The 57,671-nt window shown below is 49.5% G+C and carries 42 protein-coding genes and 1 pseudogene (1 of these 43 running past the window's edge); 23 read left to right on the top strand and 20 right to left on the bottom strand.

Going from position 1 to position 57,671, the window contains the following annotated elements; translation table 11 throughout:
* On the bottom strand, window positions 1-2,507 hold a 2,507-nt coding region (locus tag BLU97_RS04140; RefSeq protein ID WP_175456299.1), incomplete at its 3' end, for a BspA family leucine-rich repeat surface protein.
* Between the two features lie 390 nt (window positions 2,508-2,897).
* Complete coding sequence (locus tag BLU97_RS04145; RefSeq protein WP_074760408.1) at window positions 2,898-4,967, bottom strand: DNA topoisomerase 3; 2,070 nt, start codon at window positions 4,965-4,967, stop codon at window positions 2,898-2,900.
* Window positions 4,968-5,100: 133 nt separating this feature from the next.
* Here BLU97_RS04145 and BLU97_RS04150 point away from each other — a divergent pair, with 133 nt between their 5' ends.
* From BLU97_RS04150 to BLU97_RS04175, 6 genes are all read left to right on the top strand, one after another.
* Window positions 5,101-6,417 carry a glycosyl hydrolase family 8 gene (locus BLU97_RS04150; RefSeq protein WP_074760409.1) on the top strand — a complete coding sequence of 439 codons (1,317 nt, stop codon included), beginning with the start codon at window positions 5,101-5,103 and terminating at the stop codon, window positions 6,415-6,417.
* Between the two features lie 136 nt (window positions 6,418-6,553).
* Window positions 6,554-8,716, top strand: coding sequence for a TonB-dependent receptor (locus BLU97_RS04155; RefSeq protein WP_074760410.1), 2,163 nt, complete (start codon window positions 6,554-6,556; stop codon window positions 8,714-8,716).
* Window positions 8,717-8,729: 13 nt separating this feature from the next.
* Window positions 8,730-9,950 carry a DUF4374 domain-containing protein gene (locus tag BLU97_RS04160; RefSeq protein WP_074760411.1) on the top strand — a complete coding sequence of 407 codons (1,221 nt, stop codon included), beginning with the start codon at window positions 8,730-8,732 and terminating at the stop codon, window positions 9,948-9,950.
* A 375-nt stretch (window positions 9,951-10,325) separates the two neighbouring features.
* Window positions 10,326-11,414 (top strand): porin, encoded by a 1,089-nt coding sequence (locus tag BLU97_RS04165; protein WP_139208796.1) that lies wholly within the window; start codon window positions 10,326-10,328, stop codon window positions 11,412-11,414.
* Between the two features lie 34 nt (window positions 11,415-11,448).
* The gene (locus BLU97_RS04170; protein ID WP_074760412.1) at window positions 11,449-12,978 is read left to right on the top strand and encodes a sodium:solute symporter family transporter; all 1,530 of its coding nucleotides are present in this window, start codon (window positions 11,449-11,451) and stop codon (window positions 12,976-12,978) included.
* Between the two features lie 33 nt (window positions 12,979-13,011).
* Window positions 13,012-13,548 carry a TlpA disulfide reductase family protein gene (locus BLU97_RS04175; protein ID WP_317039885.1) on the top strand — a complete coding sequence of 179 codons (537 nt, stop codon included), beginning with the start codon at window positions 13,012-13,014 and terminating at the stop codon, window positions 13,546-13,548.
* Between the two features lie 34 nt (window positions 13,549-13,582).
* Here BLU97_RS04175 and BLU97_RS04180 read toward each other — a convergent pair whose 3' ends face one another.
* The 3 genes from BLU97_RS04180 to BLU97_RS04190 are packed head-to-tail and all read right to left on the bottom strand — an operon-like array spanning window position 13,583 to window position 16,500.
* Window positions 13,583-14,731, bottom strand: a complete 1,149-nt coding sequence (locus BLU97_RS04180; RefSeq protein WP_074760414.1) for a cytochrome d ubiquinol oxidase subunit II — start codon at window positions 14,729-14,731, stop codon at window positions 13,583-13,585.
* Window positions 14,728-16,260 carry a cytochrome ubiquinol oxidase subunit I gene (locus tag BLU97_RS04185; RefSeq protein WP_074760415.1) on the bottom strand — a complete coding sequence of 511 codons (1,533 nt, stop codon included), beginning with the start codon at window positions 16,258-16,260 and terminating at the stop codon, window positions 14,728-14,730. The genes BLU97_RS04180 and BLU97_RS04185 overlap by 4 nt, the downstream gene beginning before the upstream one ends.
* A gap of 18 nt (window positions 16,261-16,278) precedes the next feature.
* Complete coding sequence (locus BLU97_RS04190) at window positions 16,279-16,500, bottom strand: DUF4492 domain-containing protein (protein ID WP_074760416.1); 222 nt, start codon at window positions 16,498-16,500, stop codon at window positions 16,279-16,281.
* 198 nt (window positions 16,501-16,698) lie between these two features.
* Between BLU97_RS04190 and BLU97_RS04195 the strand changes: the two genes are divergently transcribed.
* The 8 genes from BLU97_RS04195 (at window position 16,699) to BLU97_RS04230 (ending at window position 24,764) form a co-directional block, all read left to right on the top strand.
* A complete protein-coding gene (locus tag BLU97_RS04195; RefSeq protein ID WP_074760417.1) occupies window positions 16,699-17,571 on the top strand; it encodes a hypothetical protein in 873 nt (290 codons plus the stop codon).
* Between the two features lie 7 nt (window positions 17,572-17,578).
* Window positions 17,579-19,036, top strand: a complete 1,458-nt coding sequence (locus BLU97_RS04200; protein ID WP_074760924.1) for a TolC family protein — start codon at window positions 17,579-17,581, stop codon at window positions 19,034-19,036.
* A gap of 8 nt (window positions 19,037-19,044) precedes the next feature.
* Complete coding sequence (locus BLU97_RS04205; protein ID WP_074760418.1) at window positions 19,045-20,037, top strand: HlyD family secretion protein; 993 nt, start codon at window positions 19,045-19,047, stop codon at window positions 20,035-20,037.
* A 61-nt stretch (window positions 20,038-20,098) separates the two neighbouring features.
* Window positions 20,099-21,268 carry an ABC transporter permease gene (locus BLU97_RS04210; RefSeq protein ID WP_074760419.1) on the top strand — a complete coding sequence of 390 codons (1,170 nt, stop codon included), beginning with the start codon at window positions 20,099-20,101 and terminating at the stop codon, window positions 21,266-21,268.
* Window positions 21,252-22,454, top strand: coding sequence for an ABC transporter permease (locus BLU97_RS04215; protein WP_081352864.1), 1,203 nt, complete (start codon window positions 21,252-21,254; stop codon window positions 22,452-22,454). The genes BLU97_RS04210 and BLU97_RS04215 overlap by 17 nt, the downstream gene beginning before the upstream one ends.
* 6 nt (window positions 22,455-22,460) lie before the next feature.
* Window positions 22,461-23,054, top strand: a complete 594-nt coding sequence (locus BLU97_RS04220; RefSeq protein WP_081352865.1) for a hypothetical protein — start codon at window positions 22,461-22,463, stop codon at window positions 23,052-23,054.
* Window positions 23,048-23,803, top strand: a complete 756-nt coding sequence (gene truA, locus BLU97_RS04225; RefSeq protein ID WP_074760421.1) for a tRNA pseudouridine(38-40) synthase TruA — start codon at window positions 23,048-23,050, stop codon at window positions 23,801-23,803. The genes BLU97_RS04220 and truA overlap by 7 nt, the downstream gene beginning before the upstream one ends.
* A 43-nt stretch (window positions 23,804-23,846) precedes the next feature.
* Window positions 23,847-24,764 (top strand): DMT family transporter, encoded by a 918-nt coding sequence (locus BLU97_RS04230; RefSeq protein ID WP_028908323.1) that lies wholly within the window; start codon window positions 23,847-23,849, stop codon window positions 24,762-24,764.
* A gap of 28 nt (window positions 24,765-24,792) precedes the next feature.
* Here BLU97_RS04230 and BLU97_RS04235 read toward each other — a convergent pair whose 3' ends face one another.
* A complete protein-coding gene (locus BLU97_RS04235) occupies window positions 24,793-29,226 on the bottom strand; it encodes a translocation/assembly module TamB domain-containing protein (protein WP_175456300.1) in 4,434 nt (1,477 codons plus the stop codon).
* Window positions 29,227-29,349: 123 nt separating this feature from the next.
* Here BLU97_RS04235 and BLU97_RS04240 point away from each other — a divergent pair, with 123 nt between their 5' ends.
* From BLU97_RS04240 to BLU97_RS04270, 7 genes are all read left to right on the top strand, one after another.
* On the top strand, window positions 29,350-30,693 hold the full coding sequence (locus tag BLU97_RS04240; protein ID WP_074760423.1) for a Na(+)-translocating NADH-quinone reductase subunit A: 1,344 nt from the start codon (window positions 29,350-29,352) through the stop codon (window positions 30,691-30,693).
* A gap of 4 nt (window positions 30,694-30,697) precedes the next feature.
* Window positions 30,698-31,858, top strand: a complete 1,161-nt coding sequence (locus tag BLU97_RS04245; protein ID WP_033150053.1) for an NADH:ubiquinone reductase (Na(+)-transporting) subunit B — start codon at window positions 30,698-30,700, stop codon at window positions 31,856-31,858.
* Window positions 31,859-31,860: 2 nt separating this feature from the next.
* Entirely contained in the window at window positions 31,861-32,469 is a 609-nt protein-coding gene (locus tag BLU97_RS04250) for an FMN-binding protein (RefSeq protein WP_074760926.1), read from the top strand.
* Between the two features lie 4 nt (window positions 32,470-32,473).
* Window positions 32,474-33,097: an NADH:ubiquinone reductase (Na(+)-transporting) subunit D gene (locus BLU97_RS04255; protein ID WP_013065051.1), complete on the top strand. Its 624-nt coding sequence runs from the start codon at window positions 32,474-32,476 to the stop codon at window positions 33,095-33,097.
* A gap of 3 nt (window positions 33,098-33,100) precedes the next feature.
* Window positions 33,101-33,727: an NADH:ubiquinone reductase (Na(+)-transporting) subunit E gene (nqrE, locus tag BLU97_RS04260; protein ID WP_013064075.1), complete on the top strand. Its 627-nt coding sequence runs from the start codon at window positions 33,101-33,103 to the stop codon at window positions 33,725-33,727.
* A gap of 36 nt (window positions 33,728-33,763) precedes the next feature.
* Complete coding sequence (nqrF, locus tag BLU97_RS04265; protein ID WP_074760424.1) at window positions 33,764-35,032, top strand: NADH:ubiquinone reductase (Na(+)-transporting) subunit F; 1,269 nt, start codon at window positions 33,764-33,766, stop codon at window positions 35,030-35,032.
* A 167-nt stretch (window positions 35,033-35,199) separates the two neighbouring features.
* On the top strand, window positions 35,200-36,447 hold the full coding sequence (locus tag BLU97_RS04270) for an ATP-binding protein (protein WP_254771657.1): 1,248 nt from the start codon (window positions 35,200-35,202) through the stop codon (window positions 36,445-36,447).
* 58 nt (window positions 36,448-36,505) lie between these two features.
* Here the strand turns inward: BLU97_RS04270 and pflA are convergent, their stop codons facing one another.
* The 9 genes and pseudogenes from pflA to BLU97_RS04310 form a co-directional block, all read right to left on the bottom strand.
* Complete coding sequence (pflA, locus tag BLU97_RS04275; protein ID WP_175456301.1) at window positions 36,506-37,246, bottom strand: pyruvate formate-lyase-activating protein; 741 nt, start codon at window positions 37,244-37,246, stop codon at window positions 36,506-36,508.
* A complete protein-coding gene (gene pflB / locus BLU97_RS04280; protein ID WP_074760426.1) occupies window positions 37,246-39,492 on the bottom strand; it encodes a formate C-acetyltransferase in 2,247 nt (748 codons plus the stop codon). Before pflB ends, pflA begins: the two co-directional genes overlap by 1 nt.
* 128 nt (window positions 39,493-39,620) lie before the next feature.
* Entirely contained in the window at window positions 39,621-41,018 is a 1,398-nt protein-coding gene (locus tag BLU97_RS04285) for an endo-1,4-beta-xylanase (RefSeq protein WP_074760427.1), read from the bottom strand.
* A gap of 131 nt (window positions 41,019-41,149) precedes the next feature.
* Complete coding sequence (locus BLU97_RS04290) at window positions 41,150-41,599, bottom strand: hypothetical protein (RefSeq protein ID WP_074760428.1); 450 nt, start codon at window positions 41,597-41,599, stop codon at window positions 41,150-41,152.
* A gap of 181 nt (window positions 41,600-41,780) precedes the next feature.
* Window positions 41,781-42,041, bottom strand: a complete 261-nt coding sequence (locus BLU97_RS16170) for a winged helix-turn-helix domain-containing protein (RefSeq protein ID WP_224083076.1) — start codon at window positions 42,039-42,041, stop codon at window positions 41,781-41,783.
* A gap of 24 nt (window positions 42,042-42,065) precedes the next feature.
* Window positions 42,066-43,736 (bottom strand): annotated as a pseudogene (locus tag BLU97_RS04295) (Na/Pi cotransporter family protein); the annotation flags it as partial.
* A 110-nt stretch (window positions 43,737-43,846) separates the two neighbouring features.
* Window positions 43,847-44,965 carry an alpha/beta hydrolase gene (locus BLU97_RS04300; RefSeq protein WP_254771658.1) on the bottom strand — a complete coding sequence of 373 codons (1,119 nt, stop codon included), beginning with the start codon at window positions 44,963-44,965 and terminating at the stop codon, window positions 43,847-43,849.
* A 77-nt stretch (window positions 44,966-45,042) separates the two neighbouring features.
* Window positions 45,043-48,618, bottom strand: coding sequence for a pyruvate:ferredoxin (flavodoxin) oxidoreductase (gene nifJ, locus BLU97_RS04305; protein WP_074760431.1), 3,576 nt, complete (start codon window positions 48,616-48,618; stop codon window positions 45,043-45,045).
* A gap of 66 nt (window positions 48,619-48,684) precedes the next feature.
* On the bottom strand, window positions 48,685-49,878 hold the full coding sequence (locus BLU97_RS04310) for an ATP-binding protein (RefSeq protein WP_074760432.1): 1,194 nt from the start codon (window positions 49,876-49,878) through the stop codon (window positions 48,685-48,687).
* Window positions 49,879-50,004: 126 nt separating this feature from the next.
* Between BLU97_RS04310 and BLU97_RS04315 the strand changes: the two genes are divergently transcribed.
* Window positions 50,005-51,054 carry a hypothetical protein gene (locus tag BLU97_RS04315; protein WP_074760433.1) on the top strand — a complete coding sequence of 350 codons (1,050 nt, stop codon included), beginning with the start codon at window positions 50,005-50,007 and terminating at the stop codon, window positions 51,052-51,054.
* Between the two features lie 75 nt (window positions 51,055-51,129).
* Here the strand turns inward: BLU97_RS04315 and BLU97_RS04320 are convergent, their stop codons facing one another.
* From BLU97_RS04320 to BLU97_RS04335, 5 genes are all read right to left on the bottom strand, one after another.
* On the bottom strand, window positions 51,130-51,558 hold the full coding sequence (locus BLU97_RS04320) for a biotin/lipoyl-containing protein (RefSeq protein ID WP_028908504.1): 429 nt from the start codon (window positions 51,556-51,558) through the stop codon (window positions 51,130-51,132).
* Between the two features lie 2 nt (window positions 51,559-51,560).
* Window positions 51,561-51,713 carry a hypothetical protein gene (locus BLU97_RS15925; protein WP_175456302.1) on the bottom strand — a complete coding sequence of 51 codons (153 nt, stop codon included), beginning with the start codon at window positions 51,711-51,713 and terminating at the stop codon, window positions 51,561-51,563.
* A 16-nt stretch (window positions 51,714-51,729) separates the two neighbouring features.
* On the bottom strand, window positions 51,730-53,295 hold the full coding sequence (locus BLU97_RS04325) for an acyl-CoA carboxylase subunit beta (protein ID WP_028908505.1): 1,566 nt from the start codon (window positions 53,293-53,295) through the stop codon (window positions 51,730-51,732).
* A gap of 38 nt (window positions 53,296-53,333) precedes the next feature.
* The gene (gene mce, locus BLU97_RS04330; RefSeq protein WP_013064811.1) at window positions 53,334-53,744 is read right to left on the bottom strand and encodes a methylmalonyl-CoA epimerase; all 411 of its coding nucleotides are present in this window, start codon (window positions 53,742-53,744) and stop codon (window positions 53,334-53,336) included.
* A 90-nt stretch (window positions 53,745-53,834) separates the two neighbouring features.
* Window positions 53,835-56,195 (bottom strand): TonB-dependent receptor, encoded by a 2,361-nt coding sequence (locus BLU97_RS04335; RefSeq protein ID WP_074760434.1) that lies wholly within the window; start codon window positions 56,193-56,195, stop codon window positions 53,835-53,837.
* A gap of 114 nt (window positions 56,196-56,309) precedes the next feature.
* Between BLU97_RS04335 and BLU97_RS04340 the strand changes: the two genes are divergently transcribed.
* Window positions 56,310-57,671, top strand: partial view of a C10 family peptidase gene (locus BLU97_RS04340; RefSeq protein WP_074760435.1) — the 5' portion only. It continues 1,008 nt past the right edge of the window; 1,362 of the gene's 2,370 nt are visible here — the first part of the coding sequence; its start codon is at window positions 56,310-56,312; the stop codon falls past the right edge of the window.

Consider the following 57,671-nt stretch of genomic DNA (forward strand, 5'->3'; position numbering starts at 1 on the left):
TCGTTCTCTTTAGCCACCTTAAACCAAGTGTTTCTGGTCCAAGCCGTACCAACATTGACAGCCTTAGCCAGCGTCACCATATCCTGCACATTATTAATAAGGTATGGATTCTCCTTGCTGGCTGGCTGCGTCGGGTCGGCAAGCTTTAATGCCGTCTCGCAGGTGGCTTCTACGTTCGTGGGATAGTTCTGTACTTCGAAAGCCCACGACTCATCCAGCTGTTCCTTGTTGCGGACCAGCTTTTGTACATCGCCGTTTGCATCTTTGTAGCTGATCGTTACAGAAGTCAGTTCATAGCCAGGATCTGGTGAGCCGATGATGGTAAATGCCTTGGAGTAGAGGTCGTAACTCCATGTCAGAGTCTTGCCTGTATGACCAGGATTCATTGTGGCGAACAGTCCTCCTGTGGCTGACATAATGTATGCGTTGTCAGTCTGGTTGACTCCAAAACCGTATCCTGTCAGTTCCTTGGCGCCTTGCTTTGCTGTTATTGCCTGACCGTTATAGTAGTTGCCTGTACCACTGCAAGTGTTGACCGAACCAACCATCGCTCCAATAGCACCAGCTGTTGCAGTAATACTGATGGTTTCATCCTTGCTCAGAGCCATACCAACGGTGTTGTTGTTCATCTCTACTTTGCCGTTCCCGTAGCCTGCATGGCCCATCAGGCCGCCTACATCGGTATAACCACTAACGTTGGCATTACTTGTACAGTTGGTAATAGTTCCTGAGAGCATATAACCAATTAGTCCGCCCACTTCAGAAGCAGTACCCGAGGCTGTTACAGTAGCCCCGTTGTTATGGCAATTGGTAATGGTAATACCCTCGGCATAGCCGGCAAGTGAACCTAAATAGGTGTTGTTGCTGGAGAATGAAGAACTCTTGTCGATGTGGATATTCTCGATTGTGTGTGTCCAACCGCCACTCGCATAGCCGAATACACCTGTATAGGTTGTACCTGTGAGGTTCAAATTCTTAATCGTTACGCCATTGCCGTCGAAACTACTGGTGAACTTGTTTGTGGATGTTCCGATGGGTTCGAAGTCGGTAATGCCATCAAAGTCGAATACTTCGTTTGCTGTAGCTATTTTAATCCAGGTATTCTTCGTCCAATCCTTTCCGGCATTCACAGCCTTTGCCAGTATTACCATGTCGGCCACATTATTAATAATATAGGGATTCTCCTTGCTGACCGCATTTGCAGGGTCGTTAGGACGGATGACAAAAATCTGCTTGTCGTTATAAGTGGTAAAGATACCTCCCAAACATCTGAAACCATCGTCTTTCTCTTCAACATAGGTGCTGAGATCTATACCATTACCAGTAATCAGCGTACCGTTTGTGATGAAACTGAAGATATCCTGATTGATGATAGGATACATGCCTGAGGCTGGTGTGGTATTTACGATTGTAACCGTTCCTTTTGACATTGCTGTGCAGTTCTTGAACATATCGGTAGTGTTACAATCTTGGGCGATATAGAACATATCGCTGATAGTGAGGCTTGACAGACTGCTACATCCTGCAAACATTTCTTTCGTCGAGGTGCATCTGCTTGTGTTCAGATATGTAGCATCAACTGTGGTGAGTTTAGTAAATCCGCTGAACCATCCTTCGCAACTGGTAACTGGTGCTGATTTAAATGATGAATCAAATACGACATTTGTTACTGTTCCTTTGGTTTCGGAGTTCCAATCGTCTGTTATGTCCCATGATTGTCCTTGTTCAGGTTTTTCGCCATAGGCAAATGTTAATGTCTTGCTATCGTCGCTCAGTGTTACGTATGGTTCGGCAGTTGAATTGAATCTGGTGAACATTCCGCCCCAATAATAAACGTTGCCCATGTTGTCGCGCATCACACTATAATCTAGCAGGTCTTTGGGGTCTGTCATCAGAGTGCCTTGTGTGAAACAGGTAAAGATGTACTGCTCAATAACAGGCGGAGTTGTGCCCTTCACCGTTAGCGTCCCGTTTTCCAACGCATCACACCCTTTGAACATGTCGTTGGCGTTAAATTCAAACTCATCGCCATAGGGACTGATACCTTTTTCAGGAACATAGAAGTTGCTGCCTATAGTCAGGCTTGCCAAACTGCTACAGCCTGCGAACATCTCTTGCGTTGATGTGAAATTACGCATGTTCAGGTTATCTATTCCTGAGATGGATGTTAATTTGCTAAATCCATTGAACATGCGTGCGCCTCCCTGACTCATCTGCATCCTTCCAACATTATACATGCTTGGCTCAATAACCACTGATTCTACATTATTTTGGCAATCAGTAACGAATTGTGCAGTTTCATCATCCTGATAGTTACCCATTTGCTCTTGCTGGTAACTGGCATATGAAACCATACGGGCCTGCTGGCTTAGTTGTTGGAAATTCTCAGGTTCTACACCCTGGAGGGTAAGCGTCTTGAGATCTTTACTTAGAATAACAACCGGTTGCAGCATAATCTGTTCGCCAGAAACCTCCACATAGTTTAATGCGTAATCAAATGTAGGCATCACAAAGGTATATTGGTGTTCTTCACCTTCAACCTTTGTTGTGCTAATAGGTTCGTATAAATTGTTATTCTCTCCACTAACTTTGTATACTTTTAGCTTAAAATTGCTAGCTCCTGTACTCTCTGTAATGGTTACAATATCTCCAGGTTTGGCATATTCTGGTGTCCAGCTGTAGAGATGAGACATCGACCCACCTAAGATATAGTAAGTTCCTTCTGGTATTTGAGCCCACGTAAATGTAATTAACGTTGTCAAAATGGATAATAGTAATAGTAGTCTTTTCATATAGTTATATTTTTAGTTTGGTTTTGTGCAAATATAAGAAAAAAAAGCGAGATACTTACTATTATATAGTAAAATACCTCGCATTTTATGTTTTATTAGGAAAATCTATTCAAGCGGTGCGCGGAATGTACATCCTTCTTTCCAGCGGGAGCAGCCATAGGCCGTTTTGCCCTTGATGATGTGACCCTGACCGCACAGAGGACAAACATCGCCCTCTTTCACGCTGCCAGCCTGGGCTTGGGGTGTTGCCTCCTGTTGCTTGGGGGCTGCTTTGGTTTTGCGGGTGGCCTTGGGCTTGGGGGCCGTTTCGGCCTTAGGCGATTTCACCTTCTTCAGGTCGGCATCTGTAAGAACGGTTACACGACGATTGGTACTATCGGTCATCACCTCGTTGACAATCTCGGTTACCTGCTGTTTCAGTTCCTCGATAAACTGCTGGGCATCGTACTTCTGGTGCTCGATGTCGCGCAGCTTCTTCTCCCAGATACCTGTGAGCTCGCAGCTCTTGAGCAGTTCCTCGCGAATCAGGTCGATGAGCTCGATACCTGTCGGGGTGGCAATCAGACGTTTGCGTTCGCGCTTGATATAGTGGCGCTTAAACAGCGTTTCGATAATACCGGCACGACTTGATGGGCGACCGATACCATTCTCCTTCATGGCGGCGCGCAGGGTCTCGTCCTCCACAAACTTACCTGCTGTTTCCATCGCGCGCAGCAGCGAGGCCTCGTTATAGTAAGCGGGTGGGGTAGTCCACTTTTCAGACAGCGTAGGCTTGTGGTCGCCACTCTCGCCCTTAACGAAGGTAGGAAGGGTTCTTTCTTCATCGGTATTCCCCGCCTCCTCTTCCTCTTTCTGCACCTTTCCGTAAATCGCACGCCAGCCTGGATCCAGAATCTCCTTACCAGTAACCTTGAACTCAACCGTTTCGTCGCCCTTGACCTCGCCAAGAACGGTGGTGGTTGAGAACTTACAATCGGGCAGGAACACAGCGATAAAGCGGCGTGCCACCAGGTCGAATACCTTGCGCTCGAGATCGGTGAGGTTCTGTGGCACCACGCCTGTTGGGATGATGGCATGGTGGTCGGTCACCTTCGAGGTGTCGAACACGCGCTTGGTCTTCTTCAGCGTCTTACCACCAATGGGCTTGATGAACTCAGCGTAGGGCTGAACGCCGTCGAACTTGGTCTGATACAACCCGTTGAGCGTTTGTGGGCACTTGGGGTAGATATCATCCGAGAGGTACTGCGTATCAACACGGGGGTAGGTGGTGTACTTCTTCTCGTACAGACTCTGTATGAGGTTGAGCGTCATCTCAGCCGAATAGCCGAACTTGCGGTTACAATCCACCTGCAGCGAGGTAAGGTCGTACAGCTGTGGGGGCTGCTCCTTACCCTCTTTCTTCTCAACCTTAGTTACCTCGAAAGGCTTGCCCTCGATGGTGGCAAAGGCTTTTTCGCCCTCTTCCTGCGAGGTGAACTTTCCCTTGGTAGCCGTAAAAGTGGTATCGCGATAAACGGTGGCCAGCACCCAGTAGGGCTCGGGCTTGAAGTTCTCGATCTCCTTCTGACGGTTGACGATGAGCGCCAGGGTAGGCGTTTGCACACGACCGATGGACAGCACCTGACGGTTCTGACCGTACTTAAGTGTGTACAAGCGGGTGGCGTTCATACCCAGCAGCCAGTCGCCAATGGCACGGCTCAAGCCTGCCAGGTACAAAGGCTGGTAATCGCCCTGATCCTTCAGGCTGGCAAAACCCTCCTTGATAGCCTCGTCGGTCATCGACGAAATCCACAAGCGCTTAACGGGGCAGGTGGCCTTGGCCTTCTGCATCACCCATCGCTGGATGAGTTCTCCCTCCTGTCCGGCGTCGCCACAGTTCACGATACCATCGGCCTTCTGCATCAGGCCCTCGATAATCTTAAACTGCTTCTCGATACCCTTATCGTTTATCAGCTTAATGCCAAAACGCTGGGGTATCATGGGTAGTTGGGTGAGCGCCCAGGGTTTCCAGGCTTGTGTATAATCGCCAGGCTCCTTCAGCGTACACAGGTGTCCGAAGGTCCACGTTACTTGGTATCCGTTGCCCTCCATATATCCATCGTGCGAGCTGTTGGCCCCCAAGATTCTTGCTATATCACGAGCTACACTCGGTTTCTCTGCTATACAAACAATCATATTCCTTTATTTGTAATTTTGGATGCAAAGATAGTGTAAATCGGCCGAAATACCAAATTTATCACTTGATATTAAACTTTTGGCGCGTTTTTTCGTCATTTAGTATAGAAATTAATCACATTATTATATTTATATGAGAAAACTATTTATTATCGCTATCCTAATGGCCGCCACTACCGTAGGGCATGCCAAGTGCCGTAATGTGTTTGTTGAGATGGGCTACCAGCCTGCTCAGGTGGATGCTAAACTGAAAGAGGTGTTTAACGACGTGTTTCGTGGGCCCAACAAAGTGTATTTCGAGGTGGGCGACTCGATGGGTTATGTATCCGACATTAAGAACCACGATGCCCGTACCGAAGGTATGTCGTATGGTATGATGATTGCCGTGCAGTTTGGCGAGAAAGATATATTCGACCGCTTGTGGCGCTGGAGCAAGAAGTACATGCAGCACCAGAGTGGCAACCGCGAGGGCTATTTTGCCTGGAGCTGTAAGACCGATGGCACACGTAATGCCGAAGGTGCTGCCAGCGATGGCGAGCTGTACTTTATCACAGCCCTGATTTTTGCCTCGAACCGTTGGGGCGACAACACAGGCATTAACTACAAGGCCGAGGCGCAGCACATATTGAACTGCATTCAGCCTAAGGAATATACCCCTGAGCCACGTCCAGCTGGTTTCCCCAGCTTCGGTCCGCAGCAGCAGGGCCCTCAGAAGATGTACCTCATCGACCCTGAGACCAAACTCATCACTTTTACCCCTGATGGCTTTGGTAACCGCTATACCGACCCTTCGTACCACATTCCCGCCTTCTACGAGGTTTGGGCCAAGTGGGCCGACGACGGCAGAGCCGACCTGTGGAAGGAGTGCGCCCAGAAGAGTCGCGAGTTCCTGCACAAGGCCACACATCCTGTAACAGGACTGAATGCCGATATGTGCCAGTATGATGGTAGCGAGATGCAGATGCCCCGTTGGCCAGGCATGCCTCAGCCCAAGCCGGGCGAGAAGCCTCGCCGTAATGGTAGCAACAACTTCCGTTACGACTCGTGGCGTGTGCCCATGAACATTACACTCGACTACGAGTGGAGTGGGGCCGATGCTGAGTGGCAGCGTGGTTATGGCGAGCGCATCCAGAACTTCTTCTACTCGCAGGGCGTGGATAAGTTCGTTGATCAGTATCGCCCTGATGGTTCGCTGCCCGAGGAGAACGAGATATTACAAGCTGGCGGTTTCCGCAAGCTGCGCCATAGCATCGGACTGGTGAGTACAGTAGCCGCTGCCTCGATAATGTGTAAGCATGCCAAGAGCAAAGAGTTTGTTGATGCCCTTTGGAATGCCAAGCACGAACCCTTTGAGGATGGCTACTTTGATGCCTACTACGATGGCTTATTAAGGTTGTTTGCATTTATGCACTTAAGTGGGAATTACAGAGAGATTATTCCACATAAGTGATGACGAGCCCCGCCGAGATGGTGGGGCTTTTCATTATTTTTAGGTATTGTGGGTATTACTGAATTGTTGTACCTTTGCACCCGCTTTCAAGCAGGAAAAAATACTAAGGTAAAAAAGATTAATTTAGTAATACAAAATGCGCAAAATCAACACAACAAAAATGCTGTGCGCAGTGGCTGGACTTGCTTTTTGCTCTCAGACTCTGGCACAGACCGATCTTCATGATTCTATCGATTTACACGAGGTGCAGATTGTAGGCAAAACCAAGGCCCGCAAGATGCACGAGCAGGCTTATGCCATCTCGGTAGTAGATCTGGCTACTAAGTATCAGAGTGCGTCGGCACTCAATCAGGTGCTCAACACCGTTACATCTATTAAAATACGCGAGGACGGCGGACTGGGCTCGAACTACAGCTTCGCCATGAACGGTTTCTCGGGCAATCAGGTAAAGTTCTTTATCGATGGTATCCCCATGGACAACTTCGGCTCGTCGTTCAATCTGGCTAATATCTCAGCCAACATGGCCGACCGCATCGAGGTGTACAAGGGTGTGCTGCCCGTTTACCTGGGAAGCGACGCGCTGGGTGGTGCCGTTAACATCGTATCGCGCACCAATGCCAACTACCTGGATGCTACCTATTCTGTTGGCTCATTCAATACCCATCGTGCTGCTGTGAATGGCGTTTACACATCGAAGGGCGGATTTACGCTGCGCGCCAATGCGTTTGCTAACTATTCAGATAACAATTATAAAGTGTATGCACCTATCGTGAACCTTTCTACCAACAAGCAGGAGGGCGAAGAGTGGGTGCGACGATTCAATGATGGCTACCAGTCGTACGGCTTGAAGCTCGAGGCAGGTGTGGTCCGCAAATCGTGGGCCGATTATCTATTGTTTGGTGTTATTGCTTCGGCCGATAAGCGTAACGTACAGACTGGTGCCACTATGGATGCTGTGTATGGTGGCGTGAAGAATCGCAGCTGGAGCCTGATTCCCAGTGTGCGCTATAAGAAGAACGACCTGCTGCTGCCAGGTCTCTCGCTCTCGCTCTACGGCACCTACAGTATGGTGAACACCTATAACGTGGATACCTTGGCGCGCCGCTATAACTGGTATGGCGACTATGTGGCCAGCACCAGCGCAGGCGAGGCTTACCTGACAGATGCTACCATCCGCGAGCGCCAGTGGCAGGCTAATGCCAACCTGAGCTACATTATCAACGATCATCACTCGCTGGTTCTTAATAACGTGTTCTCGGCCAACCGCCGCAAGAGCAACGACGAGATGTATCCCGACGACGAGATGAACAACGTGCCCCAGCAGCTGACAAAGAATATCACAGGTCTGGGCTATCAGATACGTTATAACCGCTGGAATGCCAACGTGTTTGGAAAGATGTACCGCCTGTACAGCTCGACCAATAAGTTGATGGATCAGTTTACTGAGAACCAGCGTTGGGAGAAGCTGAGCGACCGCAAGCAGCGTTACGGCTATGGTGCCGCCGCTACCTATTATATCCTGCCATCGCTGCAGGCTAAGGTGAGCTTTGAGCGTGCCTACCGTATGCCCGAGGCTGTTGAGATGTTTGGCGACGGACTGGTACAGAAGGCCAACCCCGACCTGAAGCCTGAGAGCAGTAACAACCTGAATGCCGGATTGCTGTACGATCAGACCTTTGGTGCCCATCGCGTGCAGGCCGAGGTGAACTACATCTATCGCGACACCAAGGACTTTATCCTGAAGGGCGTAACCATGTCGAGCAATCCTACCACCAGCTACGATAATATCGGCAAGGTGCAGACACGTGGCATCGAGGCTTCGCTGGGCTATGCCTACAAGCGCAACTTCCACATCAATGGTAATCTCACCTATCAGAATATCAAGGACAAGATGAAGTATCAGGAGTCGCAGAACACCTTCGTGGGCGATGGCATCAGCGAGAACATCACCTACGGTCAGCGTCTGCCTAACATCCCTTACTTCTTTATGAACGGGCACGCTGATTACCAGTTCTTTAATCTGGGTGCCAAGGGTAATAGTCTCACCCTGAACTACGACATTCAGTATATTCACGACTACTATCTCTCGTTCACAGGTCTGGGTGCCAAGGCTACCAAGAAGGTGATTCCTGAGCAGCTGAGTCATAACATTTCGGTAGGCTACAGCCTGTGCGATGGACGCTACAGCGTGGTGGCCGAGTGCAACAATCTGACTGATGCCAAGCTGTACGATAACTACCGTTTGCAGAAGCCTGGCCGCTCATTTAACATCAAATTTCGTTATTATATAAGTAAGTAAAACTCAGTAAGATATGAAAAATTACTTTAGAAATTCTATCATATTGGCCGCTATGGCCGTAGGTGTCCTGACATCGTGCAACGACGATCTGGCAGCCGAGCAGGAAACACCTAACGCCCCCTATGTTTTGAGTCTGGGCGTAACATCGAATGGTAACACCACTTACTATGTGGTTAGTACCGATAACCTGATGGAGGGTACCATTAATGCCGTGGGTAAAGGCATCGAGCAGAATGGCTATCATGATTACCAGAAGGGTGGTAACAGCATCTTCTGTATTGGTGGTATGGGCGTTACCAGCGCCACAGCCGTAGTACGTGGAGCCGATGGCTTGCTGAAGGAGCAGGGCGAGTTTGTGTTTGATAACTCGCTGAGCGGATTCTGTCAGGTGGATGACAACACAATGGTTGGACTGGAGTTGCCTACCAATAAGGAGAGTGGTTCGCAGCTTACTTTCTATACCGTTGATGCCAACACCGCTGCCATCCTCTCGAAGAATACCAATACTGCCGTTGATCCTATCGACCGTCTGGACTGGCCTTCGATTACAGGTATGATGTATAGTGGGGGAAACCTGTACGTAACCTACACCCCGATGAACAGCCTGACCTTTGAGACGGCTTATACTGATACCTGCTTTGTGGCTGTTTACAGCTATCCCGACATGCAGTTTGTAAAGCTGATGAAGGATACCCGCGTGGGCCCTGGCGGATCGTGGGGTGCGTTTAACGGTTTGATGAAGGACGAGAACGATAACCTGTACGTGATGTCGAACTCGGCTATCTCTAATGGTTACTCGCAGAGCACTAAGCACGCAGGTTTTCTGCGTATCAACAAAGGCGAGACTGAGTTTGATGCCGATTACTTCTTCGACTTCGAGGCCCTTACAGGCGGTTTGAAGCCTGCCCACGTGGCTTATGTAGGCAATGGGTTGGTGTTTGCCGAGGTGAGCACTCTGAACCCGCAGACAGCCAGCGACCGCTGGGGGGATAAGAGTTTGAAGTGCTGCATCATCGATCTGGTGAACCAGACGGTAACAGATGTAGAGGGCATACCCGTACATAATGGCAACGGCGGACGACGTTTTGCATATTTAACCGAGGGAAATAATGTATACCTGCCAGTATCCACATCTGATGGAGTTTATATCTATCGAACCGACGTAACTACAGCCCAAGCTGAACGTGGTGCGAAGGTTTCAACTACATTCGTTGGTGGTTTCTTTAGACTGTGAGTTGACGACGAAATGGGGAAAAATGCTGTCTGTTTTGGAGTATTTTATGTTTAAAAAACGGTAAAAGTCACATTTTAAACAAAATTTAACGTAATTTTTTTGTTTGTTCCAAAATCTTGTTGTATATTTGCAGCAGAAAAAGATTTTAATGGTTAAGGTTTATGGTTGATTAATTTAGTTTTTTAAGTAATTTTTTTGAGAAAGAGGTTCGTTGTGAAACGAGCCTCTTTTGATTTGTTCAGGTACCCAAACTGTAGGTAAATGATGCATAAATATTAAATTCTATAAGAAATTTGCGAATATTTTTGGCAAATTGAAAGAAAAGTAGTAATTTTGCTGCCGCAAGGAACTAAATAATCAGAAAAAGATGACTAAATGAAACGTAAAACTTGCAAACTGAAAACGCTTGCTATCCTGGCAGCAATGGGATTGTGCACCATGGCAAACGCACAGCAGAAAGACAGCGACATCGACTGGATGAAGGATTTTACCAGTCGTATTACTCTGAATGGTTATGCTCAGGGCGGATGGAGTTACCAAGATCCTAATGGGCAGAAGACCAATGCTTACAACCTAAAACGTACGTTGCTTTGGGCAAAGGCCCGAATCACCGACAGATGGTCGTTTATGTTTATGCACGACTTCTCGAGCGTGGTTCAAGAGTTCTACACCGATTATCGTTTATCAAAAGGTAATGAGATGACGGTGCGTTTAGGACAGTTTAAACACTCGTACACGATGGAGAACCCCATGAGTCCTACGCAGTTGGAACTGGTGGATGTGTACTCGCAGGCTGTATTGTATCTGGCAGGCGAGGGCCCCGATCCGCTGAATGGCGTAAACTACGGTCGAGATATGGGATTGGAGGTTTATGGCGATCTGGCTAAAGGCGTGCTGCACTACGAACTGGCGCTGATGAGTGGTCAGGGTATCAATCGTAAGGACCTGAACAATCAGAAAGACTTTATTGCCAAGTTGGAACTCCGCCCTGTAGATGGCTTCCGCGTGGTAGCATCGGGTTATCTGGGTACAGGTTGTGCCGTGGGTACAGCCAAGTGGAACCCTGATATCCAGGTGGGCGATAACTATAAGCGTAATCGCTACAGCATAGGTGCTGAGTACAAAACACAGGCCTATACGGGTAGTAAATATAAAGAGGCGCGCCCAGCATCGGTACGTGCTGAGTGGTTAGGCGGACAGGATGGTAAGGTGGGTAGCCGAGGTGGTTACGTTACAACCTGCATACCTGTGGTTGATGCACTCGATATCGTGGCAAGTGGCGAAACCTTTGATCGTAACACCAAGGTAGATGGCTGGGATCAGACCAATCTCACCATCGGTCTGCAGTACTGGTTCTACAAAAAGTGCCGTATGCAGCTGCAGTACACCCGTTGCCTGTGTGGCGAGAATATCAGTAGTAAGGACTACAACTGGGTGCAGGCTCAGATGCAGGTAGCTTTTTAGTTGACAATTGAACATTAAAGATTGAAAATTAATTATGGTTATCAAGATACTTTTTACAGTAATATTTTTGGCCGTGATGATTGGGGTGGGGCTTTACACCCGCAAGCAGGCCAGTAGTGTCGAAGGTTTTGTGTTGGGCGGTCGCGCCGTGGGCCCATGGCTCACAGCCTTTGCCTTCGGAACCAGTTATTTCTCGGCTGTTGTGTTCGTAGGTTATGCCGGTCAGTTTGGCTGGAAATACGGATTGTCGTCGGCCTGGATTGGTATTGGCAACGCCATCATCGGTTCGCTGTTGGCCTGGCTTATCTTAGGTCGTCGTACCAAACTGATGACCCAGCATATCGAGAGTCGCACCATGCCTGATTTCTTTGGCACCCGCTTTAACGATCAGGGCTTGCGTGTGGCAGCATCAATCATCGCCTTTGTATTCCTTATTCCCTATACCGCTGGTGTATATAGCGGCATTTCGCGCTTGTTCGAGATGGGATTCAGCATCCCTTACGAGTATTGTGTGGTAATAATGTCGATACTCACAGCAGTATATGTGATTTTAGGTGGATATAAGGCTACGGCCATGAACGACTTTATTCAGGGTATTATCATGCTGTTTGGTATTGTGGCTGTGATTGTGGCTGTGCTTAATGTGCAGGGCGGTTTGGTGGCTGCTGTCGATAAGTTGGCTGCTATGCCATCTGATGCCGACCCAACGATGAATGGTGGTTTTGCTACGCTGTTCGGTCCCGATCCCTGGGGCTTGTTAGGTGTGGTTATCCTGACGTCGCTTGGTACGATGGGATTGCCACAGATGGTGGGTAAGTTCTATTCGATTACCGATGAGAGTGCCATCAAGCGCGGTACCGTTATCTCAACCGTGTTTGCCTTTATCGTGGCTGGTGGCTGCTACTTCTTAGGTGGCTTTGGTCGCCTGTTTGGTACGCCACCCATGCTACCCAATGGCAAGCTGGCTTTCGACTCGATTGTGCCTTCGATGCTGGTTACATTGCCCGACATATTGATTGCTCTCGTTGTGCTGTTGGTGCTGAGCGCTTCGATGTCAACCTTGGCTTCGTTGGTGCTCACTTCATCAAGTACTATGACGCTCGACCTGATTTATCGCGATAAGAAAGCGTTGCCAGGTGAGGTAGAGGATGGCGAGATTAACGATATCGTATCCGAGAAGGTTGAGCGTCGTAAGGTGGTTGTGATGCGTGTGCTCATCATGTTCTTTATCGCCATTTCGTTGCTCATCGCTCTTAACCCACCAACGTTTATTGCCCAGCTGATGGGTATTTCGTGGGGCGCTTTGGCTGGTGCATTCCTGGCACCATTTATGCTGGGTTTGTATTCACGTCGCATCACCACCATGAGTGTGTGGGCTTGCTTTGTTTGGGGCGTTGGTCTTACCGTTGTAAATATGTTGGCTGGCAACCCCATCAACCCCATTAACTGTGGTGCCATTGCGATGGTAGGTGGTTTCCCTGTGGTTTGGTTGGTAAGTATGTTTACTCGCCAGATGTCGAAGGCCCGTGTGGATGCCATTTTCGAGTGCTACAAGAAATATTAAACATTATACATTAAAGATTAAAAATTAGACTTTATGAAGAAATCCGTTTTAACCGTTACATTACTGGGGGTGGCCATCACATTGATGGCTGCCTCGTGTGCCAACAAACCAAAGGCTGCTGCTGCCCCCGTTACAGAGGCTGCAGAGGTGGCTGTGGATGGCGAACTGGCGCCCGATTTTGAATTGCCTAATCTGCAGGGATCTACTACCAAGCTGTCATCTCTGCGTGGCAAATATGTAATACTCGACTTCTGGGGATCATGGTGCGTTTGGTGCATTCGTGGCATTCCCAAAATGAAAGAGGCTTATACCAAGTATAAGGACAAGATGGAGATATTAGGTGTTGACTGCCGCGATACTGAGGAAAAGTGGAGAGCTGCCGTTGATGAGCACCAGTTGCCTTGGTTGCAGGTGCGTTGTCCTGATGAGCAGTTGCAGACTATCGCAGCACAGTATAGCATCGAGGGCTTCCCCACAAAGGTTATCATCGATCCGGATGGTAAACTTGTAAGAACGGTAGTAGGCGAGGATCCCGCTTTCTACACCTTCCTTGATGAGCTGTTTAAGTAAATAATAATCCCCGCCAAGCTGGCGGGGATATTGTTTAGTATGCGTGATCGTCACCTTGGAGTTCTTCCTTGGTGATTTTCTTTTTGTCGATAGCGCGCCAGGCGTAGATGATGTAGGCCAGTACAAATGGTACTAACAGCGATACATAGAACATGGTGCGCAAGGTGAACTCGCTGGAGCAGGAGTTAACCAAGGTGAGCGAACTCTGCAAGTCGGCTGTCGAAGGATAGTAAGCAGTATGGTTCCATGCGCAGCTAAGCAATAGCGCCAATACGGTTAGAACGGTACCTATGCCTGCAGGCCAGATACCACCATGATAACTCTTGCTGAAAATGGTCTTGCCAATACCATACAGCACCAATACTACACCTATTAATAATAATACCAGCAGGTACCACATCTCCAAGAAATTGTTCAGATACTTGTAGGGTTCCATGTAGATAACGCCCTCGTCGTTGTAGGCAAATCCGTCCTTCAATAGCACATGTACCAGATAGGCCACAAATAGCAGTAGGAAAGGTACGGCTGCACCCACCAATCGTACGCTGCCACGCGAACGGATATCCTCATCGGCCACATTGTTCATCACGTAGAGTATGCCTAAAACACGTGCTAGGAACACCACAGCAAAGCCCAGTACCAGTACCCATGGATTCAGTAGGGCATCCAGTCCGTGCGAGGCATTGGCCCAACGGCTGATGATAGGTGTGATAGCCCCAGCATCAACCAGATTGTCCTTGGCGATAATAAAGTTGGAACCCTCGAAGAAGGTGGCTACAGCACCACCCAACAGCAGCGGACCAACGATACCATTTAGTGTAAGGAAGAATTGAAACGTCTTGGCCCCCAGTAAGTTACCAATCTTGTTCTGGAACTCGTAACTAACGGCTTGCAGCACAAAAGTAAACAGGATAATCATCCACAACCAATAGGCGCCGCCAAAGCTGGTAGAGTAGAATAGGGGGAACGAGGCAAAGAACGCACCACCAAAGGTAACAAGTGTGGTGAACGTGAACTCCCACTTGCGACCAGTAGAGTTATACACCAGTCGGCGTCCCTCTTCGGTATAGCCTAACGAACGGGCTACAGAATTGGCTCCCTGAACAAAAAGCAAAAATACCAGTATCGCTCCTAATAGCGAAACGATAAAACACCAATAATGTTGTAAGAAATCGTATGTCATAACTCTGGCCCTTTCTTAATTTGTTTAAGTAAAATGTTAATCTCAACCGCCAGCATGGTGGTGAAGAGTACGAGGAACAGGAAGAACGTAATGATAACGCTCTGTGACTGCAGATCGCTCACCGATGCCCATGTGGGCAGCATGTCCTGGATGGTCCATGGCTGGCGTCCGAACTCGGCTACCAACCAGCCGCACTCTGAACCGATATAGGCCAGCGGGATGAGCAGGATGGCTACCCAATAATGCCAGGCGGGTAGGGTGGTAATGTCGTACTTCTTGAACAGCGCCTTGGGGAACTTGTAGGTTACAGCCAAGATAACTGCAAAGAACAGAATGAATAAGCAACCTACACCAACCATCACTCTGAATGCCCAGAAGTTAACCAGAACAGGTGGTACCAAGTCGGCTTTATCCTTTACATAGCCGTAACCAAAGTACTTCATGTTCGAATTGATAATTGACAATTGATAGTTGATAGTAGAGTCGGGAGCTCCTTCGGCTTTGGCCTTACGATAGGCAGCAAGTGCCTCGATGGCCTTCTTGCCTCGTGCAATCTTCTCGTCGGCACTTGGCTCAGTCTTACCATCGGGTGTGGTATAACCGTTCAGCAAGTCGTTGATACCAGGCACATATCCCTTGGGATCGTTGGTGGCCATGATACTCAGACCGTAAGGTATCTCGATGCCCTCGATAAGCTTCAGCCCTTGTTCGGTTCCGCCATCGTAAAGTGCCTCCATAGCGGCCAGCTTCATGGGCTGAACCTCGGCCACATCCATACCCGACTTATGACCGGTAGCGCCTGCCAACAGGGCTGCCACCAAACCTACGCCTGCACCAATCTTCATGCTCTCTACGGCCAGACGGGTGTGACGTTTCTTCATCAGATACCAGCAGCAAACGCCTACGCAGAAGATACCGCCGATAATCCACGATGAGGTAACGGTGTGGCAGAATTTAGAGATAGCGAAGGGCGAGAGGGACACTTCGGCAAATGATACCATCTCGTTACGCATGGTGTCGGGGTTGAACTCACAACCCACGGGGTATTGCATCCAGGCGTTGGCCACCAGAATCCACCAGGCCGATATCGTGGCACCTAAACCGGTAAGCCATGTTGATGCCAAGTGGAAGCCTGGCGAAACTTTTTTCCATCCAAAGTACATCACGGCTACAAAGGTGCTCTCCATAAAGAAAGCCACAATACCTTCAACGGCCAACGGGGCACCAAAAATGTCGCCTACAAACCAAGAGTAGTTACTCCAGTTGGTACCAAACTCAAACTCGAGAATGATACCCGTGGCCACACCCATGGCGAAGTTAATGCCGAAAAGCTTCTGCCAGAACTTGGCAGCCTCTTTCCAGAACTCATCTTTTGTTTGGTAATACTTGGTTTCAACAATACCCATGATTACCGCCAAACCCAGCGTCAGAGGCACGAAGAGCCAGTGGTAGATTGCCGTCAGCGCAAATTGTGCTCTCGACCAGTCGATCGTTCCGGCATCAATGTTTAGTAATAGGTTTTGTAGCATAATTATAATGTTTAATATTTAATGTTCAACGTCTTCCAGCAGTTGCTTCGCCACATACTCTGGCTCATTGCCATCGGCATGCGTCTTCAGAAAATCGGGGAAGAAAAAGAGTTTGAGCACCACGAAGATAATAAACAATTTGATGAGAATGATGGCCCAAAGCGTCTTGCCAAGTGTCATCGAGCGGAACCCGTCGTAATACAGATGGAATACCTTGCTGAAAAAGTTGTTCTTACTCATGCAGATTGTTGTAAAATGATGTGGCAAATATACATTTTTTATTCTTCCCTTCCAAATATTTCAGGTATAATCTGCAAAAATTGGTCTAAATCACGCTATTTTTCTAATTTTTAATGTTGCTTAAATGTTTGAAACATAAAATTCTTTGTTATTTCAATGAAATAACCTATATTTGCACCCGAAAATATAAAGAAAGTTATGAATAAGAAAGTTTTAATACCCCTGATTGTTGTAATTCTGGCACTCTGTGGTGCTGCTACATGGTTGTTTTTGAGTCTGCAGGAACAGAAGCAGGTTGTGCAGGATATGGAGGAACTGGCCGAACTCGACAAGCAGGAAATGGAGAATGAATATGAGCGTTTCACCATGCAGTATAGCGAGATGAAAACGCAGATTAACAACGACTCGATTATCGCCCAGCTGACTGAGGAGCAGATGAAGACCCAGAAGTTGCTGGAGGAGTTGAAGCAGGTAAAGGCCAGCGACGCACGCGAGATTGCCCGACTGAAGAAGGAACTGGCAACTGTTCGTGAGGTGTTGCGTGATTATGTGTATCAGATCGACTCGCTGAACCGTTTGAACGAGAACCTGAAGGCCGAGAACAGTCGTGTAAACGCTGAGTTGAACGAGCGTAATGCTCAGGTAGCTGGCTTGAACAGCGAAAAGGCATCGCTTTCAGAGAAGGTGGCTATTGCTGCCCAGCTTGATGCAACCAATATCCAGATGCAGATTCTGGGTAAGAATGGTAAGGCTGCCAAGAAACTGAAGGATTGCAAGCAGATGCGTGTAAACTTTACCATTACCAAGAATGTAACCGCTGCGAATGGTAACCGTACCGTTTATGTACGTATTCAGAACCCTGGTGGTAACACCCTGAGTGGCGGCGGTACCTTTGCTTACGAGAACCGTAATATTGAGTGCTCGGCTAAGAAGGTGATTGAGTACACGGGTGAGGAGACCCCTGTAACCGTTTATTGGAACATGACACAGATGCTGGAGGCAGGCGACTACCGCGTTAGCATTTTTGTGGATGGCAATATGATTGGAACGAAGACATTTAGTTTTAAATAAGAATATGATGAAAAAAACTTTTGGAGTTTTACTGCTTTCGGCGGTCATCACGCCTGTTTGGGCTCAAAGAATATTGAGCTTGGACAGTTGCCGACAGATGGCGCTGAGAAACAATAAGCAGTTAGGTATTTCCAAACTTAAACAGGATGTGGCCGAGAATGCTCGTAAGTCGGCGCGCACCAAGTACCTGCCCCACGTGAGTGCTATAGGTACATATGAGTTTACGAGCGAGGAGATATCGATTCTTAACGATGGTCAGAAGGCTGCCTTGGGTGGACTTGGTACTGCGGTTGGTGGTACCCTGCAAAGCACATTGGGCTCGTTGGTAGCCACGCTGCCGCCTGCTGCCCAGATGCAGATGGCGCAGGATATGGCCAAGGTTACTGAAGGTTTGAACCAGAGGGGGCAGAACATCGTAGATGCCTTCCGTACCGATACCCGTAACGTCTTTGCTGGTTCGGTTGTGGTTACGCAGCCCGTGTTTATGGGTGGTGCCATCGTGGCTTTGAATAAGATGGCCGACATCACCACCGAGATGGCCAAGAACTCGTTGGATGCCCGTCGCCAGGCTACGCTGTATCAGATCGATCAGGCCTACTGGCAGGTGGTATCGCTCCATCATAAAAAGGCATTGGCCGAGAGCTATCTCGAACTCGTTAAGAAGTTTGATAGCGATGTACATAAGATGATTGACGAAGGCGTGGCTACACGTAGTGACGGACTGAGTGTTGACGTGAAGGTGAACGAGGCCGAGATGACCCTGACGAAGGTGAACGACGGCTTGGTGCTCTCACGTATGCTGCTCAATCAGTTGTGCGGACTGCCCTTAAACGAGTCTGTGATTCTTCAGGACGAGCAGGCCGATAATATTGCAGTAGTAGAGCTCACCCCACAGTTGGATGTGGAGAATGCTGTGGCACATCGCCCTGAGTTGAAGATGCTGCAGAATACCGTTGATCTGAGTAAGCAGGCCACCAACGTGCTCAAGGCTGGTAATCTGCCTCAGGTAGCGCTCATGGGTGGCTACGCTGTTAGCAATCCTAACGTGCTGAATGGTTTCGAGAAGAAGTTCGCGGGCTTCTGGCATCTGGGCGTTATCGTTCGTGTGCCCATCTGGAACTGGGGCGATGTGATGTATAAGGTACGTGCCTCGAAGGGCGCTACCGCCATCGCAACTCTCGAACTCGATGAGGCCCGCGAGAAAATTGAACTTCAGGTTAACCAGACTACCTTTAAGGTTGACGAGGCTAACAAGAAGCTGACGATGGCTCAGAAGAACATCCAGCGTGCCGACGAGAATCTTCGTACCGCTAACCTGGGATTCCAGGAGGGGGTTATCAGTCCTACCGTTGTGATGGAGGCTCAGACAGCCTGGCTGCAGGCCCAGTCGCAGAAGATAGATGCAGAAATTGATGTTAAACTTAGTCAGGTTGACCTGCAGAAGGCTCTTGGCACATTAGAATAAAAGATATTATGACAGAACAAGCTAAACGCCAGCATAACAACATACTGCTCGCCATCATCGGTTTTACAGCAGTGGTGATTATCGTGGCATTAATTGGATTCTTTGCGCTGGATCGCGATCCAGACGTTATCCAGGGACAGGTTGAGGTAACCGAGTACCGTGTATCGAGCAAGGTGCCTGGCCGTATTCTTGAACTCCGTGTAAAGGAGGGCGACTACGTAAAGGTGGGCGATACACTCGCTATTCTTGATGCCCCTGAGGTACGTGCCAAGATGGAGCAGGCCCAGAGTGCCGAAAGTGCTGCTGCGGCTTTGGAGCTGAAGGCTCAGAATGGTGCTCGCAAGGAGCAGATTCAGGGTGCTTTCTCTGTTCTCCAGCAGGCCAAGGCCGGACTTGAGATTGCTGAGAAATCTTACAATCGTGTACAGCGACTGTTCGACGAGGGCGTGATGAGTGCCCAGAAGCGCGACGAGGCCTTTGCCAACTACAAGGCTATGGAGGCTCAGGTAAAAGCCGCTCAGAGTCAGTATGATATGGCTGTGAATGGTGCACGCCGCGAGGATAAGATGGCTGCTGCCGCTCAGGTGGGGCGTGCCCGTGGTGCTGTACAGGAGGTTAACTCTTACATGCACGAGACGGTTCAGGTGGCCCAGATGGAAGGCGAGGTATCTGATGTTTATCCAAAGGTAGGCGAGTTGGTTGGTACAGGTTCGCCCATCATGTCGATTGCCGTGATGCAGGACCTCTGGGGTACATTCAATGTGCGCGAGGACCAGCTGAAAGGCATGCAGGTGGGTAGCGAGTTTAATGCTTATGTACCCGCATTCGATAAAATCATCAAGATGAAGGTTTACTATCTGAAGGATCAGGGCTCGTATGCCGTATGGAAGGCCACCAAGGCTAACGGCCAGTACGACCTGAGAACCTTTGAGGTAAAAGCCCGTCCTGTTGAGAAGATGGAAGGCTTGCGCCCAGGCATGTCACTTATTATCAAGGATTAAACATTAAAGATTCTTGGCGATGCCAAGCGGCAAAGCCGAGCGAAACATTAAACATTAATTGATGAAATGTTTTAATCAAATCTTGCAGATAGCTTTGCGCGAGATGAAGATTCTGAGAAAGAATCCCATCTACGGCTTCTGTATGGTGGTGTTTCCGTTGTTGGCGATGTTCTTCTTTACATCGATGCTCGACGCTGGCCTGCCGCAGGACTTGCCTGTGGGCGTGGTTGATCTCGACAATACCACAACCACCCGTGCGCTTACCCGCAAGCTCGACGGAATGCAGAACTCGCAGGTTGTGGCACATTTCCAGTCGGTTGCCGAGGCGCGTCATGCGATGCAGGAGAACGAGATCTACGGTTTCCTGTATTTTCCCAAAGGCACTACCAGCAACCTGATGTCGGCCCGTCGCCCCAAAATATCTTTCTATTATAGTAATGTGTCGTTGGCGGGTGGCTCGATGGTGATGAAGGATCTGAAAACCGTTTCCACTCTCGGTTCGGCTGCAGTAGGTATGGCCACACTTCGTGCCAAAGGTGCTACCGACCAGCAGATTCAGGCTTTCTTGCAGCCCATCCGTATCGACCTGCACCAGGTGGCCAACCCTTGGAGCAACTACAATGTATATCTTTCAACGGTATTTGTGCCGGGTATCATGATGCTCTTTATGTTCCTGATATCAGCCTATTCTTTGGGTATGGAACTCAAGTTCAATCGTGGTAAGGAGTGGATCGAAAAGGCCGATGGCAATATCGTAGTAGCCATTCTTGGTAAGTATTTGCCTCATGTGCTAGTATTCCTGCTGCTGATATTGTTCTATCAGTTCTACATCTATCATGTGCTCCAATTCCCACATGTTGGTGGGGGGGCTATGATTATCCTGCTGTCGGTTCTCAGCGTGTTTGGCTCAATCGGCTTTGGCATCTTTGCTTTTGGTTTGATGCCTTCGTTGCGTATGAGTATGAGTATCTGCTCGTTGTGGGGCGTGCTCAGTTTCTCGCTGGCAGGTTCTGCTTTCCCTGCTATGGCCATGGATCCTGCGTTGCAGGCGCTTACGTGGCTGTTCCCGTTGCGTCATTATTATATGCTGTTCCAGATTACCGTGTTTAATGGCTATCCGATTATCGACGCCTGGTTCCATCTGGTAGCGCTGATAGGCTTTACGCTGATGCCTTGGTTTGTTATCAGTAAGGTTAAAAATGCTATGCTTACTTATGTCTATATTCCATAAAATCATACAGGCTGTTAATGATGCCGCCTTTATCTGGCGTCAGGAACTCAAGCAGGTGCTTCGCGATGAGGGCGTGCTCATGTTCTGTATCATTGTGCCTTTGGCTTATCCGCTGCTTTACTCGTGGGTTTATAATAACGAGACCATTCACGAGGTGCCTGTAGTGGTAGTCGATTTGTCGCATTCGCATCAGTCGCGCCAGTTTATCCGTATGTGCGATGCTTCGCCCGATGTGCAGGTGGTTAGTCATGCTGTTGATTTGGATGAGGCCAAGAGTCTGGTAAGTCGACAGGTGGCTAAAGGCATCTATTATATTCCCGAAGATTTTGCTATCAAGCTTAATCGCATGGAGCAGGCTACCGTTAGCGTGTATTGCGATATGGCGCTGATGCTGACCTATAAGGCCATTTACCAAACGGCGATGACTGTAAGCACCAAGATGGGGTCAGCTTTGCAGGTGGCTTTGGCTGGCAACTATACAGCTCGCGAGGATGTGATAACCGCGAGTCCGCTCGAAGTAGAGGAGGTGTCGATGTTTAACCCCCAGGGAGGTTATGGTACCTCGGTTCTGCCTGCCGTGCTGATGCTGATTATCCAGCAGACATTGGCCTTGGGTATTGGTCTGGCTGCAGGTACGGCCCGCGAAACCAATCCTTGTGGCGATCTGGTGCCTGCGCATCCCGCTTACTCGGGCATTTATCGTATTGTAGGTGGTAAGGCGCTTTGCTATTTCATGGTGTATGCCGTGATGGGTACTTATCTGGTAACGGTGGTGCCCAGAATGTTTGATTTCCTGCAGATAGCGCCTTGGCAGAGTCTGTTGGCTCTGATGCTGCCTTATCTGTTGGCCTGCATCTTCTTTGGTATGACGGTATCGTGCCTGGTACGCTATCGTGAGAATGTGATTCTGCTGATGGTGTTCATCTCGCTGCCGCTGCTGTTCATGACGGGTGTGTCGTGGCCGCAAAGCAGTATTCCAGGCGCTTGGCAGGGTGTGTCGTGGTTGTTCCCCAGCACCTTTGGCGTTAGAGCTTATCTGCGTTTGAACAGTATGGGTGCCAGCATCGGCGATGTGGCCTTCGAGCTGCGTTGTCTCTGGATTCAGGTTGCCTTCTACTTTGGAATGGCATGCCTGGTATATGGTCATCAGTTGCGCGAATCGCGCCGTCACAATTTAGCAGCATAAAAGAATATGAGAAAGTGGTTTGTCATCGCATTCATTTGTCTGGCCACCGGCGTTAAGGCGCAGGAGGTTGAGCGTGGTGCGTTGCTACAGCCCGATACCACCTTCTCGTTACCCCCGCTTACGTATCGCGGCACGATTGCTACCTATCCGTACTTGGGGGCTATGTACACCAGTCTGGGCAACTGGGACTTGCATCCCGGACTGAATGCCTCGTTCTCGGCATCTGCTATTTTCGGGGTGGGCAAGCATTCCAGTAGCGGCTTTGCCAATAGCGCGGCTGTGATGTATGCCGGACAGCTCTCGCCAAAACTCTCGTTCTCGATAGGTGGCTATAGCTCGTTCATGGACTATGGGCGCCACCAGATGAAGGATGCCGGACTAACGGCCATGCTTAACTACCGCTTTGATGAGCATTGGGAGGCTGGCGTTTTCGGACAGAAATCGATGATGCAGCCTAACATGCCGCTACAGAATATGTGGTGGCTGGGTAACGACTTTGGCGACAAGATTGGCGCTATGGTGAAATATAACGTGAATCCCAACTTCAGCTTCCAACTGAGTGTGTGGAATCAGCGAAATGGTTTTGATAACAGATGGTAAAAAGATATTTTATTTGGTTAAGTTACGATGGCACCAACTATCACGGCTGGCAGGTGCAGCCTAACGGTATCTCCGTACAGGGCGAGTTGCAACGCGTACTCTCAACCTTACTTCGACAGGACATCAGTATTACAGGCGCAGGCCGAACGGATGCAGGTGTGCATGCCCGTGTGATGGCGGCGCATTTTGAAGCCTCCCCCGACCCCTCCAAAGGGAGGGGAGAGATAGACTGCAAGCAGCTGGCTTATAAGATGAATCGCATGCTGCCTCAGGATATCGTGGTTGATAGGATAGAGGAAGTGTCGCTCGATATGCATGCCCGTTTCTCGGCTACCGAGCGTACGTACCATTATTATATACACACGCGTAAGAGTCCGTTCGAGCGCCATTATTCGTGCGAGATTCACTATCCGCTCGATTTCGAGAAAATGAACGAGGCTGGTCGAATCCTTACCACCTACGAGGATTTTGGTGCTTTCTGTAAGGCGCATAGCGATGTAAAGACCACCCTTTGCCACGTAACGCGTGCCGAGTGGATACAAACAGGCGATACTACCTGGTACTTTGTGATTACGGCCAACCGTTTTTTGCGTAACATGGTGCGTGCTGTGGTGGGTACGTTGGTAGATGTGGGACGTGGCCGACTGACGCTTGATGAGTTCCGAAGCGTGATTGAGGGCAAGCGCCGCAGCGATGCTGGCGAGTCGATGCCTGGTAATGCCTTGTTCCTTGAGGATGTGAAGTATTAAGAATTGAAGGATTGAAAAATTGAAGTTTTCAGGATAACGGATTATGTGGTTATTATTGGCGTTTATGTCGGCAGCTTTGTTGGGCTGCTATGATTCATTAAAGAAACAGGCCCTGAAGGGTAATGCGGTTATTCCCGTACTGTTTCTCAATACGTTGTTTTCGAGTTTGTTTTTCCTGCCGTTCATTGTGCTGAGTGGTACTACCCAGGTGCTTGATGGCAGTATATTCCATGTGTCGGCAGGCGGTTGGGATATGCACAAGTATATTCTGCTCAAGTCGCTCATTGTGCTGTCGAGCTGGATTCTGGGCTATTTCGGCATGAAGCATCTGCCACTTACGATTGTGGGACCTATCAACGCCACACGTCCGGTGATGGTGCTGGTGGGTGCGCTGTTGGTGTTTGGCGAGCGCCTGAACCATTGGCAATGGATAGGTGTGCTGCTGGCCATCGCCTCGTTCCTGCTGCTGAGTCGTAGCGGCAAGAAAGAGGGTATCGACTTTAAGCACAACAACTGGATATTTATGATTGTGGGTGCTGCCATACTGGGTGCTGTAAGCGGCCTGTACGACAAGTTCCTGATGGCACCAGTAGAGAATGGTGGCGTGGGGCTTGACCGTATGATGGTGCAGTCGTGGTATAACATCTACCAATGCTTTATGATGGGTGCTATGTTGTGGTTGCTGTGGTGGCCTAAGCACGAGCAGACTACACCGTTCCATTGGTCGTGGTCGATTGTGGGTGTGAGTCTGTTCCTGAGCATCGCCGACTTTATGTACTTCTATTCGCTGTCGTTGCCAGAGGCCATGATTTCTATCGTATCGATGATTCGTCGTGGTAGCGTGATTGTTAGCTTTACGTTTGGTGCGATGTTCTTCCACGAGAAGAACCTCAAGGCCAAAGCCTTCGACCTGGCACTTGTGCTCCTTGGAATGGTATTCCTCTACATCGGTAGTAAGTAAAGTAATAGGGAAGTTATCGCTAACTTCCCTATTTCTTTTTCTTTCTCTTTTTCGACGAGAATAAATCTCTGATGCCGTTAAAGTCCTTCTTCATGATAAGGCCGATGCCTTGGGTGTTAAGACTCGACTTGGTGAAGTAGCGATCGTTAGTCTGGTTGTAAACCTTCAGGGCTAAGTTGCCGTTGGGGTAGAGGAGGTATTGCACGTCGAAGTCGCCGATAAACGATGGGTTGGCCTGTGTAGCGTTGTCGCGATAACCGAACTGACCGTTAATCAGCAGACGGTTGTTCAGCATGCGTCCGTTAATAATGCCCTCGTATTCGGCATTATGCCAGCCCTCGTTACCTGTAGATATGTTGGCGCCAAAGTTCCAGTTGTCGTTCTTGATAAACTGGTTGATGAGCGTGTTGATCTGCGACGAGAGCGTACCCGACAGGAAACTCTGCATGGCCAGCGATGTCTGGTCGGCTCGCTCGCCTGTGGCGCTGGTGCTGTTGTTGGCACCCTGATTGTAGAATCGGCCGATAGCCAACAGATATACCACCTGCTGGTTCATCTCCTGCTGTCCGTTTATGACCGAGCGTACCATCTGCTGCTCGTCGGCATTAACCGTTGGCATCTCCAGGTCGAAGTCAACCTGTGGAGCTGCGGGCTGTCCGCCGATATTCATCAAGCAGTTTACACGGATGGTGTTGCTGCTGAACGAGTTGCCGATGTTCAGATCCGACAGACTCACGCCGCTAACCGTATAAACGGCCTGCAGGTTGAGTGCAGCCTGATAGGGATCGCCACCAAACACGATGGTACCACCCCGGTTGAACGTAAAGTTCTTCTTGATGATATTCTGGATGGTGATACCGTACGTGCCGTGATCAACGGTATAGGTTCCAAACATGTTGAACGAGCCCTTGTTGTGGAACGATGCACGTATCGAGCCGTTACCATATAGGGTGATGTAATCCTTGGTGCCTTCGTCCATCAGCAGCTTGAGAGCGGCGTTGGGCGTGGCGTTAATCTGGAAGTTGATGTAGATATCCGTATCGTCGGCCCTAGAGCTAGTTGGGCTAGATATGCTAGATTGGCTAGTAATACCAGATTCTCTAGTTGGCTGCTCCCATGTAATAAACTCCTGATTGCTGATGGCATCGGGACTGGCGGCATTATATACAAACACGCTACCAGGCTGTGGGGTTACGTTACAATCTATAATCACATCGTTGCCATGACCGCTGATGGATACGTTTCCACCTGCATAAACGGTGCCGTAGAAGGTTGACTCGCTACCATCGGGATTTGTAAAGTCCTTAAAGTCGTAAGCCAGCAGGTTGTCGGTCTCTACAAACAGGTCGAAACTCAGGTTTGTCAAGCTCTGGTGATGTATGCCACCCGAGAGTATGGCCTTGTTGCCTAACGCATCGTAGATAGGCATGTGGCGCAACTCAATCTCGTTGGGTACCATTACTACTGTGTCGCGTACTAACTTATAAGTGGTGTTCAGCGGCGTAACGGTAGCCTCGCCATCCACAATCAGCTTACCCGTCAGGTTGATGTCGTCGAGCGTACCAGCCACACGAGCCAGACCCTCGCCACGACCGGTAATGCTTGAGAGGAAACTCTTGGTAAAGTTGTGCATGAACTCGATGCTGGTGCCATCGGCCTCGATACCAAGATCGATGGTGTTATGTACGGGCGATACGTAGCCGTTGATACGTGTCTGGGCATCGGGGCCGTCGTCGGCCACCGCATGTATGTCAATCTGCTGTGCCTCGTGGTTCCAGTTGGCAAGGGCATGCAGCACACCCATGCGTCCGCGTTCAAACTTAAACTCATCTACGGTCAGGTCGGCATTAGCCTTAAACTCGTCGAAGAGCGACCAGGCGCGTGCCTTACCTGTAGCCTTTCCGCTGAACTCCACGCTGTGGAAGTTAACCAGGTCGAGGATATAACCCACCTCAACCTCGCGCAGATCCACGGTGAGCGAGTCGGTAGCGTTCTTCGAGGCGATACCATCCACGATGATGTGCTGGGCGCCGTGGTGTACGGAGAAGTGGTCTACCAGCAGGAACTTATCGCTATACAGCACATCTGATGGCTCAACGTCCCAACCCTCGCCACGCAGGATGATGTGCGATGGCATTACACGCAGGTGGGCCTCTTGCTTGCCTGCCACGTTGTGATACAGCTGCATGATGGTGTTCAGCTCGCCGCTCATGTGCTCGCTCTCGTTGTGGTTGTCCCAGTAGAGCGATGTGGTGAGATTGTTGTTGGCGGCGTGGGCCGAGAGTCCCAGATCCAGGTGCTGGCCGTTGTCCATCAGCTTTCGGATGTTCAGGTTGCAACGCATGGTGTCGGCTGGCGACGAGATGTTTACATAGCCATCGCTATACCATGAGCCGTTATAGGCAAACGATGGGATGTCGCCGTTCAAGTATAGCTCGTTGGTAAAGTCGTTCACGCGGGCTTGCAGGGTTACGGGCTGGCGCAGCTGCAGGTCGACGTTGAATACACGTCGCAGCCAGTCGCTTTTGCTTACCATCAGGCGTACCACAAAGTTATTGTGGGTCTTGGTGGTGGTAGCAGGCAGAATGGGTAGGGTGGGCAGCTTGCTCTTCAGCAGGTTTACAAACGATCCTGCCAGCGTGTTAAAGTCGAACTGGCCTTTCAACTCTGCATCGGCAAAGTCGCTCTTCACGGTAAGGAAGTGGATACCATCCTCGCGTCCGGTCGTGATGTTCAGATTATCCAGACGGTAGGCAGGATGCTGCTCGGTAGCTGAGATGTTGAAGTTACTCAGTCGGATGTTACCTTGCGCATCGTTCAGGTTGCGGGCAGCCAGATTGGCCTCCAGTTGTCCACTCAGCGTGGCGCCTCCCCATTGGTCGGTCAGATGCAGGGCGTGCGGGTTGTATCGCTCTATGTTTGCCTGCAGCTTAATGCTGTTAAGCGGCTTGTCGTTCAGGTGCTGGTCGGCCAGCTCTGCTGTAATCTGCGCCTCCAGGTTGGGGTCGTTAATATCAAAGTTACCTGTTATCACACCTTGGTTGTAGCCGCCATTAAGCGCCAGGTTATGATAGGTGTAGCCCTTGTAGTCGAAATCGCTGATTATGCCCTCCACGTTCACGTCGGGCTTCTGCCCCTCGTGCAGCTGACCCTTCAGGGCAAGGGTAGTGGTTAGCTTGCCCAGATCGTTGCTGACCAGCAGCTGCTGCAGGTTTAAGGCTGCTATTTCAACCGTACCTGCAAACGATAGGTCGGCAGCCAGGTTCATATCCACCTTGGCATCGCCGGCGCCTGTATGCACATCGGCCTGCAGGTTGCCAGCCCCTTGCTGGTTGCGCTCGCTTTCGGCCGATAGCTGTACGCCACCCAATCGTGTCAGCTCCTCAGGTATCTGTGGAAAGGCGTTGGCAAGCATGGCCAGATAACCCTCCGAAACCGCCAGTTTGTTCAGCTGTACGCTCCACGATGGGCGCTTCTGCCAGTCGGCCAGCCAACCATGGGCGTTGATGTCCAATTCGTGTCCTGCCGACGATATCTGCAGACTTGGAAATGTTACTTTACTATCGGTACCATTAAAGCTGGTGGCGATGGATAAGCGACTTGATAAACCCTTTAGTTGTGGGATAAAACATCCTAGTTCTGAGGGAGTTATGCTTGTCTTTGAAATCTTTCCATAATAGTCTAACGAGCCCTTCTGTAAGCCGCTGTCGGTCATCAGATAGGTGGCGTTCAGCGTGTCGATCTGCAAGCGCGACTGAGGAAGTTCTACCAGCAGATTCTCTAATTGCGACTGTTTCTTGCCGGCTGCCAAGTGGAATTTCAAACGCTTTACCACCAGTCCGCAACGCTCCTTCATCTCCAGGCGTTTTACATTCAGATTCAGCGAGTCGTCGGTCAGCGCCTTCAGGTTGATGTGCGCGCTCAGGTCGCTTATCTTCAGGTGCGAGGGATTGAACACGCCGATGGTAACGGGCTTGTATTTCTCGTCGTAGGTAACGCTGGTGCGACGTACGATGAGCGAGTTGATACGCAAGTCGAGTGGGGTATGACTGGTGGTGTCTTTCGACGCCAGCGAGTCGAGTACGAACTGAAAATTGGTCTTGCTGCGCTTGTTCTCCTTATATAATAAAAGATGTGCGCCAAACAGCTGGGCCGACGAGATGGAAATCTTGCCATCCAGCAGCGGCAGCAGTTCCAGGCGTACCGACAGGCGTCCTACACGCAACATGTCCTGCTGCTGTTGGTCCTTAATTCGCACATCATCTATAATCACACGGTTAAACAGTCCCAGATCAACGCGACCGATGCTTACCTGGGTGCCTAATTTATGGGCAATAGCATCGGCTACCTTGCTGCCAAGGTAGTTCTGAGCCTGGGGTATATATGAAACGGTCATGAGTGCCACATTAAGTAGAATGACACCCCAAATTGTCCAACTAATGAATCTTTTGAGTAACTTCACGAGGCAAAATTACGACTTTTTGTTGTGATTTGGGCTTTTTTTTCTCATTATTTGTTATTATGTGGCTTTTTTTATGTAATTTTGCACTCGCAACGACACTATTCAATAAAATTTCTGATATAAATGGCAAATGTGATTAAGTTACGCAAAGGCTTAGACATTACCCTTGAGGGCAAGGCCGAGGAGAAGAAAATCCAGCTGAAATCGAACGGCAAGTTTGCGCTTGTACCCGACGATTTTGAGGGAGTAACTCCAAAGGTTGTTGTCAAGGAGGGCGATCATGTCAAGGCCGGGGATGCCTTGTTTGTTAACAAGCAGTATCCTGAGGTAAAGTTTGCCTCGCCTGTTAGCGGAACCGTCCGCGAGGTGGTGCGTGGTGAACGAAGAAAAGTGCTCTGCGTGAGAGTTGATGCCGACGAGCAGCAGGAGTTTACCGACTTCGGCAAAAAGAACGTCAGCAAGCTTGTAGACGAGCAGGTTATTAATGCGCTGTTAGAGGCAGGTATCTTCGGATACATTAATCAGTTGCCCTACGCTGTTTCCACCAATCCTAGTGTGAAGCCGAGGGCAATTTTCGTTTCTGCCCTGCGCGATAAGCCCCTGGCTTGCGATTTTGAGTACGAGGTAGAAGGACAGATGGACGATTTCCAGACTGGTATCGACGCCCTGTCGCGTATTGCTAAGGTTGTCTTGGGCGTAGGAGTTGGTTCTAAACTCGAGAACACCAAGAATGCCGAGGTATATGTATTCGACGGAAAGTGTCCTGCAGGTAACGTAGGCGTACAGGTTAACAACATCGCTCCTGTAAACAAGGGCGAGGTGGTTTGGACCATCGGCGACCCATCGGTAGTACTGTTCATCGGTCGTTTGTTTAATACAGGTAAGGTTGATTTGCGCCGTACCGTAGCCCTGTGTGGTAGCGAGGTTAAGAATCCTGCCCACGTGGATATGCTGGTAGGCGAGGAGCTCTCAACCCTGTTGAGCAACAGCTACGATGCTCAGAAGAGCGTACGTATTATTAATGGTAACGTGCTTACTGGCCGCCCAACAACCAAGGATGGTTTCCTGGGTGCTCACACCAGCGAGATTACCGTTATCCCCGAGGGTAACGATGCCGACGAGATGCTGGGTTGGATTCTGCCACGCTTTAAGCAGTTCTCTGTCAACCGCAGCTATTTCTCATGGCTGTGTGGTAAGAAGAAATATGCTCTCGATGCCCGCGTAAAGGGTGGCGAGCGCCACATGATTATGAGCGGCGAGTACGACAAGGTGCTGCCTATGGACATCTACGGCGAATACCTGATCAAGGCCATCATCGCTGGCGATATCGACCGTCAGGAGGCTCTTGGTATCTACGAGGTTGCTCCCGAGGACTTTGCTCTTGCCGAGTTCGTAGATTCTTCTAAATTGGAGTTGCAGCGCATCGTGCGTGAAGGTCTGAACATTTTACGTAAAGAAAACGCATAATAATATGAGCTTTTTAAGAAATTATCTCAATAAGATCAAGCCGAACTTTGAGGAGGGTGGCAAGCTTCATGCCTTCCGCTCGGTGTTCGACGGCTTTGAGACCTTCCTTTATGTGCCTAACGACACAGCGAAGGCTGGTGGCGTGAATATTCACGACTCTATCGACTCGAAGCGCATTATGAGTATGGTGGTTATCGCCCTGATGCCTGCCATGCTGTTTGGTATGTATAACATCGGCTATCAGAACTATGCTGCTGCCGGCACATTGGCAAGCGCAAGTTTCTGCGAGATTTTTGCTTACGGTTTCCTGGCCGTTCTGCCAAAAATCCTGGTTAGCTATATCGTAGGTCTGGGCATCGAGTTTGCCTGGGCACAATGGAAGGGTGAGGAAATCCAGGAGGGTTACCTCGTATCGGGTATCATCATCCCATTGATTATTCCTATCGGCTGCCCTCTGTGGATGCTGGCTCTGGCCTGCGCATTCTCAGTTATCTTCTGTAAGGAGATCTTCGGTGGTACAGGTATGAACATTTTCAACCCTGCTGTTGCAGCACGTATGTTCCTGTTCTTCGCTTATCCTTCGAAGATGACTGGTGATACCGTTTGGGTGGCTCAGAACTCTATCTTCGGTCTGGGTAACGACCTGCCCGATGGATTCACAGCTGCTACACCTCTCGGTCAGCTGGCTCAGAACATCACTCCCGATTCGTCAATCCTGGATATGGCCCTCGGTTTCATCCCAGGTTCAATCGGTGAGACATCGCTTGTGGCTATCGCTATCGGTGCTGCTATCCTGCTGTGGACAGGCATCGCCTCATGGCGCACCATGCTCAGCGTATTCGTTGGTGGTATCGCACTCGCCGTACTGTTCGAGCAGACTGGTCAGGGCATGACATGGTGGCATCATCTGGTAATGGGTGGTTTCGCATTCGGAGCTGTGTTTATGGCTACCGACCCTGTTACATCGTGCCGCACAACCACAGGTCAGTACATCTACGGATTCCTGATTGGTGCTATGGCCATCATCATCCGTGTGCTGAATGCCGGTTATCCTGAGGGTATGATGCTCGCCATCTTCTTTGGTAACATGTTTGCTCCTACTATCGACCACTTCGTTGTGGAGCGCAATATCTCTAACCGTTTAAAGAGAGGAGGTCGCAAATGAAACTGAATACAAACTCTAACGCGTACATTATTATATATAGCGCGGTAATGGTGGTTATCGTAGCCTTCCTGCTGGCATTTGTCTATCAGGCTCTGAAGCCTATGCAGGATGCTAACGTAGCACTTGATGTGAAGAAGCAGATTCTCTACTCGCTCAACATCCGTAATCTGGATGGTGCCGAGGCCGAGGCAAAGTATGCCGAGGTGGTGAAGGACGAGCAGGAGCAGGACGGACAGAAAACCTACGCTTGTGAGATTGACGGTAAGGCTGTTAAGGTAGTAAGCCTGAAGGGCATGGGCCTTTGGGGTGGTATCAGTGGCTATCTTGCTATCGACGAAGAGGGTAAGGTTTATGGTGCCTACTTCAACCACGAAGGTGAGACCGCTGGTCTGGGTGCCGAAATCAAGGACTCTCAGGCTTGGCAGGAGAAGTTTATCGGCAAGCAGATCTGGGACGAGCAGGGCAACGTTGTTCTCTCAGTTGTGAAGAAGGTTGAGAACCCCGCTACTCAGGTCGACTGTGTAACAGGTGCCACCCTGACTTCGAATGGTGTTGACGCCATGCTGAAGGACGGTCTGAAGAATGTTAAACCAAATGCAGAGGAGGAGTAAGATTATGGCATTATTCAGTAAACAAAATAAGGAGGTTTTTACAAACCCGTTGAACGTCGATCATCCTATCCTTGGACAGGTGCTGGGTATCTGCTCGGCCTTGGCTGTTACATCGCAGCTTAAGCCTGCCATCGTAATGGGACTCGCCGTTACTGTGATTACCGCATTCTCAAACGTAATTATCTCAATCATCCGCAACACTATCCCTAACCGCATCCGTATTGTGGTTCAGCTGGTGGTTGTGGCTGCGCTGGTAACTATCGTTAGCCAGATTCTGAAGGCTTTCGCTTACGATGTGAGCGTTCAGCTGAGTGTATATGTAGGATTGATCATTACTAACTGTATCCTGATGGGTCGCCTCGAGGCGTTTGCCATGCAGAACAAGCCTTGGCCTTCGTTCCTCGATGGTGTAGGTAACGGTCTGGGCTACGCTATGATTCTGGTGATTGTTGGTGCCGTTCGTGAGTTGCTGGGCCGCGGCAGTCTGCTGGGCTTCCAGATTGTGCCTGATGCCTGCTACGACTTCGGTTACGTTAATAATGGTATGATGACGATGCCTGCTATGGCGCTGATTCTCGTGGGATGTGTGATTTGGGTTCATCGTGCTTACTTTTATAAGGAGAAATAAGATATGGAACACGCAATATCATTACTATTCAGGTCGATCTTTGTCGACAATATGATCTTCGCTTTCTTCCTCGGCATGTGCTCTTATCTGGCTGTGTCGAAGACTGTGAAGACTTCGTTAGGACTCGGTCTCGCTGTAACCTTCGTGCTTACCGTTACCGTTCCTGTTAACTATCTGTTGCAGACCAAGGTGCTGGGTCCCGACTGTCTGGTTGAGGGTGTTGATCTCAGCTACCTGTCGTTCATCCTCTTCATCGCCGTTATTGCCGGTATGGTGCAGTTGGTTGAGATGACTGTTGAGAAGTACTCTCCATCGCTTTATGCAGCGCTGGGTATCTTCCTGCCTCTGATTGCCGTAAACTGCGCTATCATGGGTGCTTCGCTGTTCATGCAGCAGCGCATCCTGATGGACCCCTCTAACTCGCAGGCCATTACCAGCGTTTGGGATGCCATCGTTTATGGCTTCGGCTCTGGTCTCGGTTGGGCGCTGGCCATCGTGGCTATGGGTGCCATCCGCGAGAAGATGCAGTATAGCGATGTGCCCAAGCCTCTGCAGGGCCTCGGCATCGTGTTTATCACCGTGGGCCTCATGGCTATGGCTATGATGTGTTTCTCAGGACTGAACATATAAAATTTAAGAATTTAAAAATGTAAAAATTAAAAAGATATGGCTCAGTTTATAGCATATAGTATAGGGGTTTTCCTCGCGGTAATCATCCTGCTGGTGATTATCCTGTTGGTGGCTAAGAAGTATCTCAGCCCCAGCGGTAATGTGAATATTACAGTTAACGGAGATAAGGTGCTGAACGTACCACAGGGCAACAACCTGATGGCTACCCTCAACGAGAATGGCATTTTCCTGCCTTCGGCTTGTGGTGGTAAGGCCAGCTGCGGCCAGTGTAAGGTTCAGGTACTCGAGGGTGGTGGCGAGATTCTCGACTCAGAGAAGCCTCACTTCACTCGTAAGCAGATTAAGGACCATTGGCGCCTGGGTTGCCAATGTAAGGTTAAGGGCGACCTGAAGATTCACGTAGATGAGTCGATTCTGGGTGTTAAGGAGTACGAGTGTACCGTTATCTCTAACAAGAACGTGGCTACCTTCATCAAGGAGTTCAAGGTGCAGCTGCCTGCTGGCGCTCACATGGACTTCCTGCCTGGTTCTTACGCTCAGATCCGTATTCCTAAGTTTGATTGCATCGACTACGATAAGGACTTCGACAAGAGCCTGATTGGCGACGAGTATCTGCCTGCATGGGAGAAGTTCGGTTTGTTCCCACTTAAGTGTAAGAACCCCGAGGACACCATCCGTGCTTACTCAATGGCCAACTATCCTGCCGAGGGTGATGTATTCATGCTTACCGTACGTATCGCTACACCTCCATTCAAGGCCGACCGTTCGGGCTTCATGGATGTAAATCCTGGTATCGCATCAAGTTACATCTTCTCGCTGAAACCTGGCGACAAGGTCATCATGAGTGGCCCTTATGGCGACTTCCACCCACACTTCGACTCGAAGAAGGAGATGATTTGGGTTGGTGGTGGTGCCGGTATGGCTCCTCTGCGTGCTCAGATCATGCACATGACCAAGACGTTGCACACTACCGATCGCGAGATGCACTATTTCTATGGTGCACGTGCGCTGAACGAGGTGTTCTATCTCGACGACTTCCTGGGATTGGAGAAGGAGTACCCCAACTTCCATTTCCACCTGGCACTCGACCGTCCAGACCCAGCAGCCGATGCAGCTGGCGTAAAGTACACTCCAGGCTTTGTACATCAGGTAATGCTGAACACCTATCTGAAGGACCACGAGGCTCCCGAGGATATCGAGTACTACATGTGCGGTCCTGGCCCTATGTCGAAGGCCGTGGTATCTATGCTCGACTCGCTCGGCGTAGATCCCGAGAGCATTATGTACGATAACTTCGGCGGATAATCCGTTATCCCCCGCAAATCATAAATAAAAGGTGCAGCAACTTCGTGTTACTGCACTTTTTTATGCATTTCAACCGCTGTATTGGATAAAATAGTACGTTTTTTATCCAATACACTTGCAAAATTGAAGAAAATACCATATATTTGCACCCGAAATATAATATTGAGATGATGAAGACAATTATTCTGAACCAACGAAAAGAACGTGACGAGTTGCTGTCGCGCCCTTATCTTACACGTAGAACTAATCAGGATGAAAACGTGCTACTGAACAGTCAGCTTATAAAGTTGATTACAGGTCCGCGTCGTGTAGGCAAGTCAACTCAGGCCTTGCTGATGCTGCGTAATAAGAACTTTGCCTATCTGAATTTCGATAATCAGCCGCTCCTGGATGCCTGGGATGCTAATCTTGTGATGCGAATGCTTGATGATGTCTATCCTGGCTATGAGTATCTGCTACTCGATGAAGTACAGAATCTCGACGCTTGGGACTTATGGGTGAGCGAACTCTACAGGATGGGTAAGAATCTGGTCATAACAGGTAGCAACGCCAAGATGCTATCGAGCGAAATGGCAACGGTGCTTACGGGAAAATATCTCCAAATAGAGATGCTACCCTTCAGTATGGAAGAGTTTTTCGATTGGCACAAACTCAATCTCAATGTAATGCAGCCGGAACAGCAAGCAGAGGCGAACGCTCTGACAGACGACTATATGCAAAATGGTGGTTATCCGGAAGTGGTAGCTTCGCGCTCATTAGTGCGCAGTTACCTCGACACCTTATTCGATTCTATCATTTGGAAGGATGTGGCAAAGCGACACAATGTACGGAACATCACCGACCTTAATAACCTTGCCATGTATTTGGTTTCCAACTTCTGCAATCCGCTGAGTGCCAACAACCTCTCAGAAGAATTGGGATTATCGAGTGTTAGCACTACCAAGAAATACATGGACTATCTGCACGAACCATATTTATTCTACTATCTGTCGCGCTACAACAGCAAACTGAAACTGATGAAGAAGGCCCCACGGAAGGTCTATGTGGTGGATAATGGATTTGTGGCCGCCAAGGCTTTTGCCGTGAGTGAGAATCTTGGTCGTTTGCTTGAAAATCAGGTTTTTGTAGAACTTATACGTCGCGGATATGATACCGATAAGACCATGTTCTATTATCGTTCGCGCAACGACAAGGAGGTAGACTTTGTGCTACGCAAAGGCGCAAAGATAGAGCGCCTGGTGCAAGTGTGCTATGATATGAGCAGTTCTAAAACGGAGAAGCGCGAGATTGACAGCATCGTGGAATGCGCTGGTGAACTGAAGTGCAGCCATCTCACCATTGTCACCCGCGACGAAGAGCGCACCATAGAGAAAGCCGGCTACACCATAGAAGTGGTTCCCATATCAAGGTTTTGATAAGATAAGAATTCACAATAAAATAAGTGCAGCAACCTTGATGGCGCTGCACTTTTTTTTACTTGGCGCCGAGGATTTCCTTGGCGCGGGCTATTTGCTCGGCGGTGGGCGGAGCTACATCCTTTAAGGTGTAATCTATGCCTAATTGTTCCCACTTGAAGGTGCCCAAGGTGTGGTAGGGCAGAACCTCTACCTTCTGCACATTCTGCAGCGTGTCGATGAAGTGGCGCAGCTGTGTGAGCTGGGCCTCGTCGGTGGTGATGCCGGGCACCAGCACGTGACGAATCCACACGGGCTTGTTGATGTCCGACAGATAGCGGGCGCAATCCAGGATGTGCTCGTTGCTGTGACCTGTGAGCCAGCGATGCTTCTCGCTGTCGATATGCTTGATGTCGAGCAGCACCAGGTCGGTACTCTGCATCAGGCGCTCGAACTTACCAAAGAAAGGCTCCTCGCGGGTAAAAGGCTGGGCAGACGTGTCGAGACAGGTGTTGATGCCGCGTCGATGTGCCTCCTCAAACAGGTCGATCAGGAAATCAATCTGCAGCAGCGCCTCGCCACCGCTCACGGTAATACCGCCATCGGGGCCCCAGTAGCTGCGGTAGCGCTCGGCCTTGTCGAGCAGCTCATCTACGGTAGCTGTGGTACCACAGGCATCCGAGCCCAGTTTCCATGTGTCGGGATTGTGGCAGTAGCGACAGCGCATGCGGCAACCCTGCATGAAAATCAGAAACCGAATCCCTGGCCCATCAACAGAGCCAAAGGATTCGGTAGAGTGTATATAGCCTGTACTACTCATTACAGACTCTCGTGAGATTGACGTGCAATTACATCCTCCTGCTGCTCGCGAGTCAGGTCGATGAACTTCACAGCGTAACCCGATACACGGATGGTGAAGTTAGCGTACTCGGGCTTCTCGGGATGCTCCATAGCATCGCGCAGCTTATCTACACCAAACACGTTCACATTCAGGTGGTGAGCACCACGGCTGAAGTAACCGTCCATTACGCGAACCAGCGTGTTAGCACGCTCCTCGTCGTTCTGACCCAGGGTGTTGGGGCTGATGGTCTGAGTGTTAGAGATACCGTCGAGGGCATACTCGTAAGGCAGCTTAGCTACTGAGTTGAGCGATGCCAGCAGGCCGTTCTTCTCGGCACCATAGCTTGGGTTAGCACCTGGCGACAGAGGAGTACCAGCACGACGGCCATCGGGCAGGTTACCTGTGTACTTACCATAAACCACGTTCGAGGTGATGGTGAGGATAGAGCAGGTTGGGGTAGCGTTACGATAGGTAGCGTGCTTGCGAATCTTCTTAACGAAGGTCTTCAGCAGCCATACAGCAATCTCGTCGGCGCGGTCGTCGTCGTTACCGTAGCGTGGGAAGTCGCCCTCGGCTACATAGTCAACGTTGAATCCCTCCTCATCGCGAATCATTTTTACCTTTGCATACTTAACAGCAGAGATAGAGTCGACAACGTGTGAGAAACCTGCGATACCGGTAGCGAATGTACGACGTACGTTGGTATCAATCAGGGCCATCTCGGCAGCCTCGTAGAAGTACTTATCGTGCATGTAGTGGATGAGGTTCAGGGTGTTTACATATACACCAGCCAGCCAGTCCATAGCCTGGTCGAAGCGTGGAGCCAGCTCCTCCCATGTCAGGTACTCGTCCTTGATGGGGCGGAAACCAGGAGCAACCTGCTCGCGGGTCTTGGCGTCGACACCACCGTTACATGCATACAGGAAACACTTAGCCAGGTTGGCACGTGCTCCGAAGAACTGCATCTCCTTACCAGTCTGTGTAGCACTTACACAGCAGCAGATGCTATAATCGTCGCCCCATACAGGACGCATCACCTCGTCGTTCTCGTACTGGATCGAGCTGGTCTTAACCGAGATCATAGCAGCGTACTTCTTGAAGTTCTCGGTCAGGCGTGGCGAGTAAAGTACGGTGAGGTTTGGCTCGGGCGAAGGACCCATGTTCTCCAGGGTGTGCAGGAAACGGTAGTCGTTCTTGGTCACCATGTGGCGTCCGTCCATACCCATACCACCTACCTCGAGAGTAGCCCAAACGGGGTCGCCCGAGAACAGCTCGTTGTATGATGGGATACGAGCAAACTTAACCATGCGGAATTTCATTACCAGGTGGTCGATGAGCTCCTGAGCCTCGCTCTCGGTCAGGGTTCCCTCCTGCATATCACGCTGGATGTAGATATCCAGGAATGTAGATACGCGACCTACCGACATGGCAGCACCGTTCTGAGTCTTGATGGCAGCCAGGTAGCCGAAGTACAGCCACTGTACAGCCTCGCGAGCGTTGTTAGCAGGCTGCGAGATGTCGAAGCCATAAATCTGAGCCATAGCCTTCATCTCCTTCAGGGCCTTGATCTGCATTGAGATTTCCTCACGCTGACGGATGACGTCGTCGCTCATCACACCGGCACCGCAGTTGCGCTTGTCGGCCTCCTTCTCGGCAATGATAAAGTCGATACCATACAGAGCCACGCGACGGTAGTCGCCTACGATACGGCCACGGCCATAAGTATCGGGCAGACCGGTCAGGATGTGGTTGTGACGTACGTGCTTCATCTCCTCGGTGTAAGCATCAAATACGCCGTCGTTGTGGGTTTTGCAATACTTTGTGAAAATCTCGTGCAGCTTCTCTGATGGCTTATAACCGTAGTTGGTGCAAGCCTGCTCAGCCATCTTGATGCCGCCAAAAGGCATGAAGGCGCGCTTCAGGGGTTTATCGGTCTGCAGACCAACTACCTTCTCCAGATCCTTCTTACTCTCGTCGATGTAGCCAGGGCCATAAGCTGTCATGCTCGAAACAATCTCTGTCTCCATGTCGAGCACACCGCCCTTGGCACGCTCCTCCTTCTGCAGCTCCTGCAGACGGCCCCACAATACGTTTGTGGCATCTGTAGGCTCAGCAAGGAAGCTCTCGTCGCCCTCGTAAGCTGTGTAGTTGTTCTGAATAAAGTCTCTTAGATTGACCTCTTCGGTCCACTTGGTTCCTTTAAAACCACGCCATTCATTTCGCATAAATCAAATAGTGCTTTTAAAAATTAATACCTATTGCTTGTTTTGCGGGTGCAAAGGTACTACTTTTTTGCGAACTACGCAAATATTTACGTAGCAATAATTGATTATTTTGATTTGGCGCAATTTGTTTAGCGTACCAACTTCTTGCCATCTACGATGTAGATGCCGTGTGGCAGCTCGTGGATGGTTTTGGTTGAAAGACGTGTGCCGTCAAGGGTGTAGATGCCCTTTGGGGTAGCGGTGGTGGCATCGGTATTAGGGGTGCCGATGCTGTTGGTAACCTGCCCGCCCAGTCCGCGAACAAAACCGGCATAGGCATGCTTGCGATAGTAGTTGATATCCCAGATGCCCACGGGCTCGCCTCTACGCCACATGTATTGCGCGTCGGGTACATCGGTTGGGCACCACTGGCAGATGCCCCATTGCTGTTCGGCAGGTATCACGCGCAGGTACTCCTTGATAATCCACTCGTAAAAGTCGGCCATCTTCTGGTGCTCGGCCTCGGTAAGCTGTGCTGTTTTAATTTTGTTGCCCCATCGGTTGTTGGTGCCGCGCACATAGCCCATGTCCATCTCGCTGATGCGGCACAGCTTGCCGCTGGCTGCCATCACCTCGAACATGGTGGTGATGTGCTGCTTAATGCTGTTCAGGGTGTTGTCGTCCTCAAAGCAGCAGATGTGCATCTGGGTGCCTATGCCATCTATGTGGGTTTCGCCGTCGGCCTCCCATTTCTTAATCCAGTTTACCAGGCTCTTTACCTTTTTGTTGCCGTCCCAGTCGCTCTCCAGGTTGTAGTCGTTGATAAATAGCTTCACGTCCTTGGGTCCGTACTTGCGGGCCAGTCGGCAGGCCTGGCGCACGTAGTCCAGATCGCCCAGATGGTCCTGCCAGTAAAAGCTGTCGCCACCCACATCCCATGTGCCGCTCTTGTAGCCCGATGAGTGCTGCAGCACATAGTTGCCTTCGCCGTCGTTACCATCGCCAGCGATAGCCTCGTTCACCAGGTCCCATGCCTTTACCTTGCCTTCGCAGGCCTCCATCATACCCTTTATCCACTTGTCCATGGCATATACCAGGGTATCGTGGCGCTCCTGCTGGCTCTTACCGTTTACCAAACTGCGCAACCAGGCGTTGGGCTGCTGCGAGTGCCAGGCCAGGGTGTGGCCGTAAACGTGCAGGCCTGCTTCGGTGGCTGCCTTTACGTAACGTTTCACGTTATAAAAGTTCATGTTGCCGCTGCCGTCCACGCAACTGCCCATCTTCATGGCGTTGCCCGCCACGGTTTCGGTAAAGTTCTTGTTTACCATATTCCTGAATGTGGTGTTGTTAAAATAATCGTTCACGGTAGTACCTATACCCAGTTTAAAGTTGGGGTATTTCTCGTAGTTGATATAATTCTTTAGTGCCTGAAAATCATCCAGATAGCGGTAGTTGCTATTGTTTGGTTTACCCAGTTCGAATTTCTCCTGCGCTACCACAGCTGTCGATAGGCTGGCAGCAAGCACACACATCAGTATTTGTTTCATTGTGATATTTACGTTGATAATTAATTAGCTATTGAAATAATTTCGGCTACAAAATTACATGTTTTTTTCGAGAAAACATCATCAATACACAAAAAAAAGAGGCAAAACTTTTTTGTTTTGTCTCCCGGATATTATTTATCTTTTGATGTTGTATTATAGTATTGTGTTTCGATGGCTTCACATCCATCCAAGATGCTGCGATGTATATGCCCATTCTTTTCTGGACCATAGGCGCTATAGCGTTTTCCTTCAGGTGTGTAGTTACATTTAAAACCTGTAATGTGACGATCGCGCCTAAATTCCTTGGGATCATCTACGCATACACTCTTTACTGAGATCGATAGCTTGCCCATCTCTTTCAGGTCTACGGTATAGACGTTCTGCATGTAAAACTTCACGGTGTCAAACAGTTCACGTAGCACGAGCCTCACGTCAGAGGCTTTTGCTGTACAATTTTCCTCAATCATCTCTTCGATGTCTTCCAATGAGATAACACCCTGTTTTACAGTGTGAGCGTAATACTTACCGTAGTTTTTACTACCTTTGATTTTGTTCTGTAATAGTCTGTACTGTATGGCCATAATTCGTTTTTGCTGCAAAGATAATACATTTTTAAGCCGATTCCAAATTATTTAACTATAAATTCACTGAAATTGCAAAACAAATTCACTGAATTTGTTCATCAAATACACTGAATTTGTTCATCAAATACACTGAATTTGATATGCAAATACACTGAATTTGCTTTATAGGTCATTATTGCTATCCCTCGAACACATAGCCGAGGCCTTGGCGGCTGACGATGTTCTGGGCGTAGAGGCCTAACTTTTTGCGCAGGCGGGTGACGTGCACGTTAACCGTACGTTCGGTTACGATGACATCGGCCCATACCGTGTCCATGAGTTGCTGGCGGCTGAGCACGTGGTTGCGGTGGGCGAGCAACTGGTACAGCAGGTCGAACTCGGTACGGGTAAGACTGATGGGCTGGCCATCGATAGTTACGGTTCGGCGATCTACATTCATCTTCAAACCGTTATAGTTCTGATAGCGTTTGCCCAAACGTGCCTCAACCACATTCATCACGTAATCGCCCAGCTTTTCGCAGTCGGTCACAATGTCGGTATATATTGTACCCAGCGTGTAACTATAGGCATGGCTGTTGACATCGCTAAGGGTTTGTGCCTTGATGCTGTCGCGCATGGTGTTGATGTCGGTCTCGATATCCCGCGAGGCATCGATGGTGAGGTTTTCGCGGCGACCATTCAATACAACCATCATCTGTGTCAGGGCCTCGTTTACCAGATGCTGCATATCGCGCAAACGCGCATACTGGGCAGGTGTGAAATCCTCGCGGTTTTCGCGCAGATTCTTGATGGTTCGGGCCATCTTAAAACAGGCATCGCCTATTGATTCGAGCTCGCCTATCTGACGGAACATCATACGTATCTTATCCTTGGTGGCATCGGAAAGGTGATCGTTACTTACCTGCTCAAGATAGGTGGCAATCTCTATCTCCATATTATCGGCAATGGTTTCGTAGCGTTCGATACGTTCGTACTGGCGCTCAAACTCTTTCTTATCCTTCTCGTCGGTAAGCGTGCGCGTCATACCAAACATGCGTTGCATGCGCTCGGCAAAATGGATAATCTCTTTTTGTGCCTGCATGACGGATATTTCGGGTGTTGCCATTACGCCGCCATCGATAAAGTGCAGAGTGGCGTTGGGCTTGGTAAGCTGGCGGTCGGGCAGCAAACGGCACACGACGCGCTCCATCTGGGGGATGAAACCGATGAGCAGAGCGGTATTAAGCACATTGAAACATGTATGGAACAGGGCCAGTACCACTGGCAGAAGCGCTGTTTGTGAGCCTGTCGCAGGATTGTAGCCAACGATGCTGCACACCAGATCTACGAACGGGTAGAAAACTATCAGCACCCACACCACACCGAACATATTAAACAGCAGGTGGGCTAATGCTGCGCGTCGGGCCTCGATGCCTGCTCCGAGTGCTGCCAGATTGGCCGTAGCCGTGGTGCCGATGTTTTCGCCCATCACCAGGGCTATACCCATATAGATAGGCAGTACACCGGTAGAGCAGAGTAGGATGGTGATGGCCATGACGGCTGCCGACGACTGTACGATACAGGTGATGAGTGTGCCTGCAATCAGGAAGATAAAAATGGTGAGATAGCTGCTGGTATCGAACGATGAAAAGAAGCTTACCACCTGGGCATTGTGCTGCAGGTCCATAGCCTTACCAGCGCCGCTCAGCATAACGAGCGACCAGAACAGAAAGGCCAATCCGAAAAGGAATTCGCCTGCATAGCGGTGGCGCTTTTTATAGATGAGCACCATGCCCACCAGGAAGGCGGGGAACACCACTACGCTCAGGTTGAGATTATAACCCAGCGACATGATCCAAGCCGTGAGTGTGGTACCGATATTGGCACCCATGATAACCGAGATGGCTTGTGCCAGCGTGAGCAGTCCGGCACTCACGAACGATACCGTCATGACCGTAGTGGCCGACGACGACTGTACGGCGCAGGTAACAAATGTGCCAGTAAGCATGCCGGTAAATCGGTTTGTGGTCATTCGGCCAAGAATATGTCGTAATCCTGATCCTGCCATTTTCTGTAGGGCGTCGCTCATGGTCTTCATGCCATAAATAAGTAGTGCGAGCGAGCCTAAAAGTTGTAAAACAATCTCTAATGTCATAGTTTTGTATTTTAATGATTTCGGTGGCAAAGATACGCAAAAAGAAAATAGCCTGCAAATATTACAGGCTACGTTTTGGTTACGATTACTTAAATAACTATATTATACCTTTATTTCGACGTTTTAACCGTAATCTGGGCGGGGAACATGTAAGCCGGATCGTTACGCTGGTAAAGGGTGCGGCGCAGGGTGCCGGGCTGGGGTTTTACCTTGCCCTTGAACAGCTTGCGGCCCTGATACATAACGGTAACGGGCTTTTTAAGATCCACCATCTCCTGGCACAACGAGAGTGTGAGCTGCGAATAGTCGCAACGGGTGATGGTAATGGTGTTGCCATCTATTTGGGCGCGTACCTCTTTTCCGCGCGCCAGCTCGTTGGCGGGAGCTGATAGCCAGTAGAAGTATGGGGTAACCACATCGGCCTGATGCCATACCACGCGCTTAGGGTAGGGGTTACGCTGATACTGGGCCATCCAGCTAACAGCCACGGTATCAACACGATCCATCCAGTGGCCCTTGCCTTCTACGATATGTCCTTCGTGGATGTAGCCCTCGGGATCAGCTGCGTGCAGCGAGTCCATCTCGGCGATACGGTCCTGGCAGCGGTACACACGATCGTAGGCATCATCAAGCTGTCCGCACCAGATCATGAATGGGGTGTTACGCAGATTCAGGAGCGACACATCGCCTGGGTGACCAGCCATCATCGAGGCGGCTGCCCAATGGTCGGCCATGCGTGGACCAAGGCGCCACACGCCATCGCCACCAGCCGAGTAACCCATGATGTAAACCTTGTTGGGATTTACATCGCAGTAGGCCTGCATCATCATGATAATCTGACGGTAGAACGTGTCGTCCTCGGGACGGAAATGAAGATCCCATGTATTGGTGATGGCACGCGGACTGAGATAAACGGCACCCTGAGGGCGATACAGTCGCTTCTGGTTCTCCCATTGCTGATCGTTCAATTCGGCAGGGGCGCCGCCACCGCCATGCAGCGAGATGTAGAGGGCGTAGCCATCGGCAGGCTTGGGGCCATAGATACTCCAATGCAGTTTCATGGTGAGGCTGTCGTTTACCAGCACCTTATTGCGGTAGGCATCGGCAAACACGGTACGTACAGAGTCCTTCCACTCGTTGATGAGTGTTTGTTCGTCGGTTGTAGCTGCACTCGCGCCGCATGCAGTAGTGAGCCACATTAGTAAGATAGTTAGTTGCTTTGCTTTCATTGTCATTTAGTGTTTTTGTGAAAAGAGGTGGAACTCTTTGAAAGCCCCACCTCTCTAAATATACTATTCAGGAAAAATTAGTCCTCCCAATTCTCCTGGCTCTTACGGATGTAAGACTTGTAACGGAGCTGAGCCATGCGCTGAGCCTCAGCGAAGAGCTCCTCGGCCTCGTTAGGATAAGCCTTCTTAACACTCAGGTAGCGAACCTCGCCAAGCAGGAAGTCATGGAAGTTCTCCCAGTTAGGCTCCTTAGAGTCGAGAGAGAATGGGTTCTTGCCTTCCTCAGCCAGAGCTGGGTTGAAACGCCACAGGTGCCAGTAACCGCACTCAACAGCCTTCTTCTCCTCGGCCTGGCTCTTACCCATACCGCCCTTGGCCTTCAAGCCGTGGTTGATACATGGAGCGTAGGCGATGATGATTGAAGGTCCGTGCCAAGCCTCAGCCTCGCGGATAGCCTTGAGGGTCTGTGCGTGGTCGGCGCCCATAGCAATCTGAGCTACATATACATAACCATAAGTGGTAGCAATCATACCCAGATCCTTCTTGCGGATGCGCTTACCCTGAGCAGCGAACTGTGCGATAGCACCAAGAGGAGTAGCCTTAGAAGCCTGACCACCGGTGTTAGAGTAAACCTCGGTATCGAGTACCAGGATGTTAACATCCTCGCCAGAAGCAATCACGTGGTCGAGACCGCCGTAACCGATGTCGTAAGAGGCACCGTCACCACCGATGATCCACTGTGAACGCTTAACCAGGTAGTGATCCAGAGTCTGGAGCTCCTTGCAAGTAGGACAGCCCTTAGCAGCGCTCTCGGCGATGAGTTCGCGCAGACGTGGAGCAATCTCCTTAGTCTTCTCAGCGTCGTCCTTGTTAGCAATCCACTCAGCAGCAAGTGCCTTGTACTCGTCGCTAGCGTTGCCGTCGATCATCTCCTGCAGCAGCTTAGCTACGCGCTCCTTCATCTTCTTGTTACCAAGAGCCATACCCAGACCGAACTCGCAGAAGTCCTCGAACAGAGAGTTGTTGAATACAGGACCCTGACCCTTCTCGTTCTTGGTGTAAGGTGTAGAAGGAATAGAAGCAGAGTAGATTGAAGAACATCCAGTAGCGTTGGCAATCATCTGACGATCACCGAACAGCTGAGAAATCAGCTTAACGTATGGAGTCTCACCGCAACCAGAGCAAGCGCCAGAGAACTCGAACAGAGGCTGAGCGAACTGTGAGTTCTTAACATTGCTCTTGATGTCAACCAGGTTCTGCTTGCTCTTAACGTTCTTAACCAGGTACTCCCAGTTCTTAGCCTCCTGAACCATATCGGCAGCATCAGGATTGAATGGAGCCATGGTAAGAGCCTTACCAGTCTTAGGATTGCCTGGGCAGATATCAGCACAGTTACCGCAACCCAGACAGTCGAGTACTGAAGTCTCGATGCGGAAGTGCATGCCCTTCATAGCGGCAGGAGCCTTCATCTCGAGAGTGTCGGCAGCAGCTGCGAAGCCCTTCAGCTCCTCGTCGTCGAGAACGAATGGACGGATAGCAGCGTGAGGACAGATGTAAGCACACTGGTTACACTGGATACAGTTGTCCTTGTTCCAAACAGGAACGAAGGCCTCAACACCACGCTTCTCGTAAGCGGCTGTACCAACCTCCCATGAACCGTCGACTGTGTTGTGCTTAACGAAGTCAGAAACCTTCAGCAGGTCACCGGCCTGAGCGTTGATAGGACGTACCAGCTCCTTAACGAATGCAGGAGCGTCGTCGGCCTTAACCTCATCATCTGGCAGGTTAGCCCACTCAGGCTTAACTGTGAGCTGAACATACTCACCACCACGATCGATAGCGGCATAGTTCTTATCTACAACATCCTGACCCTTAGCGCCGTAAGACTTCAAGGCAGCAGCCTTCATCTTCTCAACAGCCAGCTCTACGGGGATAACGCCTGTAATACGGAAGAAGGCACTCTGCAGGATAGTGTTGGTACGGTTACCAAGACCAATCTCCTGAGCAATCTTAGTAGCGTTGATGGTATAAACAGTAATGTTGTTCTGTGCGAAGTAACGCTTTACCTTGTTAGGCATGAACTTCTCCAGCTCGTCGGCGTCGAAGATAGTGTTCAGCAGGAACTGACCGTTCTTCTGCAAACCACGTGTAACGTCGTACATGTGCAGGTAAGCCTGAACGTGGCAAGCTACGAAGTTAGGTGTAGTTACCAGATAGGTAGAGCGGATAGGTGTATCACCGAAACGCAGGTGAGAGCAGGTGAAACCTCCCGACTTCTTAGAGTCGTAAGAGAAGTAAGCCTGGCAGTACTTGTCGGTGTTGTCACCAATAATCTTAACTGAGTTCTTGTTAGCACCTACGGTACCATCGGCACCCAGACCGTAGAACTTAGCCTGGAACATGCCAGCACCACCCAGGGCGATCTCCTCAACCTCAGGCAGAGAGGTGAAGGTTACATCGTCTACGATACCAACTGTGAAGTGGTTCTTTGGCTCGGGCATAGCGAGGTTGTTGAACACGCTGATGATCTGAGCAGGTGTGGTGTCGCGGCTACCAAGACCGTAGCGACCGCCAACGATAACAGGACGATCCTGAACATCGAAGAAGGCATCCTTAACATCGAGGTACAGAGGCTCGCCGTTAGCGCCTGGCTCCTTAGTACGATCCAGAACGGCAATCTTCTTAACTGTCTTAGGAACAGCAGCCAACAGGTGCTTAACTGAGAATGGACGATACAGGTGAACTGAGATCATACCAACCTTCTGACCGTTTGCGTTCAGGTAGTCGATAGCCTCGCGAGCTGCATCGGTAGCCGAACCCATCAGGATGATGATACGATCGGCATCCTCGGCTCCGTAGTATGAGAACAGGTGGTACTCACGGCCGGTGATCTTAGAGATCTCGCCCAGGTACTTCTCTACTACCTCGGGTACTGCATCGTAGTAAGGATTGCTAGCCTCGCGGTGTGTGAAGAAGGTCTCGGGGTTCTCGGCGGTACCGCGTGTTACAGGGCGCTCAGGGCTCATAGCACGATCGCGGAAACGCTTGATGTACTCTTCCTTAACCAGAGGACGGATATCCTCCATGTCCATCATCTCAATCTTGTGATACTCGTGAGAGGTACGGAAACCATCGAAGAAGTTTACGAATGGAACCATAGTCTCGAGGGTTGCCAGGTGAGGAACAGCGGTAAGGTCCATAACCTCCTGAACTGAACCTGAGCAGAACATAGCAAAACCGGTCTGACGGCAAGCCATTACGTCCTGGTGGTCGCCAAAGATACACAGAGAGTGTGAAGCCAGCGTACGGGCAGAAACGTCGAATACGCAAGGAATCAACTCACCGGCAATCTTGTACATGTTAGGGATCATCAGGAGCAAGCCCTGAGATGCTGTGAAGGTAGTAGTAAGGGCACCAGCCTGCAAAGAACCGTGAACGGCACCTGCAGCACCAGCCTCTGACTGCATTTCCTGAACTGAGACGTTCTGGCCCCACAGGTTCTTACGACCACGGGCAGCCCACTCGTCAACATGCTCCGCCATTGGCGAAGACGGGGTGATGGGGTAGATAGCAGCTACCTCCGAGAACATATAGCTCACGTGAGCTGCAGCCTCGTTTCCATCACAGGTGATAAACTTCTTTTCTTTAGCCATTGTCTTTGATAACTATAAAAAATGAATAACTATATGTGTAACTTTTACTTAATAGACTCTACATTATTAATATAGGAATCCCAGTAGCCACAAGGGTATCTGGTTTTCTTTTCCTATCTCGGTATTGTAACGCGCATAAATGATGTCGGGCGACGTGCGCAGCTTGCCGGTTGCCTTGGCATCTATCACGCGGAACTTTAGCTTCTCATCTACCACGTAGTTAGCATCGCGCGTGCTGCAGCTGTTAACCTTATGATCCTTCCACAGCGAGTTAACGAAGAATGTCTCCATCGCCTCCTGCTTATCTACCTGGATGGGGTAGATGGCGTACATCAGGTTTGAGTTGTGCAGCATTATCTTGGTGGGTTTCTTGGGAAACTCCTGACCAACGGGATAAATCATATTCAGCAGGCGGGCATCGGTAAGATTCTTGATGTAGTTCATTACCGTGGCGCGACTGGTTTCGATATCCTGTGCCAGCTTACTTACGTTAGGAGCCTTCGAGGCGCCCTCTTCGGCAATCTGGTAGAACAGCTTCTTTATCTTAGTAAGGTATTTCAGCTCAATCTGCTTTACCAACAGAATATCCACCTCGGTCATCATGTTCATCGTCTTCAGCAGGTTCTCGCTGTAGTTGCGATGCTCCTGGAAGAAGGGGTAGAAACCGTGGTGAATGTAATCCTGGAAATACTTGTTGGGCGATGCCTTAGGCAGGATCTGCTTGATAATATGCTCGTGATCCTTCAGAATCTCTTCGAGTGTGTAGGGCTTGAAGTTATTGCCCGTCATCAGATTGATGAACTCGCGGAACGAGAAACCGCGCAGGTTGTAGCTCTTTACGATACCGTTAAGCTCGGGGTTCTCGTCCTTCAGGCGCATCACACTCGAACCGGTGAACACAATCTTCAGGTTGGGGTACAGGTCGTAGCACTTACGGAGCTCGCTACTCCATTCGGGCTGCTTAAACACCTGGTCGATCAGAAGCACACGACCGCCCTGCTTGTAGAACTTGCCTGCAAAGCTGGCGATGCCCTGGCCCTGAAAGTAGAAGTTGTTCATGTTGATATACAGACATTGCTTGTCGAGTACATCAAAATTCTCCTTAGCGTACTGAAGTAGAAAAGTGGTTTTGCCGACACCTCGTGTACCTTTAATTCCTATCATGCGGTCGTTCCAGTTTATCTCATCCATAAGAATGCGACGAACCGGTGCATTTACATGCTCTACGAGATATCTGTGCGTCCTGAAAAAAGCTTCCATTCCTGCTTGATTTGTTTCTTTGTACTTTAAAAAGTGGTGCAAAGATACACATTTTATCTTAAATTGCAAACTCTAATTAGCAAAATCTCAAAAAAAAGTAGTAATTTTGCGCCAAAATTGAATAAAATGGCAAAATTATACGTATTTAATCCAGAACACGACCTTGCTTTGGCTGCAAACCTCTCAAATTTTACAGCGCCGCATGCCGGACGACAGTTGCGACATGATTTGGGATACCTGCCCGCACTTTGGGCTGGCGACGACGACCTGATTCTGGTGGATGATGTGGAAACAGCCGTGAGGGCTTATGGCCGATTAAGGGCTAAAGTGGGTGGAACACCCAAGAAGTTTATTAATGCATCGCAGTTGGCTAACGAGGATATTACAGATGTGGAACCTTGGGGCTGGGATCTGGCCTTGCGCGCTTTCTTGAAGCGTAAGGGCGTAGATGCCGTGCCTAATGAGGAACAGATAGATGTGATTCGCGACTTGTCGCATCGCAAGCATGCGATAGATTTGCTGCGCCAGTTGCAGCAGCCAGGCTGCATAGGTACTTCGTGTTGTGCTGACACCATCTTTGAGATTCGTGATGAGTTGAAGTGTCATGGTAAGGTGGTGGTAAAAGCACCTTGGAGCAGTAGTGGGCGAGGGGTACGTTTCTTAACCGCGGCTTTCGACGACTATCAGGAGCGCTGGATTAAGAACATCGTCAAGAGTCAGGGATGTGTAGTTGTAGAGCCTTATTATAATAAGGTGAAAGATTTTGGTATGGAGTTTGTGAGCGATGGCAATGGTCAGGTTACGTATCTGGGTTTATCGCTATTTCATACCAAGAACGGCGCCTATACGGGCAATCTGATTGCTACCGAAGAAGATAAACAGGAATTGATAAGTAGCTATATACCAGCGGAATTGCTGACAGAAGTTAGAGAAAAAATTTGCCAGTATATGGGCCAGAAGTTAAAGGATAGGTATCGTGGACCGTTCGGCGTGGATATGATGCTGGTATCAACCGCTGATAAGGACGGGTTCCTGCTGCACCCATGTGTTGAGATAAATCTGCGTCGCACCATGGGGCACGTGGCGCTGGCCATTCAGCCTTTTGCCGATGGCTTTACACGTGTGATGCGAATAGAATATACCGACAAATACAAGATGCACGTGGTAAAGCGATAGCATCCGATAACAAAAAGTAATCCCTGCCAAACTACATTGGCAGGGATTTCTCTTTATTATTAATAAGGTGTAATCTTACTCGATAACGATCAAAGCATCGTCCTCCATTACACTCTCACCAACTTTTACGCAGATAGCAGTAACCTTACCATCCTTCTCGGCAGCCAGGTTGTTGGCCATCTTCATAGCCTCGAGAACTACTACTGTATCGCCAGCCTTTACCTCGTCGCCCTCGGCAACCAGAATGTCGGTAATAACACCTGGCAGAGGAGCCTTTACGGCATTGGCCTTGTTTACAGCGCCCTTATTGGCTGCAGGAGCATCGTCGGCAGCAGCTGTTGCGGCAGCCTTAACTACGGGCTTCTTCTTCTCAGGTTCAGCCTGCTTCTCCATTTCAACGGTATACTGTTCGCCGTTAACGGTCAGGGTAGCGATGTTATCAGTAATATCGCCTACCACAACCTCGTACTTGTTTCCATTAATGGTATACTTGTATTCTTTCATTTTTAGGGATGTTGAGTGAATGTTTGCGCGTAGCCGTTCCACTGGGTGGGGCGCGCGTTAATTGTTATAATGCCCGTTTCAACGTCGTGAACGTTGTTTCCCAGATGCTCGTGCAGGGCCAGGGCAATTGCAGCATATACTTCGTTATTATTCATAATTATCAATAATCAATTACATAGGGATGTTACCGTGCTTCTTAGCGGGCAGCGAGTCGCGCTTGGTAGCGAGCTGAGCCAGACCGCGGCAGATGCGGAAACGAGTGTTGCGTGGCTCGATAACATCATCGATGTAGCCATACTTGGCTGCCTGATAAGGATTAGCGAAGAGCTCGTTGTACTCGTCCTCCTTCTCAGCGATGAATGCCTTAACGTCCTCGCCAGCCTCTTTCTTTGCCTTAGCCTCCTTAGCGTACAGTACGGCAGCAGCACCCGATGCACCCATAACGGCGATCTCGGCTGATGGCCATGCGTAGTTAAGGTCGGTATGCAGCTGCTTAGAGCCCATAACGATGTGTGAACCACCGTACGACTTACGCAGAGTAACAGTAATCTTGGGCACGGTAGCCTCGCCGTAAGCGTAGAGCAGCTGAGCACCGTGCAGGATAACTGCGTTGTACTCCTGACCTGTACCAGGCAGGAATCCTGGAACGTCAACGAGTGATACGATAGGAATATTGAAGGCGTCGCAGAAACGAACGAAACGGGCACCCTTACGGCTGGCGTTAACGTCGAGCACACCAGCGTAGCAAGCAGGCTGGTTGGCAACGATACCTACGCTCTGACCGTTGAAGCGAGCAAAACCTACGATGATGTTCTTAGCGAACTTAGGCTGTACCTCGAAGAACTCGCCGTTATCGGTAATAGCAGCGATAACCTTGTACATATCGTATGCCTCGTTGGGGTTCTCAGGGATAATCTCGTTCAGAGTGTCCTCCATACGGTTGATAGGATCGGTGCAAGGCTTCGAAGGAGCTGTCTCCATGTTATTAGATGGGATGTAGCTCAGCAGAGTCTTGATCATCTGCAGACCCTCTTCCTCGGTCTTAGCTGTGAAGTGGGTTACACCCGACTTGGTAGCGTGAACCGATGCACCACCCAGGTGCTCCTGGTCGATATCCTCGCCGGTAACGGTCTTTACAACCTTTGGACCTGTGAGGAACATGTATGATGTACCCTCCATCATCAGGGTAAAGTCGGTAAGAGCGGGGCTGTAAACAGAACCACCGGCGCAAGGACCGAAGATACCTGAAATCTGAGGAATAACACCTGAAGCCAGGATGTTACGCTCGAAAATCTCGGCGAAACCAGCCAGAGAGTTGATACCCTCCTGAATACGTGCACCACCCGAATCGTTGATACCAATAACAGGAGCGCCCATCTTCATGGCCATATCCATAATCTTACAAATCTTCTGACTCATAGTCTCCGACAGAGAACCTGCATGTACTGTAAAGTCCTGTGCGAAGACGAATACCAGACGACCATCGATAGTACCTGAACCGGCTACTACACCATCACCAAGGAACTGCTTCTTCTCCATACCGAAGTTATGGCAGCGATGCTCCTTAAACATATCGTACTCTTCGAACGAACCCTCGTCGAGCAGCATGTCAATACGCTCACGAGCGGTATACTTACCACGGTCGTGCTGTTTCTGAATAGCTTTCTCACCACCACCGAGACGGGCCTGTTCGCGCTTCTCGATGAGTTGCTTGATTTTTTCTAATTGTTTGCTCATTTCTTTTTTTATATTTTGAGAATATACTTTCTTTATGATTACTCAGGGTGCTCGCAGAGCTCTGTCAGGATACCGCAGGTTGATTTGGGGTGCAGGAATGCGATGTTCAATCCCTCGGCGCCCTTACGTGGTTTCTCGTCGATCAGGCGAACACCCTTCTCCGAAACCTCGGCCAGACCTTTGGCTACACCGTCCTCAACACAGAAAGCTACATGATGTACACCCTTGTTGCCTTTGTCGAGCCACTTCTGGATGGTGCTCTCAGGTGATGTGGGCTCCAGCAGCTCGAGCTTTACCTCGCCACAACGCAGGAAGGCAGTCTTCACTTTCTGGTCCTCAACTACTTCTGTTGCATAACACTCCAGACCCAGCACGTCAGTAAAATACGGCAGGCTTTCTTCAATGCTCTGGACGGCAATACCCAGATGCTCAATGTGCGAAATCTTCATAACCTTAAAAATTAGAATTAATATTTTCGAATTGCAAAGGTACAGAAAATAATCTTAAAACAAGTATACACCCTAAATAATTAAACTTTATTAAAACTCTATACTTATTTTTCCGTTGATTTGTCTACCTGTAAGGTAGTTGGGTACAGCCCATTGGATGTTGGTTACATCGGTTACCCAATAGTAGCTGTTAACGTTAGAAATGCCGAACAGGTTCAGACAGTCGATACCCAACCAGATGCCCTTTATACCTTTGGTGTTTTTCAAAGCACAATAACTCATACCGATATCGGCACGTTTGTAGGCTGGGGCGCGGAATTGCTGCTGTTCCAGTCCTCTGTGTGGCGCACCAAAGGGCAGACCGTCGGCAAATGCCAGCCGCAGCGTCATCTTCCATCGCTCTGTTCCAGGGAAATAATCGGTAAAATGCAGGTTCAAAGCCCAGCGTTGGTCGGTGGGTAAGGGTATCCATTGGTTGTTGAATTTCTGTCGGGTACTCATCAGCGAGAGGGTGAGCCATGAGTCGGTTCCTGGCACAAATTCGCCGTACAGTTTCAGGTCGATACCTGTAGCGTAACCCTTGGTAAGATTCTCACCGTAATAGGTAATCTTCATGTTCTGTACATTATACGGAATCAGGTTGCTAAGCGCTTTGTAATAGGCCTCGGCTGTAAATTTGAACGGACGGTTCAGCATCCTGAAGCGGTAGTCGGCTGCAGCTATGAAATGGATAGACTGCTGACTCTTGATATGGCTATTCAGCGTGGCTGTTGTGATGCCGTTAACCGTAGTGGTGTCGCGCATCTCTTTGTAGAATGGCGCCTGATAATACAAACCTGTTGCGAATCTGAATGTGAGATCGCTATTGAATGCCGGTACGATGGCTAATGAGGCTCTGGGTGATACGGTTGTTTCCTTGTTATAACTCCAGTTGGCAATTCTTACGCCGTAATTCAGCGTAAAGTAATTGTCGCCTTTTACCCAGCGGTAAACATCTTGTATGTATGCCTCAATTCTGTTGCTTCTGATGTCGTTCCTGGCATTCAGCGTGTATATCAGGTTCAGCTTGTCGGCAGAGTGGGGAATGGAGTAGCCACTCGAGTCGCGCATCTCGTATTCGCGTGACTGTTCCTTGATGTGTTCTGTCTTATAGCTAATGCCTGCCTCAATGTCGTGATGGTGTGTTTGATGGCGGACTATCAGCTTGAAACTGAGTACATCTGCCTTCAGATAATTGCGGGCGTGCTCCAAATAGGTACCCACGCCTAAACTCTCCTGTGTCTGCGTGTCGTTTAGCCAATACTGGCCTGCGATGTCGTACGTTTCGCGTTCCTTGGTGTGGAATGCTGATGTAATAAACTTTATACTGGTTGAATCACTAATTCTACGTGTAATTCCAAGTGCGCCGAATAGGGTGCTGAAACGGTCCTTTTCCTGCCCGTCGAAATATACTTTAAACTGCTTGACATCGGCTATAGTACCGAAACTTGTTTCTCTGTCTTTGGGCGTAAAGTTGTAATGATTGTCGGCTATATTGCCTATGAAATCTATGTTCCACCTTTTGTTTGGGTTGTAGCTTATATATGTCTGATAATCAAGAAAATTTGGTTTGTATTCTCCTGTTGTCTCTAATGTGTTTAGCAGGTAGCGGTTGGTCTTGTATCTGATGCCGTGACTCATCGAGAAACGGCTGTTGCCGTAACCGATAAAACCACTCGCACCCAACAGCGAGGCTGTGGCGTTGGCCTCAAAGCCTTTTATGTGTCGGTATGTGATGTCTAGTACCGACGACATTTTGTCGCCATATTTTGCTTCGTATCCGCCTGTAGAAAAACCGATTTTCTCAACCATATTAGGGTTGATGACCGACAGACCTTCCTGCTGTCCGCTACTAATTAATAAAGGTCGGTATACCTCAATCTGGTTAATATAAACCGAGTTCTCGTCGAACGATCCGCCGCGTACATTATATTGCGATGACAGCTCGTTGTGGCTCGATACACCCGCCTGCTGCTGTATCATCTCCTCGACCGCATTTCCCGTGGTTGAAGGTGTTTGTTTCAGGTGTTTGGTGTCCAGTTGTTCTGTCTGTGATGTCTGTCGGCGACGTTGCGTTACTGTTACCTCGCTCAGCGTTGCTGCCGGATGCATCACAATCTGTACCGTCATTTTGCCTTTGGGGCGTTTAAACACGCGTTTTCTAACGCCATAGCCCACCATCGTGAACTTTACTACAACCGAGTCGGCTGTGCTCAGACCGATGCTGAACTCGCCTTTCAGATTAGTCATGGTTAGCTTTCCCTGGGCGGCGCACGATATGGTTACAAGTTCCAATGCATGCCCATCTTCGTCGATCACTTTCCCCTTCAGGGTGAAGTCATCGGCGGCTGCTGTCAGGGTACTCATCAATAGTACCAATATGATGATGAATTTGTTTAATTTGCGTATCATTATAACATAATAACGGAAAAATCGCGCTTTTATTTGCTAATAATTTGTTTTTTCTTTGCTATTTCGACAAAAATGTCTATTTTTGCACTATAAAACCATCAAATTGTTACAATTATGAAGAAATATCTACTCTCAACCTACCTGGTGCTATTCAGCTTCTTGCTGACGATGGCAGCACCTGTTGACGAACAGTCAGCACGTAAAATTGCTAGTGATTTCTTGCGTGGAAAAATGCCGCAGGTAACCCGTGCGGCCAGTGTTGAGTTAACCCGTGCCATAACAGGCGTAGCTGATGGAGACAGCGCTGGTATATATGTGTTTAATTGTGATGGCGGTTTTGTGGTTATTAGTGCAGATGACGAACTGCCGTCGGTACTGGCATATGGCTTGAAGAATAGCTATGATGTCCAGACGGCTCCTCCTGCCATGAAGGCCATGCTCGAGGCTTATAACTATGCGGTGAACAGTACCGTAAAAACACGTGCTGCTATCCCAACGCATGCAGATGTTTCTCCTCTGATTCAGACTCAATGGAATCAGCAGGCACCTTATAATAAGTATTGTACTACAGAGGCAGGTGAAACCTGTCCTACAGGCTGTGTTGCTACTGCATTAGCTCAGGTTATGTATTATCACAAATGGCCTAGTACATTTAATTGGGACGCGATGAAGGCGAGCTATTCGTCTGATGATACAGGTGACGCTGTTGAAGCAGTTGCCAAGTTGATGGCTGACGTAGGCGAGAAGGTATTCATGAAATACGGTATAGAAAGTTCAAGTGCCAATGATTACGATGCTTGTGAAGCGCTTCGTATCCAATATGGCTATGCTGAAACCTCGAATGTTGCTGAGCGTTCATGCTATACTGCCCAGGGCTGGGATGAAGTCGTTTATAATGAGTTGGCAGCTAATCGTCCAGTCTTATATTCTGCTCAGTCAGCCTCTTCTGGTCAGGGAATTGTAGGTCATGCCTTTATTTTAGATGGCTATCAGGCTAAAGATGGTGTGGGCTATTTCCATGTTAACTGGGGTTGGGGAGGCTCAAGCGATGATTACTTCCTGATTTCTGTCTTGAATCCTGAAAAGCAATATACGGGTGGTAATGCTGGCTCAAGTGGTTATTCTTTCAGCCAGTCAGCGCTTGTTGGTGTTGAGAAAGGTGAACAGTCTGCTGCAAAATCTATGCGTTTGTCTTTATATAAATGCGCTATTGAAAGCGATAGAGGAACCTATACGCGTAATTCTGCATCGGAAAATTTCCCTGAAATCCAGTTGACGCTTGGCGTTAGTAATATGACTAGACCTACTGGGGCCCGTTACTATGATTTGGCTTATGCTTTGTACAAGGATAATAAACTAGTGGAAATCATTGATTCTATTTCTCTGAAGGATGTTATAGGGGAACCGCTGGATTATTTGTATGGAGGAACTTTTAATACTGGAACTTTTGCTTTTGGTAAAAACCTTGCTAATGGT

Origin of the sequence: Xylanibacter ruminicola (assembly GCF_900107775.1) — a bacterium.
Classification (GTDB): domain Bacteria; phylum Bacteroidota; class Bacteroidia; order Bacteroidales; family Bacteroidaceae; genus Prevotella; species Prevotella ruminicola_C.

Excerpts from the sequence above, each read along its gene's own strand:
- pflA (WP_175456301.1), bottom strand. The coding sequence starts at position 37,246 with ATGAGTAGTACAGGCTATATACACTCTACCGAATCCTTTGGCTCTGTT.
- pflB (WP_074760426.1), bottom strand. The coding sequence starts at position 39,492 with ATGCGAAATGAATGGCGTGGTTTTAAAGGAACCAAGTGGACCGAAGAG.
- nqrE (WP_013064075.1), top strand. The coding sequence starts at position 33,101 with ATGGAACACGCAATATCATTACTATTCAGGTCGATCTTTGTCGACAAT.
- BLU97_RS04240 (WP_074760423.1), top strand. The coding sequence starts at position 29,350 with ATGGCAAATGTGATTAAGTTACGCAAAGGCTTAGACATTACCCTTGAG.
- BLU97_RS04170 (WP_074760412.1), top strand. The coding sequence starts at position 11,449 with ATGGTTATCAAGATACTTTTTACAGTAATATTTTTGGCCGTGATGATT.
- BLU97_RS04190 (WP_074760416.1), bottom strand. The coding sequence starts at position 16,500 with ATGAGTAAGAACAACTTTTTCAGCAAGGTATTCCATCTGTATTACGAC.
- BLU97_RS04300 (WP_254771658.1), bottom strand. The coding sequence starts at position 44,965 with ATGAAAGCAAAGCAACTAACTATCTTACTAATGTGGCTCACTACTGCA.
- BLU97_RS16170 (WP_224083076.1), bottom strand. The coding sequence starts at position 42,041 with ATGAATGTAGATCGCCGAACCGTAACTATCGATGGCCAGCCCATCAGT.
- BLU97_RS04335 (WP_074760434.1), bottom strand. The coding sequence starts at position 56,195 with ATGATACGCAAATTAAACAAATTCATCATCATATTGGTACTATTGATG.
- BLU97_RS04150 (WP_074760409.1), top strand. The coding sequence starts at position 5,101 with ATGAGAAAACTATTTATTATCGCTATCCTAATGGCCGCCACTACCGTA.
- BLU97_RS04245 (WP_033150053.1), top strand. The coding sequence starts at position 30,698 with ATGAGCTTTTTAAGAAATTATCTCAATAAGATCAAGCCGAACTTTGAG.
- BLU97_RS04220 (WP_081352865.1), top strand. The coding sequence starts at position 22,461 with ATGAGAAAGTGGTTTGTCATCGCATTCATTTGTCTGGCCACCGGCGTT.
- BLU97_RS15925 (WP_175456302.1), bottom strand. The coding sequence starts at position 51,713 with ATGAATAATAACGAAGTATATGCTGCAATTGCCCTGGCCCTGCACGAG.
- BLU97_RS04165 (WP_139208796.1), top strand. The coding sequence starts at position 10,326 with ATGAAACGTAAAACTTGCAAACTGAAAACGCTTGCTATCCTGGCAGCA.
- BLU97_RS04185 (WP_074760415.1), bottom strand. The coding sequence starts at position 16,260 with ATGCTACAAAACCTATTACTAAACATTGATGCCGGAACGATCGACTGG.
- BLU97_RS04230 (WP_028908323.1), top strand. The coding sequence starts at position 23,847 with ATGTGGTTATTATTGGCGTTTATGTCGGCAGCTTTGTTGGGCTGCTAT.
- BLU97_RS04155 (WP_074760410.1), top strand. The coding sequence starts at position 6,554 with ATGCGCAAAATCAACACAACAAAAATGCTGTGCGCAGTGGCTGGACTT.
- BLU97_RS04320 (WP_028908504.1), bottom strand. The coding sequence starts at position 51,558 with ATGAAAGAATACAAGTATACCATTAATGGAAACAAGTACGAGGTTGTG.
- BLU97_RS04205 (WP_074760418.1), top strand. The coding sequence starts at position 19,045 with ATGACAGAACAAGCTAAACGCCAGCATAACAACATACTGCTCGCCATC.
- BLU97_RS04290 (WP_074760428.1), bottom strand. The coding sequence starts at position 41,599 with ATGGCCATACAGTACAGACTATTACAGAACAAAATCAAAGGTAGTAAA.
- BLU97_RS04215 (WP_081352864.1), top strand. The coding sequence starts at position 21,252 with ATGTCTATATTCCATAAAATCATACAGGCTGTTAATGATGCCGCCTTT.
- BLU97_RS04285 (WP_074760427.1), bottom strand. The coding sequence starts at position 41,018 with ATGAAACAAATACTGATGTGTGTGCTTGCTGCCAGCCTATCGACAGCT.
- truA (WP_074760421.1), top strand. The coding sequence starts at position 23,048 with ATGGTAAAAAGATATTTTATTTGGTTAAGTTACGATGGCACCAACTAT.
- nqrF (WP_074760424.1), top strand. The coding sequence starts at position 33,764 with ATGGCTCAGTTTATAGCATATAGTATAGGGGTTTTCCTCGCGGTAATC.
- BLU97_RS04195 (WP_074760417.1), top strand. The coding sequence starts at position 16,699 with ATGAATAAGAAAGTTTTAATACCCCTGATTGTTGTAATTCTGGCACTC.
- BLU97_RS04180 (WP_074760414.1), bottom strand. The coding sequence starts at position 14,731 with ATGACATACGATTTCTTACAACATTATTGGTGTTTTATCGTTTCGCTA.
- BLU97_RS04315 (WP_074760433.1), top strand. The coding sequence starts at position 50,005 with ATGGCAAAATTATACGTATTTAATCCAGAACACGACCTTGCTTTGGCT.
- BLU97_RS04200 (WP_074760924.1), top strand. The coding sequence starts at position 17,579 with ATGAAAAAAACTTTTGGAGTTTTACTGCTTTCGGCGGTCATCACGCCT.
- BLU97_RS04325 (WP_028908505.1), bottom strand. The coding sequence starts at position 53,295 with ATGAGCAAACAATTAGAAAAAATCAAGCAACTCATCGAGAAGCGCGAA.
- nifJ (WP_074760431.1), bottom strand. The coding sequence starts at position 48,618 with ATGGCTAAAGAAAAGAAGTTTATCACCTGTGATGGAAACGAGGCTGCA.
- mce (WP_013064811.1), bottom strand. The coding sequence starts at position 53,744 with ATGAAGATTTCGCACATTGAGCATCTGGGTATTGCCGTCCAGAGCATT.
- BLU97_RS04145 (WP_074760408.1), bottom strand. The coding sequence starts at position 4,967 with ATGATTGTTTGTATAGCAGAGAAACCGAGTGTAGCTCGTGATATAGCA.
- BLU97_RS04255 (WP_013065051.1), top strand. The coding sequence starts at position 32,474 with ATGGCATTATTCAGTAAACAAAATAAGGAGGTTTTTACAAACCCGTTG.
- BLU97_RS04310 (WP_074760432.1), bottom strand. The coding sequence starts at position 49,878 with ATGGAAGCTTTTTTCAGGACGCACAGATATCTCGTAGAGCATGTAAAT.
- BLU97_RS04160 (WP_074760411.1), top strand. The coding sequence starts at position 8,730 with ATGAAAAATTACTTTAGAAATTCTATCATATTGGCCGCTATGGCCGTA.
- BLU97_RS04175 (WP_317039885.1), top strand. The coding sequence starts at position 13,012 with ATGAAGAAATCCGTTTTAACCGTTACATTACTGGGGGTGGCCATCACA.
- BLU97_RS04210 (WP_074760419.1), top strand. The coding sequence starts at position 20,099 with ATGAAATGTTTTAATCAAATCTTGCAGATAGCTTTGCGCGAGATGAAG.
- BLU97_RS04270 (WP_254771657.1), top strand. The coding sequence starts at position 35,200 with ATGATGAAGACAATTATTCTGAACCAACGAAAAGAACGTGACGAGTTG.